The 57,671-nt window shown below is 36.5% G+C and carries 63 protein-coding genes and 5 pseudogenes (1 of these 68 running past the window's edge); 23 read left to right on the top strand and 45 right to left on the bottom strand.

From position 1 onward, the window contains the following. Positions 1-338: the 5' end (the start) of a LysR family transcriptional regulator gene (locus J2X07_RS00335; protein WP_310255451.1), read on the bottom strand. 568 nt of this gene lie to the left of the window's left edge; the window shows 338 of its 906 coding nt (coding positions 1-338); it begins with the start codon at positions 336-338; its stop codon lies beyond the left edge, outside the window. Between the two features lie 113 nt (positions 339-451). Between J2X07_RS00335 and J2X07_RS00330 the strand changes: the two genes are divergently transcribed. Further along, the gene (locus J2X07_RS00330; protein ID WP_310255450.1) at positions 452-1,687 is read left to right on the top strand and encodes an MFS transporter; all 1,236 of its coding nucleotides are present in this window, start codon (positions 452-454) and stop codon (positions 1,685-1,687) included. Between the two features lie 233 nt (positions 1,688-1,920). Here the strand turns inward: J2X07_RS00330 and J2X07_RS00325 are convergent, their stop codons facing one another. Further along, complete coding sequence (locus J2X07_RS00325; RefSeq protein WP_310255449.1) at positions 1,921-3,126, bottom strand: MFS transporter; 1,206 nt, start codon at positions 3,124-3,126, stop codon at positions 1,921-1,923. A 166-nt stretch (positions 3,127-3,292) separates the two neighbouring features. Between J2X07_RS00325 and J2X07_RS00320 the strand changes: the two genes are divergently transcribed. Next, complete coding sequence (locus tag J2X07_RS00320) at positions 3,293-3,655, top strand: winged helix-turn-helix transcriptional regulator (RefSeq protein ID WP_310255447.1); 363 nt, start codon at positions 3,293-3,295, stop codon at positions 3,653-3,655. A 148-nt stretch (positions 3,656-3,803) separates the two neighbouring features. Beyond that, a complete protein-coding gene (locus tag J2X07_RS00315) occupies positions 3,804-5,264 on the top strand; it encodes a flavin monoamine oxidase family protein (RefSeq protein WP_310255446.1) in 1,461 nt (486 codons plus the stop codon). A 291-nt stretch (positions 5,265-5,555) separates the two neighbouring features. Here the strand turns inward: J2X07_RS00315 and J2X07_RS00310 are convergent, their stop codons facing one another. After that, entirely contained in the window at positions 5,556-6,074 is a 519-nt protein-coding gene (locus J2X07_RS00310; protein WP_310255445.1) for a DinB family protein, read from the bottom strand. 266 nt (positions 6,075-6,340) lie between these two features. On the opposite strand from J2X07_RS00310, the gene J2X07_RS00305 reads away from it, so the two are divergent. From J2X07_RS00305 to J2X07_RS00270, 8 genes are all read left to right on the top strand, one after another. Next, complete coding sequence (locus tag J2X07_RS00305) at positions 6,341-7,813, top strand: SulP family inorganic anion transporter (RefSeq protein ID WP_310255444.1); 1,473 nt, start codon at positions 6,341-6,343, stop codon at positions 7,811-7,813. Between the two features lie 141 nt (positions 7,814-7,954). Beyond that, positions 7,955-8,104, top strand: coding sequence for a hypothetical protein (locus tag J2X07_RS00300; RefSeq protein ID WP_310255443.1), 150 nt, complete (start codon positions 7,955-7,957; stop codon positions 8,102-8,104). Positions 8,105-8,479: 375 nt separating this feature from the next. Next, positions 8,480-9,835 carry an arsenic transporter gene (locus J2X07_RS00295; RefSeq protein WP_310255442.1) on the top strand — a complete coding sequence of 452 codons (1,356 nt, stop codon included), beginning with the start codon at positions 8,480-8,482 and terminating at the stop codon, positions 9,833-9,835. A gap of 39 nt (positions 9,836-9,874) precedes the next feature. Then, positions 9,875-10,525 (top strand): DUF2642 domain-containing protein, encoded by a 651-nt coding sequence (locus J2X07_RS00290; protein WP_310255441.1) that lies wholly within the window; start codon positions 9,875-9,877, stop codon positions 10,523-10,525. Between the two features lie 177 nt (positions 10,526-10,702). Continuing rightward, positions 10,703-11,458: a GTP cyclohydrolase II gene (locus J2X07_RS00285; RefSeq protein WP_310255440.1), complete on the top strand. Its 756-nt coding sequence runs from the start codon at positions 10,703-10,705 to the stop codon at positions 11,456-11,458. Further along, entirely contained in the window at positions 11,451-12,542 is a 1,092-nt protein-coding gene (gene ribD / locus J2X07_RS00280) for a bifunctional diaminohydroxyphosphoribosylaminopyrimidine deaminase/5-amino-6-(5-phosphoribosylamino)uracil reductase RibD (RefSeq protein ID WP_310255439.1), read from the top strand. Before J2X07_RS00285 ends, ribD begins: the two co-directional genes overlap by 8 nt. Before the next feature lie 11 nt (positions 12,543-12,553). Continuing rightward, on the top strand, positions 12,554-13,132 hold the full coding sequence (locus J2X07_RS00275) for a 5' nucleotidase, NT5C type (protein WP_310255437.1): 579 nt from the start codon (positions 12,554-12,556) through the stop codon (positions 13,130-13,132). A gap of 383 nt (positions 13,133-13,515) precedes the next feature. Beyond that, positions 13,516-13,875, top strand: coding sequence for an SET domain-containing protein (locus tag J2X07_RS00270; RefSeq protein ID WP_310255435.1), 360 nt, complete (start codon positions 13,516-13,518; stop codon positions 13,873-13,875). Between the two features lie 35 nt (positions 13,876-13,910). Here the strand turns inward: J2X07_RS00270 and J2X07_RS00265 are convergent, their stop codons facing one another. After that, entirely contained in the window at positions 13,911-15,164 is a 1,254-nt protein-coding gene (locus tag J2X07_RS00265; RefSeq protein WP_310255433.1) for a HAMP domain-containing sensor histidine kinase, read from the bottom strand. A 140-nt stretch (positions 15,165-15,304) separates the two neighbouring features. Here J2X07_RS00265 and J2X07_RS00260 point away from each other — a divergent pair, with 140 nt between their 5' ends. Then, a complete protein-coding gene (locus J2X07_RS00260; RefSeq protein WP_310255431.1) occupies positions 15,305-15,589 on the top strand; it encodes a hypothetical protein in 285 nt (94 codons plus the stop codon). A gap of 235 nt (positions 15,590-15,824) precedes the next feature. Here the strand turns inward: J2X07_RS00260 and J2X07_RS00255 are convergent, their stop codons facing one another. The 9 genes from J2X07_RS00255 to J2X07_RS00215 form a co-directional block, all read right to left on the bottom strand. Next, positions 15,825-16,913 carry a M42 family metallopeptidase gene (locus J2X07_RS00255; RefSeq protein ID WP_310255429.1) on the bottom strand — a complete coding sequence of 363 codons (1,089 nt, stop codon included), beginning with the start codon at positions 16,911-16,913 and terminating at the stop codon, positions 15,825-15,827. 106 nt (positions 16,914-17,019) lie between these two features. Continuing rightward, on the bottom strand, positions 17,020-17,157 hold the full coding sequence (locus tag J2X07_RS00250; protein ID WP_310255427.1) for a hypothetical protein: 138 nt from the start codon (positions 17,155-17,157) through the stop codon (positions 17,020-17,022). Between the two features lie 30 nt (positions 17,158-17,187). Continuing rightward, complete coding sequence (locus J2X07_RS00245) at positions 17,188-18,054, bottom strand: permease (RefSeq protein WP_310255425.1); 867 nt, start codon at positions 18,052-18,054, stop codon at positions 17,188-17,190. Positions 18,055-18,072: 18 nt separating this feature from the next. Then, positions 18,073-18,261, bottom strand: coding sequence for a hypothetical protein (locus J2X07_RS00240; RefSeq protein WP_310255423.1), 189 nt, complete (start codon positions 18,259-18,261; stop codon positions 18,073-18,075). 100 nt (positions 18,262-18,361) lie between these two features. Beyond that, a complete protein-coding gene (locus J2X07_RS00235) occupies positions 18,362-18,691 on the bottom strand; it encodes an ArsR/SmtB family transcription factor (protein ID WP_310255421.1) in 330 nt (109 codons plus the stop codon). Between the two features lie 152 nt (positions 18,692-18,843). Next, complete coding sequence (locus J2X07_RS00230; RefSeq protein ID WP_310255419.1) at positions 18,844-19,239, bottom strand: hypothetical protein; 396 nt, start codon at positions 19,237-19,239, stop codon at positions 18,844-18,846. Beyond that, positions 19,229-20,740: an FTR1 family iron permease gene (locus tag J2X07_RS00225; protein WP_310255418.1), complete on the bottom strand. Its 1,512-nt coding sequence runs from the start codon at positions 20,738-20,740 to the stop codon at positions 19,229-19,231. Before J2X07_RS00225 ends, J2X07_RS00230 begins: the two co-directional genes overlap by 11 nt. Before the next feature lie 325 nt (positions 20,741-21,065). Continuing rightward, a complete protein-coding gene (locus J2X07_RS00220; RefSeq protein WP_310255416.1) occupies positions 21,066-21,512 on the bottom strand; it encodes a GNAT family N-acetyltransferase in 447 nt (148 codons plus the stop codon). A 46-nt stretch (positions 21,513-21,558) separates the two neighbouring features. Continuing rightward, complete coding sequence (locus J2X07_RS00215; RefSeq protein WP_310255414.1) at positions 21,559-21,948, bottom strand: YidH family protein; 390 nt, start codon at positions 21,946-21,948, stop codon at positions 21,559-21,561. A gap of 146 nt (positions 21,949-22,094) precedes the next feature. Between J2X07_RS00215 and J2X07_RS00210 the strand changes: the two genes are divergently transcribed. Further along, positions 22,095-22,421, top strand: a complete 327-nt coding sequence (locus J2X07_RS00210; protein WP_310255413.1) for an ArsR/SmtB family transcription factor — start codon at positions 22,095-22,097, stop codon at positions 22,419-22,421. 31 nt (positions 22,422-22,452) lie between these two features. Here J2X07_RS00210 and J2X07_RS00205 read toward each other — a convergent pair whose 3' ends face one another. The 7 genes from J2X07_RS00205 to J2X07_RS00175 form a co-directional block, all read right to left on the bottom strand. Beyond that, the gene (locus J2X07_RS00205) at positions 22,453-23,379 is read right to left on the bottom strand and encodes a cation diffusion facilitator family transporter (protein ID WP_310255411.1); all 927 of its coding nucleotides are present in this window, start codon (positions 23,377-23,379) and stop codon (positions 22,453-22,455) included. 510 nt (positions 23,380-23,889) lie between these two features. Continuing rightward, complete coding sequence (locus tag J2X07_RS00200) at positions 23,890-25,284, bottom strand: nucleoside recognition domain-containing protein (protein ID WP_310255409.1); 1,395 nt, start codon at positions 25,282-25,284, stop codon at positions 23,890-23,892. A 3-nt stretch (positions 25,285-25,287) separates the two neighbouring features. After that, entirely contained in the window at positions 25,288-25,977 is a 690-nt protein-coding gene (locus J2X07_RS00195) for a FeoB small GTPase domain-containing protein (protein WP_310255407.1), read from the bottom strand. After that, positions 25,970-26,221: a FeoA family protein gene (locus J2X07_RS00190; protein ID WP_310255406.1), complete on the bottom strand. Its 252-nt coding sequence runs from the start codon at positions 26,219-26,221 to the stop codon at positions 25,970-25,972. The genes J2X07_RS00195 and J2X07_RS00190 overlap by 8 nt, the downstream gene beginning before the upstream one ends. Before the next feature lie 262 nt (positions 26,222-26,483). Next, positions 26,484-28,613: a heavy metal translocating P-type ATPase gene (locus J2X07_RS00185; protein ID WP_310255404.1), complete on the bottom strand. Its 2,130-nt coding sequence runs from the start codon at positions 28,611-28,613 to the stop codon at positions 26,484-26,486. Further along, positions 28,594-28,974 carry an ArsR/SmtB family transcription factor gene (locus J2X07_RS00180; RefSeq protein ID WP_310255402.1) on the bottom strand — a complete coding sequence of 127 codons (381 nt, stop codon included), beginning with the start codon at positions 28,972-28,974 and terminating at the stop codon, positions 28,594-28,596. Before J2X07_RS00180 ends, J2X07_RS00185 begins: the two co-directional genes overlap by 20 nt. A gap of 366 nt (positions 28,975-29,340) precedes the next feature. Next, a complete protein-coding gene (locus tag J2X07_RS00175) occupies positions 29,341-30,165 on the bottom strand; it encodes an STAS domain-containing protein (protein ID WP_310255401.1) in 825 nt (274 codons plus the stop codon). A 216-nt stretch (positions 30,166-30,381) separates the two neighbouring features. Here J2X07_RS00175 and J2X07_RS00170 point away from each other — a divergent pair, with 216 nt between their 5' ends. Next, entirely contained in the window at positions 30,382-30,741 is a 360-nt protein-coding gene (locus J2X07_RS00170) for a DUF4383 domain-containing protein (RefSeq protein ID WP_310255400.1), read from the top strand. A 143-nt stretch (positions 30,742-30,884) separates the two neighbouring features. Here J2X07_RS00170 and J2X07_RS00165 read toward each other — a convergent pair whose 3' ends face one another. Beyond that, positions 30,885-31,469 carry a LysE family transporter gene (locus J2X07_RS00165; RefSeq protein WP_310255398.1) on the bottom strand — a complete coding sequence of 195 codons (585 nt, stop codon included), beginning with the start codon at positions 31,467-31,469 and terminating at the stop codon, positions 30,885-30,887. Positions 31,470-31,579: 110 nt separating this feature from the next. Between J2X07_RS00165 and J2X07_RS00160 the strand changes: the two genes are divergently transcribed. Then, a complete protein-coding gene (locus J2X07_RS00160) occupies positions 31,580-32,134 on the top strand; it encodes a helix-turn-helix domain-containing protein (protein ID WP_310255396.1) in 555 nt (184 codons plus the stop codon). A gap of 137 nt (positions 32,135-32,271) precedes the next feature. Further along, positions 32,272-32,703: a DUF3139 domain-containing protein gene (locus J2X07_RS00155; protein WP_310255394.1), complete on the top strand. Its 432-nt coding sequence runs from the start codon at positions 32,272-32,274 to the stop codon at positions 32,701-32,703. Between the two features lie 69 nt (positions 32,704-32,772). Here J2X07_RS00155 and J2X07_RS00150 read toward each other — a convergent pair whose 3' ends face one another. Next, complete coding sequence (locus J2X07_RS00150; RefSeq protein ID WP_310255391.1) at positions 32,773-32,946, bottom strand: hypothetical protein; 174 nt, start codon at positions 32,944-32,946, stop codon at positions 32,773-32,775. Between the two features lie 208 nt (positions 32,947-33,154). Here J2X07_RS00150 and J2X07_RS00145 point away from each other — a divergent pair, with 208 nt between their 5' ends. Continuing rightward, positions 33,155-33,700 (top strand): YdhK family protein, encoded by a 546-nt coding sequence (locus J2X07_RS00145; protein WP_310255389.1) that lies wholly within the window; start codon positions 33,155-33,157, stop codon positions 33,698-33,700. A gap of 31 nt (positions 33,701-33,731) precedes the next feature. Here the strand turns inward: J2X07_RS00145 and J2X07_RS00140 are convergent, their stop codons facing one another. The 16 genes and pseudogenes from J2X07_RS00140 to J2X07_RS00065 form a co-directional block, all read right to left on the bottom strand. Further along, positions 33,732-34,802 carry a sensor histidine kinase gene (locus J2X07_RS00140; protein ID WP_310255387.1) on the bottom strand — a complete coding sequence of 357 codons (1,071 nt, stop codon included), beginning with the start codon at positions 34,800-34,802 and terminating at the stop codon, positions 33,732-33,734. Beyond that, the gene (locus J2X07_RS00135) at positions 34,795-35,490 is read right to left on the bottom strand and encodes a response regulator transcription factor (protein ID WP_310255385.1); all 696 of its coding nucleotides are present in this window, start codon (positions 35,488-35,490) and stop codon (positions 34,795-34,797) included. Before J2X07_RS00135 ends, J2X07_RS00140 begins: the two co-directional genes overlap by 8 nt. Positions 35,491-35,615: 125 nt before the next feature. After that, positions 35,616-36,458 carry a KPN_02809 family neutral zinc metallopeptidase gene (ypfJ, locus tag J2X07_RS00130; protein ID WP_310255384.1) on the bottom strand — a complete coding sequence of 281 codons (843 nt, stop codon included), beginning with the start codon at positions 36,456-36,458 and terminating at the stop codon, positions 35,616-35,618. 156 nt (positions 36,459-36,614) lie between these two features. Next, positions 36,615-36,743, bottom strand: coding sequence for a DUF4023 domain-containing protein (locus J2X07_RS00125; protein WP_310255382.1), 129 nt, complete (start codon positions 36,741-36,743; stop codon positions 36,615-36,617). A gap of 163 nt (positions 36,744-36,906) precedes the next feature. Continuing rightward, positions 36,907-37,437 carry a GNAT family N-acetyltransferase gene (locus tag J2X07_RS00120; protein ID WP_310255381.1) on the bottom strand — a complete coding sequence of 177 codons (531 nt, stop codon included), beginning with the start codon at positions 37,435-37,437 and terminating at the stop codon, positions 36,907-36,909. A 520-nt stretch (positions 37,438-37,957) separates the two neighbouring features. Continuing rightward, on the bottom strand, positions 37,958-38,623 hold the full coding sequence (gene modB / locus J2X07_RS00115) for a molybdate ABC transporter permease subunit (protein ID WP_310255379.1): 666 nt from the start codon (positions 38,621-38,623) through the stop codon (positions 37,958-37,960). Position 38,624: 1 nt separating this feature from the next. Next, positions 38,625-39,434 (bottom strand): molybdate ABC transporter substrate-binding protein, encoded by an 810-nt coding sequence (modA, locus tag J2X07_RS00110; RefSeq protein WP_310255377.1) that lies wholly within the window; start codon positions 39,432-39,434, stop codon positions 38,625-38,627. 534 nt (positions 39,435-39,968) lie between these two features. Beyond that, complete coding sequence (locus tag J2X07_RS00105) at positions 39,969-40,592, bottom strand: FMN-binding negative transcriptional regulator (protein ID WP_310255375.1); 624 nt, start codon at positions 40,590-40,592, stop codon at positions 39,969-39,971. Between the two features lie 25 nt (positions 40,593-40,617). Further along, the gene (locus J2X07_RS00100) at positions 40,618-41,136 is read right to left on the bottom strand and encodes a GNAT family N-acetyltransferase (protein ID WP_310255373.1); all 519 of its coding nucleotides are present in this window, start codon (positions 41,134-41,136) and stop codon (positions 40,618-40,620) included. Positions 41,137-41,161: 25 nt separating this feature from the next. Further along, on the bottom strand, positions 41,162-41,614 hold the full coding sequence (locus J2X07_RS00095) for a MarR family winged helix-turn-helix transcriptional regulator (RefSeq protein WP_310255371.1): 453 nt from the start codon (positions 41,612-41,614) through the stop codon (positions 41,162-41,164). A 166-nt stretch (positions 41,615-41,780) separates the two neighbouring features. Continuing rightward, positions 41,781-42,413 (bottom strand): annotated as a pseudogene (locus J2X07_RS00090) (SpoVR family protein); the annotation flags it as partial. 174 nt (positions 42,414-42,587) lie between these two features. Further along, positions 42,588-43,085: an AAA family ATPase gene (locus J2X07_RS00085; protein ID WP_310255369.1), complete on the bottom strand. Its 498-nt coding sequence runs from the start codon at positions 43,083-43,085 to the stop codon at positions 42,588-42,590. 173 nt (positions 43,086-43,258) lie between these two features. After that, positions 43,259-43,813: a hypothetical protein gene (locus tag J2X07_RS00080; protein WP_310255368.1), complete on the bottom strand. Its 555-nt coding sequence runs from the start codon at positions 43,811-43,813 to the stop codon at positions 43,259-43,261. A gap of 177 nt (positions 43,814-43,990) precedes the next feature. After that, positions 43,991-44,623, bottom strand: a pseudogene (locus tag J2X07_RS00075) (SpoVR family protein); the annotation flags it as partial. Between the two features lie 187 nt (positions 44,624-44,810). Next, entirely contained in the window at positions 44,811-45,758 is a 948-nt protein-coding gene (locus J2X07_RS00070; RefSeq protein WP_310255365.1) for a nucleoside hydrolase, read from the bottom strand. A 187-nt stretch (positions 45,759-45,945) separates the two neighbouring features. Then, positions 45,946-46,578 (bottom strand): annotated as a pseudogene (locus J2X07_RS00065) (SpoVR family protein); the annotation flags it as partial. A 212-nt stretch (positions 46,579-46,790) separates the two neighbouring features. On the opposite strand from J2X07_RS00065, the pseudogene J2X07_RS00060 reads away from it, so the two are divergent. Both J2X07_RS00060 and J2X07_RS00055 read left to right on the top strand, forming a co-directional pair. Further along, positions 46,791-47,649: pseudogene (locus J2X07_RS00060) on the top strand (helix-turn-helix domain-containing protein). A 53-nt stretch (positions 47,650-47,702) separates the two neighbouring features. Beyond that, entirely contained in the window at positions 47,703-48,089 is a 387-nt protein-coding gene (locus J2X07_RS00055; RefSeq protein ID WP_310255363.1) for a VOC family protein, read from the top strand. Positions 48,090-48,237: 148 nt separating this feature from the next. Here J2X07_RS00055 and J2X07_RS00050 read toward each other — a convergent pair. Beyond that, positions 48,238-48,873, bottom strand: a pseudogene (locus tag J2X07_RS00050) (SpoVR family protein); the annotation flags it as partial. Between the two features lie 95 nt (positions 48,874-48,968). On the opposite strand from J2X07_RS00050, the gene J2X07_RS00045 reads away from it, so the two are divergent. After that, positions 48,969-50,726 carry an ATP-dependent nuclease gene (locus J2X07_RS00045; protein WP_310255362.1) on the top strand — a complete coding sequence of 586 codons (1,758 nt, stop codon included), beginning with the start codon at positions 48,969-48,971 and terminating at the stop codon, positions 50,724-50,726. 105 nt (positions 50,727-50,831) lie between these two features. Here J2X07_RS00045 and J2X07_RS00040 read toward each other — a convergent pair whose 3' ends face one another. The 3 genes from J2X07_RS00040 to J2X07_RS00030 are packed head-to-tail and all read right to left on the bottom strand — an operon-like array spanning position 50,832 to position 52,979. After that, positions 50,832-51,212, bottom strand: a complete 381-nt coding sequence (locus J2X07_RS00040) for a hypothetical protein (RefSeq protein ID WP_310255361.1) — start codon at positions 51,210-51,212, stop codon at positions 50,832-50,834. Positions 51,213-51,233: 21 nt separating this feature from the next. Next, a complete protein-coding gene (locus J2X07_RS00035) occupies positions 51,234-51,590 on the bottom strand; it encodes a hypothetical protein (RefSeq protein WP_310255359.1) in 357 nt (118 codons plus the stop codon). A gap of 21 nt (positions 51,591-51,611) precedes the next feature. Next, a complete protein-coding gene (locus J2X07_RS00030) occupies positions 51,612-52,979 on the bottom strand; it encodes a hypothetical protein (RefSeq protein WP_310255358.1) in 1,368 nt (455 codons plus the stop codon). Between the two features lie 288 nt (positions 52,980-53,267). On the opposite strand from J2X07_RS00030, the gene J2X07_RS00025 reads away from it, so the two are divergent. After that, positions 53,268-54,521, top strand: coding sequence for a DNA polymerase thumb domain-containing protein (locus J2X07_RS00025; RefSeq protein WP_396193548.1), 1,254 nt, complete (start codon positions 53,268-53,270; stop codon positions 54,519-54,521). Between the two features lie 558 nt (positions 54,522-55,079). After that, positions 55,080-55,757, top strand: coding sequence for a DUF1796 family putative cysteine peptidase (locus J2X07_RS00020; protein WP_310255355.1), 678 nt, complete (start codon positions 55,080-55,082; stop codon positions 55,755-55,757). Positions 55,758-55,800: 43 nt separating this feature from the next. Here J2X07_RS00020 and J2X07_RS19930 read toward each other — a convergent pair whose 3' ends face one another. The 3 genes from J2X07_RS19930 to J2X07_RS00010 all read right to left on the bottom strand — a co-directional run bounded on the left by J2X07_RS19930 (position 55,801) and on the right by J2X07_RS00010 (position 56,663). Continuing rightward, positions 55,801-55,953 carry a hypothetical protein gene (locus J2X07_RS19930; protein WP_396193547.1) on the bottom strand — a complete coding sequence of 51 codons (153 nt, stop codon included), beginning with the start codon at positions 55,951-55,953 and terminating at the stop codon, positions 55,801-55,803. A gap of 96 nt (positions 55,954-56,049) precedes the next feature. Further along, positions 56,050-56,403 (bottom strand): manganese catalase family protein, encoded by a 354-nt coding sequence (locus tag J2X07_RS19925; protein WP_396193546.1) that lies wholly within the window; start codon positions 56,401-56,403, stop codon positions 56,050-56,052. 29 nt (positions 56,404-56,432) lie between these two features. Further along, complete coding sequence (locus J2X07_RS00010) at positions 56,433-56,663, bottom strand: WGxxGxxG family protein (protein ID WP_310255354.1); 231 nt, start codon at positions 56,661-56,663, stop codon at positions 56,433-56,435. Positions 56,664-56,906: 243 nt separating this feature from the next. Here J2X07_RS00010 and J2X07_RS00005 point away from each other — a divergent pair, with 243 nt between their 5' ends. Then, a complete protein-coding gene (locus tag J2X07_RS00005) occupies positions 56,907-57,413 on the top strand; it encodes a DUF3231 family protein (RefSeq protein ID WP_310255352.1) in 507 nt (168 codons plus the stop codon). Positions 57,414-57,671 lie beyond the last annotated feature (258 nt).

The following is a 57,671-nucleotide window of genomic DNA, read 5'->3' as shown; positions in this document are numbered from 1 at the left end:
AATTTTGCAAGAGTTGAAGAAAAATAATGAGCAGCAAGGGTAGGAAGAGTTCCTATAACAATTTTTCCTCCTCTCCCCTCTTTTGCCATTTGTGCTAGTTCAACTCCTTTATTGAGGGTTTCGACCGCTTTTTGAGCAAAAGGCAAGAATGTCCTCCCTAACTCTGACAATTCCAGCCTGCTCCCACCTCTATTAAATAATTCTCCTCCCACTGCTCTCTCTAAATTTTGGATTCGAATGCTGATTGTAGGCTGGGAAATATCCATTATTCTTGCGGCTTTACTAAAACTTCCATGGCGCACAACTTGTTCGAAAGCGATTAATTGATTTGTATCCATTCACTCACCCTTTATTAATAAAATTAATAATGAATATAATTATTATTGCATTGTTTAATACACATCCCTATTTTACACTTTTTTTATCAAGAACAATAGAAAGGGTGTATGAAGTGTCATTTATAAAAATTTTGAGAATTCCCCATTTAAGCATTTTATGGCTCAGTCAATTATTATCAGCCATCGGCGACCATTTATATGTGATAGCGATCACGTGGATTGCGGTAAAGGAATTAGGAGCATCAGCGGCATATGTAATTGGAGCAGGTACTTTTTCAGCTTTATTCTTCGGTATTGCAGGGGGCATCTATGCTGATCGCTGGAACCGGCATAAAACGATGATCACAGCTGATTTTCTCCGAGCATTTTTGGTAGGTTTGCTGCCATTTCTACATTGGTATTCTGAGATTGAACTATGGCATCTAGTTACAATCAGTGTAGTAGTCTCGGGATTAGGAACTTTTTTTAATCCTGCACTGCAAGCAAGCCTTCCTGCTATATGCAAAGACTCCATTACACTTCAGCAAACGAATGCATTGATGGATACGACTCATCGTTTCGCTAGAATATTCGGGCCAGGTTTAACAGGTGTTTTTCTTACCGTATTTCCATTGGCTCAATTTTTCACGCTGGACGCTTTTACCTTTGTACTTTCAGCATTAGCTCTTCTCCTAATAAGACATGCATTCTCAATCAATGAAAACAAAGAGAGCCTAATAACGGCAAAATCCACACCATTGATCGATTTTATGAAAGCAAGTACATTATTAAAAAATCATAAAATTCTATTGTGGGCGTTAATCAGCCTCAGTCTCGTCAATTTATGCTGGGGTGTTGTATACATGGTGGGTGTTCCGTTATTTACAGAACAGATTTTAAAAGAAAATGTTGGCGCTTTTGGCTTAATTGGCGGTGCATATGGTATTGGAAACATACTAAGTCTTTTTATGGTTGGATCGTTGAAACGAAATATACGGTTTATGTATGCCGGTCACGTCATATTGGGAATTGGATTTCTGGTCATAGCATCAGCTGACTCCATTTGGATCGCGGTAGCCGGAGCAATTATTGCAGCTTTCGGAAGTCCACTTGGTGACATCATGTTGTTAACGATGATACAAACCGACTTTCCTACTGAGCATATCGGAAAAATTTATAGTTTTCGTGCGCTGCTCGGTGGTCTCGGGCTTTCATTAGGAGCTCTTATAGCAAGCTTTACTTACTCATACTTTCCAATTCCGATTGTCATGGCGTTTTTCTCTGGTGTCATCCTTTTAATTGGTTTCACAGGGTTAATCAAATTACGCCAATCCAATCCAATAAAAACAATACCATCTCGCTCTTTATAGTCCTTTTTAGCGGAATTTTTAACTCTAATTTTAAACAATTGTTTAAAAATAAGTCTGTTTTCGTAAACGATGTTGCTCTTGATTCGGGTTAATTTCCGCTCTCTCGACTTGCTTCCCACAGCGTGTGAGGTGAGCTCTTTCGTCGCCTTGCGACAATGGTTGGTCTAGCCTGTATTACTGATCTCACAGAAAAAAGTGAAAAAGGCAACCCCGCCCGGGGCTGCCTTCTGTTTTTACCTTTCTCTTTTTTCTAATGCTGCGCTCCATGCTGTAAGAATAACGGCACCTAATACCATTACTCCGCCAATCCATGGTGTATGAATGATTCCGATTGAATCAACAATCACTCCACCAACAAATGCGCCGATTGCAATCCCTACATTAAAGGCTGCAATATTGAGAGCAGATGCCACATTTACCGCGGATGGTACATATCTTTCGGCTAACTTCACAACATAAACTTGAAGACCTGGCACGTTCATGAATGCTAACAATCCTAATAAGAAAATGGTTACAGTCCCTGCGACTTTAAATGGAGCTGTAAAGGTTAATATGACAAGGATGACCGCTTGCACGATAAACATCCATAATAAGGCTTTTAACGGATTTTTATCAGCTGCTTTACCGCCAACGGTGTTGCCGATCGCAACCGCAATTCCATAGCCTAATAAAATAAAACTTACCGCTTTCGGAGCATACCCTGTAACATCTTCTAAAATTGGCGCTAAATACGTAAATGCTACAAATGTTCCGCCATATCCAAGCGCAGTAATAGCAAATGCTAACAGCAATCGCCCATTTTTAATTACTTTCAATTGATCACTAAAGCTTGAAGGCGGTGCTTCTTTTAAATTCTTTGGTACTAAAATCGCACTTGCTATGATAGCAATGACTCCTAATAAAGCAACCGCCCAAAATGTTGCTCTCCATCCAAATGTCTGTCCGATAAACGTACCTAGTGGGACTCCTGTAACTGTTGCAACGGTTAACCCTGTAAACATAAACGCAATGGCACTTGCCCGTTTATGCTCTGGCACTAAATCTGCCGCAATCGGAGCTCCGATTGAGAAGAATACACCGTGTGAAAAGGCCGTAATAAAACGTGCCATTAATAATAAACCGAAACTTGATGATAGAGCTGCTACACTGTTTCCTGCAATAAAAACAACCATCAATGACATGAGAACGGTTTTTCTGTTCATGTTATTCGTTAAAGCTGTAATAATTGGTGCGCCAAATGCTACGCCCAATGCATATCCGGATATCAACAATCCTGCCAATGTAATGGATATATTTAAATCATCTGCAAGTGATGACAACAAACCAACCGGAACAAATTCTGTTGTACCTATTCCAAAAGCTGATATCGCTAATGCTAATAATGCAGGAAAACCACCTTTCGTTTTAGCGGTCTCCATTTTTGCTGTTGCTGTATTCATTTATTTCCCCTCCATTATTCTCCTATATTATAATGACTCGTGCACACTAGTCATTAAAACATCTTGATGCTATTATGAAAGATACACAAACATAAAGTAAGTACGCACTTTAAAGTACTGTAGGCACTAAAAAGTAATATTTGGATTTAGGAGGCGAATATTCAAAATGAAAAAATATAATATTCCTGTAGAAGCGGCACTTGAAGTGATCGGCGGAAAATGGAAAGTCGTCATTTTATGCCATCTTATAAAAGAGAAAAGAAGAACGGGAGAATTAAAACGATTAATGCCGGGGATCACACAGAAAATGCTGACACAGCAGCTGCGTGAGCTAGAAGAAGATGGTGTGATATTACGCGAGGTTTATAACCAAGTTCCTCCACGGGTAGAATATTCTTTAACCGATTATGGCTGGTCATTGAAGCAAATTTTAGATTTGCTTTGTGCGTGGGGTGAACATCATATTGAGAAAAACTATCCCAATAAAGAAGATGTCCTCATCAAAACCGAAGAGCTGGAGCAGGTTTAATAAATACAATTTAATCATTTGTTTAAATCAGACAGCGAAATGCTGTCTTTTTTTGTTGATCAATTAGTTTTATCTGCAAAATAATAATCCTTCTTTCACAGAAATACATTATTATCAATGAAGGAATAACGAATTGGGGGTCATCGTTATGGACTATAGCCGATTAACGCAGGAGGAGATGCTTTCTATCGTCCAGAATGGTTTGAAACGGCCTCTTACTCCCAAAAGAATTATCGTTGCTGGTGCCGGGATGGCTGGTTTAGTTGCTGCTTCCCTTTTACATGCTGCAGGGCACGAAGTTCATCTTTTAGAATCCTCCCAGCGAGTAGGCGGCAGAGTTTTTACAATCAGAACTCCCTTTACCTATGGCAATCATTTAGAAGCTGGTGCCATGCGGTTTCCCGAAACTCATAAACTCGTCCTAGCATACATTAAAAAATTCAGTTTGCATACTCAGGAGTTCATCAATTCTCAGCCGCACGACTTAATTTATGTGAATGGTATTATGACAGAAAATAGAACCTATGAAAAAAATCCTGATATACTTGGATTTCCTGTCACGGTTAGTGAAAAAGGAAAAACAGCTGAACAGCTTATGAAATATGCTGTTCAACCTTTGATTGATTTTATTGAACAAGATCCAGACAAAAATTGGCCAGCAATCATAAAACGTTTTCAAAGTTATTCATTGGACAATTTTTTACGAAACAATCCTTTTGGTCGCTCCCTTTCATCAGGTGCCATAGATATGATTAAAGTTCTGCTCTCATTAGAGGGGCTGCCTGAACTTTCATTTCTAGACGTATTTCGGGATATCCTCATCATTTTCATCAATCCAAAATTAAAATACTTAGAAATTGTAGGCGGTAATGATCAGCTTCCTAAAGCATTCCTTCCACAGCTGAAAAACCATATCTTTTTCAGCCAAAGATTGACTCGTATTGTTCAAGATCAAAATAAGGTCACTTTGTACACGGAAAGCCCGCTCACCTCACATCCCTATGTGTTCGAAGCGGATAAAGTGATAATCACCATTCCCTTTTCGGTGTTAAATTTTGTCAAGATCGAGCCATTCCATTCTCTTTCGTATTACAAAAGAAAAGCGATCCGCGAACTGCATTATGTCCCTTCTACCAAAATAGGGATCGAGTTTAACCACCGGTTTTGGGAGAAAAACGGTCTGTCTGGCGGAAAGTCAGTAACAGACCTCTCTACCCGTTTTACTCATTATCCAAATCAAAAAAGAGCCAGTAGTTCTTCAGGCGTCGTTATAGCCAGTTACACATGGGAAGATGATACGGTTCCATGGAGAAGCTTTCCAAATCGAATAAGAGTAAAAGAAGCGTTGGATTTTTTATCCCTATTTCATGGGCCGCAAGTATACGAGTATTTCGTTACTGGCCACGCACATAGCTGGTCACTTGATCCGCATACCGGCGGTGCTTTTACAATGTTTAAACCGTATCAAGAAGAAGAAATTTATGAGGCCATCAAAGCTCCAGAAGGCAGACTGCACTTTGCAGGTGAACATACCACACTGAAACACGGATGGGTAGAAGGAGCCATCGAGTCAGGAATAAGAGCAGCGATGGAAGTAAATGAAACGTAAAGCGGAATGGACTCAAAAGTGAAATTCCTCTGCACTTTTGAGTCTTTAATTTAATTATGAAACCATTTAAACTTCAAATCTGAAAAATGGAGATTGAAATTTTAAATTTCGTTAATAAGCCTTTAAAAAAGGCTTTCGTTCACATTGAAATGCTTTGATTTTTATTTCATTAAACGGGAAATCGAAATTTATCCACGTTATATTCGATTTATCCACGTTATTTTCCATATAACCACGAATCGACACATCAGACTGCAAAACCGACTCGTAGCGGAGATCATTTCAACTCATTCAAGCCTGTAAATACCTCTCCTGAATAATATTCCGATGATGCAATTCATGTCCTGCGATAATCGTAAGGAGCGCTCGTGCTGAAACTTCAGTATTGTTTGCAGTGCCCTTTCGCAATAAAGCATCATCACTTAAACTTTTTAGTAAATGGATGGTGGATTGTCGTACACAGGCAAAATGATCTAGCAATTCTTTTAACGTCTGACTATCAAAGTGCGCTTCTTCTACATATTTGTTTTCATCATAACCAGGAAGCGAAATTGTTTCTCCCCTTGCAATACAAAGAAGCCTGTAGCTCATAATCCGCTCCGTATCCGTAATATGACCGATCACCTCTTTAATACTCCACTTGCCTGGCGCATAACGATATTCACTCCTATTTTCATCCAAAGAGCTTAGTTTCCTCACCGTTTCTTTCATTTGTCTTTCTAGAATATCTGCCATATTTCCTTCAGGCACTAATTTTACATACGAAGCATAATAATCTGCGTATTCGTAAGCCGCTGGCATGTTTTCCATGTTTAACACCCCTTTTTAGATTGTTTTTTTGTAATTCGATTCTTAATAGATAAACCCTTCATTTCCACTCATCCTCTGTGAAAATATGTATTTTATAAAAACAATAAAAACCGAAGCATATTCACGAAATTGAAAAATTTATACGCTTCCTTCATGTTACCCATTTTTAATATCTCATGTTATAATCGTACGCGTTGACATCGGACCCGACTTTCATGAGAGTTGAAAGTCATCACAATTTTATAATAAAAGAAAGAGGTGCTCCTTTGAATTTACAGACAATTAAACAACAATGGTTCGGGAACATTAGAAATGATGTTCTAGCAGGGATGGTGGTTGGACTTGCCCTTATTCCAGAAGCAATTGCCTTCTCCATTATTGCAGGTGTTGATCCAATGGTAGGATTATATGCCTCATTTTGTATTGCCGTTGTAATATCATTCCTTGGCGGAAGACCAGGGATGATTTCTGCTGCAACTGGTGCGATGGCGCTTTTAATGGGCTCATTAGTCGCAGATCATGGATTTAAGTATTTATTAGCCGCTACGATTTTAACTGGGGTTATTCAAATCCTAATCGGTGTATTAAAACTTGGCAAGTACATGAGATTTGTTCCAAGACCCGTTATGGTTGGTTTTGTAAATGCTCTAGCGATACTTATTTTTATGGCGCAGCTTCCCCACTTTTCAGGAGAATCCTGGGTCATGTATGCAATGGTAGCAGGCGCATTAGCTATTATTTATCTTTTTCCAAGAATAACAAAAGCGGTCCCGTCTCCTCTAATTGCGATTATCGTTATAACGGTGATTTCTATAATGACAGGTTCATCGGTTCGATCCGTTGGAGATATGGGGGAACTGTCACAATCACTTCCGATATTCTTCATTCCTGATATTCCGTTAACGTTCGAAACATTGAAGGTTATCTTTCCTTATTCATTTGCCTTAGCACTTGTTGGGTTGCTAGAATCTCTGCTCACAGCTCAAATCGTTGATGATATGACAGATACAGAAAGTGACAAGAACAAAGAAGCCAGGGGACAAGGTATGGCAAATATCGTCGCAGGATTTTTTGGAGGTATGGCAGGCTGTGCGATGATTGGACAATCTGTAATCAATGTGAAATCCGGTGGCCGTGGCCGACTTTCAACATTTGTTGCTGGTGTTTTCTTAATGATTCTTATTGTTTTATTAAACGACGTATTGTCCATGATTCCAATGGCAGCTTTAGTTGGTGTAATGTTCATGGTATCGATCGGGACTTTTGATTGGTCATCATTAACGAAGCTTCACATTATGCCAAAATCAGATGCAGCTGTGATGATTATTACTGTTGTGACCGTTGTAATCACACACGATTTATCTAAAGGGGTTTTAGCAGGTGTAATTTTAAGTGCACTTTTCTTTGCTTCAAAGATTTCAAAAGTGAACATCGAATCGGCATTTGATGAAAAATCAAATCAAAAAACGTATGTCGTAAATGGTCAATTGTTCTTTGCTTCAGTAACGGACTTTGTCGGTCATTTTGATTTTACTGAAAAAGTGGATCAAATTGTCATAGACCTTACGCACTCTCATCTATGGGATGATTCAGCAGTAGGCGCCATTGACAAAGTCGTGATGAAATACCGTCAAAACAATGTGGATGTAGAAATTATTGGTTTGAATGAAGACAGTTCTAAGTTAGTTAAAAAACTTGCTGTTCATGATAAAGCCAACGGTCAAATCGCGGCACACTAGTATAAGACAGTAATCGAGGGGTACACTTTTATCGTGTACCCTTTTCTTCTGGAGTTATTTTTTGAATATTTTGAATATATTTATCCACTCGTATATAATAGTATGTGAAAGCGATTTCAATAGGAAAGGAAGCGAAGAATCATGTACATTCATGAAACAGACCTCCGTAAAAAAACCTTTGATGAGCTATTCAGTCCAGAAGTTGATAACCTGGAAAAAAACCACTTAATCCACAATTATAGTTTAGCGATTTTAGGTATTGCCGCTATTCTAATAAGTAAACTTTTTTAATAAGAGTTAGCCAAAACTGGCTAGCTCTTTTTGTTACCCTCACTTTTCTAATCATCTGCCCACAAAGGCCGTTTCAGGGTATTCACCCATTTTCATTTTTATAGCCTGCTGCCTAGAATTTATTCGCTAGACGAAATGACCATTTTTATTTTAATAGTCTGGTATACAATCGTTTTATAAAAATCCCCATATGATGTAGGACAAGTATTGAAGTTACTTTGAATTTTTAAGAAAACCTGGCTGCCACAAACTCTTTACGGTCAGCCTAAGTTGCACTTACACTATCGGATTAAAATTGTGTCATTACTAAAATCACCATGTTGACAAGTTATTTTTTTGTTAGTGTAAAGAAACACGAAAGGGCGAAAAACGACTATGAATTTCCCGATTTTGATTTCCGTTTTCGTCTTCCTAATGACTATGTTAGTTATATTTTGGAGACCAAAAGGCATCAACGAAGCATGGCCAGCAGCTATTGGAGCTGGAATCATCTTAATTACAGGTGTTGTTAGTTTTAACGATGTAATTGATGTAATCCAAAAAATTGGCGGTGCATCGATAACCATTATGTCAACCATTGTAATGGCGGTTATCCTTGAAAGCTTTGGATTTTTCCATTGGGCTGCGACTCGGCTAGCCAAATTAGCAAAAGGATCTGGTTACCGATTATACTGGTATATCCAATTGTTTTGTTTTTTGATGACACTGTTATTTAATAACGATGGCAGTATTTTGATCACTACCCCGATTTTAATTTTACTTCTTAGAAATTTCCGATTAAAACCGCATCAAAAAATCCCCTACCTTTTAACTGGAGCCCTTATTGCTACAGCCTCAAGCACACCAATCGGCGTTAGTAACATCGTAAATTTAATCGCATTAAAAATTGTTCACATGACGCTTTATATGCACACTGCCATGATGTTCATACCTGCAATGCTAGGACTAGTATTTATGTCCATATTGATGTTTTTTTTAGTGAAACAAAAACTTCCTAAGAAGTTACCGGATTTAACAAATGATATTGAACAATCTTTTTTCAGAAAAAATTTTCATCCTCTAAAAGAAAAGGTTACTGTTACAACAAAAAAACAACGGACAGCGTTTATGTTAAAAATCATACTCTTTGTGTTTTTCATCCGCTGCTCTATCTTTGCCGCTTCCTTTCTTTCTATTCCAATAGAAATCGTGGCCGTATTAGGATCTCTCATTCTCCTTTTATGGAGATGGTATTACCTGCGTACAAGCCCTTACGATATTTTGAAAAAGACGCCTTGGCATATTCTTATCTTTGCTTTTTCGATGTATGTCATCATTTATGGTCTTCACAACTCAGGATTAACTGTGATTCTTTTGAAAATTTGCAAGCCTATCGTAGAACAAGGACTCTTCCAAGCAACCTTTCTTATGGGTGGTTTGGTTTCAATATTGTCCAACTTTTTTAATAACCATCCCGCTTTGCTGATTGGTACGATTACTTTAACTGAATTGCATTTAGATCCTGTTAATTTAAAGACAATGTATCTGGCTAGTATTATTGGAAGTGACATTGGATCATTGCTGCTCCCTATAGGCACATTAGCTTCATTAATCTGGATGCACATATTAAAGCAGCACAAAATAAAGGTTAAGTGGAAGGATTATTTAAAAGTATCATTAATTGCTATTCCATTAACCTTATTGGTCACTCTATTCCTTTTATACCATTGGATCAATTTGATTATCTTATAAAAAATAGGACGATTATCAATTTAATAGGAGAAGATTTGTTTGAATGATTTATATCAAATGATAAATAGAAAAATGATAATAAAGATGCCTGGGGAATGTATCGAAGGTATTTTATCAGATGTAGGGAACGACATATTAGTTGTAAATGATGGTCAAAATTATTATTACATTCCACAGCTGCATGTCATGAAAATTAAGCTTGATGAAAAGGAGAATCAAAATCATACTCCCTCTTTCGAATCACCAAATGACATGCAAGAAAAGAAGATATCCTTTCGCGGTATTTTGTTAAATGCCGTTGGAATCAATACCGAAATTCACATAGTTGGGAAAAAATCACTTCATGGCATAATCACAAAAGTACTTAGCGATTATTTTGTTTTTTACTCTCCTATCTACAAAAACATTTACATCCCACTTAATCATGTAAAATGGCTAAGAGTAATTGATCAAAATCGTACTCCTTTCCATTTTCCTGATACACCTGCCGTGACATCTTCATTGAGCCGCTCTTTTGAAGAGCAATTAAAGAAATCCATTGGTACACTCGTAGTTTTTGATATGGGAGAAGATAACGATAAAATCGGCTTAATTAAGAGTGTGGATGCCAATATGATTCAATTAATAAATGCTAATTGTGAAACGATTTATATAAAACAAAATCATATAAAATCCATACATTTCCCATGAATACCCATTTTTAAAAAGCATTGAATCCTAATTTGGGTTTCCATGCTTTTTTTTTCCATATTGAGCAAAACACTTCTTTCATCCAATTCATCTAGTATAAAATAAACATGTTAATATAGAAAATGGTGTAAAAAATCTAATGATAAAAATAGAGTAACCTTAAAGGAGCACGACAAGATGACACAAAGTGGATTAAAAGAAAAAATCCTTTCTGTTTTAGAAGATAAAATAAAATTAATCAAAAAAGATGAAGGTGACATTTATTTAGTAGGACCGATTCGCCTCCCAGTTAATCTATACGGAGAAACAGTTGTGTTTCAATGGTATTGCTGGCTTCAAGGCTGTGATCAAACAAATAATTTTGAAGAAGTGATTGATCGTCTCTCCTCTGCAAATTTAGCAGAATATCAGCAATCCAGCGTATTAGTGTACGGAGATTTTGAATATAATGAGGATGCCTTGATCCGAATGCACTCGATTTGCCATACTGGAGATATTTTTGGAAGCAAACGCTGTGATTGCGGATACCAGCTTAAGCAATCCATGCAAATGATTGTGGAACACGGCACAGGTGCTTTGTTCTATTTAGCTAATCACGAAGGAAGAGGTATAGGTCTTTTCAGTAAAGCAATGGCTTATCTTCTTCAAGAAAATGGACAAGATACGGTAGAAGCTAATGAAAGCTTAGGTTTCGTGGATGATTCCAGAAACTACGAAGATGCCATCGAGGTGTTAAAAGCTCTTCGCGCAAAACCGGTTACGCTCATTACAAACAATCCAAAAAAACTAGAAGCACTTAAGAAGTCTGGCCTTCCTGTATCAGGAAGAACACCTATTTGGGGAGATATTTCTGAATTCAACGAGAAGTATCTGCAAACTAAAATTAATCGTTCGGGACACATTCAAGAAGAAGGGATTTTCACGAATGAGTAATCACGAATTTTACATGAAGCTAGCTTTAGATAATGCATTAGCAATGAAAGGCCAGACTGATCCTAATCCGTTGGTAGGAGCAGTAATCGTAAATGATAATCGTATTGTCGGTGTTGGTGCCCATCTAAAAGCTGGTGAACCGCACGCTGAAATTCATGCTATTCGAATGGCGGGAGAAAAAGCAAAAGGCGGTACAATCTATGTAACGCTGGAGCCGTGTTCTCACCATGGACGTACAGGTCCTTGTGCGATCGCTATTGTTGAAGCTGGTATAAAAAAAGTTGTAGTAGCAACACTCGATCCCAATCCGCTTGTTGCAGGAAATGGTGTGAAGATCTTAAAGGATGCCGGCATTGAAGTTGAAGTAGGTATTCTTGAAAAGGAATCACAGCACATGAACGAAGTTTTTAATAAGTTTATTGTTGAAAACGTTCCCTTTGTTACGCTTAAGTCCGGTATCACTCTTGATGGAAAGGTCGCTAGCCATACCAATAATAGCAAGTGGATCACTTCAGAGGAGGCGCGGCTGGACGTCCATAAGCTTAGAAATGAGAATGCTGCTATTTTGGTTGGTGTAAATACTGTGCTGCACGATGACCCTGAACTCACAACTAGAATTCCGAATGGCCGCAACCCTATTCGAGTAGTATTAGATTCTTCTTTAAGAATTCCGGTGAACGCAAAACTCGTTACAGACCGCAAAGCAGAAACCTGGATATTCACTTCCGAGAACTGTGATCCCTTAAAAAAAGAGCAATTAGAATCATTAGGTATTAAAGTATTTATTGCTGGGCGTACTCAGGTGAATCCGCGGGATGTACTTAACATACTAGGTGAGAACTTAGTCTCTTCCCTTATAATTGAAGGCGGCGGAACGATAAATGCTTCATTTTTTGAAAAAGGATTAATTGATAAAGTGATATTATATGTTGCACCAAAATTAATTGGCGGCAAAGAATCCCCTTCATTTTTCGGGGGAACTGGTATCGATAAAATGGCAAATGCCATCGAACTTTCTAATATGACCGTAACCCCAATCGGACCTGATTTTAAGTTTACAGGTTACCCAAAATATAAAGATTAGAGGTTTTAAGCATGAAATTTGGTTTTGATATCGATGACACACTCATTAATTTAAGGCAGCATGCATTTTCGATATACAACAAAAATTTAAAAAAGGAAGTCCCGCTTGATGTTTTTCATAAAATTAAAACATTGGAAATACATGAAGCATTTGGTCTTACAGCAACAGAAGGAAATCAAATGTGGCGTGACTCAATGGAAGAAATTTATTTTACAGACTGCCCCTTATACCCTGATGCACTAGAACTCTTGCAGGAGCTTGATGAACAAGGTCATGAAATCTATTATATTACAGCTAGACCTGCAGAATATTGTGAACGCACAAAAAAATGGGTAGAAGAAGCTGGATTCCCTGTTCAAGAAGGCAGATTTTTTTGCGGGATGAAAGATGAAGAAAAAATACACACGATTAAAAAGTTAAATTTAGACTTCTATTTTGATGATAAACCGAATGTATTAGAAACCCTGACAAATGAATCCGTTCAGTTGTATGTAAGAGATCAATCGTATAACCAGCATGTCGAGATGCCCCGGCTAACAAACTGGTCAGAGCTTAAAGATATCATCAAAGAAAAAGAAGACAAAAAATAACAGCACCCCACAAGTGCTGTTTTTTCTTTGCCTATTTCCATAATGAGATGGGCATTTGCTACTAACTCCTATACCGGAACAGTCATATGATGTTCTACTATAAGGAATGTTGTAAATGGCCATCTGCGAAAAATGTTGGGGGCTTCCCCCCTTACTTAAAGGCTATTATTGTTGCTTTTGGACCAAGTTGATTGGAGTGCAAGGTGCGAGACTCCTGCGGGATTAGTGGGACAGATGAAACCACTCATGGCGCAAGGCGCAGAGGGGGCTCAGCGCACCCCCCGTGGAAAGCGAGCATCCTGAAACGGAAATCAACCTCTTACAAAGAGCAAAAAATTATACGAAAAAAAGCTTACTAAAAAAAGAATGGCGGTGATTTTTAGTTGCTAGAGGTTAGAGAATCACGTTATGGAAGAGGTGTTTTTGCAACAAAAGATATTCGTCAAGGTGAACTGTTCCATGAAGCTCCTGTCATTGAGTGTCCTGATGATCAATATATACGTCTTAAAAAGACGGCGCTTCGAAACTATTACTTTAACTGGTATGAAGGTGTTGCCATTGCCCTAGGATTTGGGTCATTGTTTAATCATTCCTATAAACCTAACGCTAGGTTTAAAAATAACTATAAAACACAATCAGTTGATTTTTATGCACATAAAAATATCAAAGCAGGTGAAGAAATCTTCGTCAATTACAACGGTGATCCGGATGACCAGGGTTCTTTATGGTTTGACGCTGATTAGAAACAAAGAAACAGCAGCGCTTAGGCGTGCTGTTTTTATTTAGCTGCATATTCAAAGGCAGGAAATTGCAAAGAAAAAATGGTTCCCTTTCCAAGCTCGCTAGTAATATAAACAGATCCTTTCATCGCCCGTATCACACTAAAAGCAACCATCATCCCAAGCCCCGTGCCATTTGCCCCTTTTGTTGAATAATAGGGCTCACCTAATTTATTCATTTGTTCTTTCGTCATCCCGACTCCAGTATCTTTGATTTCTATAATGACTTTATTTTCTTTCTTTTTCACTGAAACACTGAGAGTTCCACCATCAGGCATGGATTCAATTCCATTCTTCATTACATTTAATAGACACTGGCTAAATTTTTGCCCATCACCCAGCACATAAATGGAAGGGATAAATTCAGCTGAGATAAGAACTGAATGCTGATTGGCTGTTGGAATTAGGAATGAGATGATCTGATTTAATTCGTGCTGGATGTTCAGCTCATCCATCGAATCAATTGATGGTTTAGAAAAGGTTAAGTAATCTTGGATAACTTTTTCTGCAGAATCGAGTCCTTCTTTTATTAAGCTCAGGTACTCTTTCTGTTTATCTGCGGAAATTGATTCTTTTTCGAGTAATTGGACAAACCCTTTAGAAACCGTAAGAGGATTTCTAATTTCATGTGATATCGCAGCACCCATTTGTTCAACGGCCGCTAGCTTTTCAGATTTAAATAGCTGCTGCCTCATATGTAGATCAGATCTTACAAATTCAATGGTACAAGAAATAATGAGCATACTGAGCGGCGGTATGATTAAGAAAGCAAATAAGGCATCAATATGATTCAGCTTTAAATTTACGATTTCCATAACGGTTACCGTCGCCAAGCTAGATAGTAAAGTTATTCCGATTGCGATAATTACCCTGCACTTCGAAGACCGCTTCCAGAACCAAGGATACACCCGCCATAAAAGCAGCCCTAAAGGACCATATATTAAAATATTTATAAAAAAACCAAAGTCTAAGCCATAAAATCCTCTTATCACAATCGAAGCAATTGCTAATATCGGGCCAATACCTACGTATAATCCACCGATAATAACAGGTATTTCTCTTAAATCGAAGCGTGTATTGTCAGTTAATTCGTATGCAAAAGCAATACATGTCCACATGGCAGCAATACCGCAGACTACTGTAGCTGTCTTGGAAATCCGCGATTCCTTTTTCTTTAATGACCATACAATACATACAAAAATAAATAGCATTAATAAAGACAGGTTGAACAATAAATGCTTTGTAATTTCCAATCCGTTCACCATCCAAATGACCTATTATAAAAATTTTACATTTAGTGCCAATGGATAACAACTACTTTTTATTTAAACATTTCTTTATTGCTATTTATTAGATTGATTTGGTATCTTTTATTAAGCCGGAGGTACTTAACATGATGACATTATTATTTCTATGTGTTTTAACGGTTGGACTTTTTATTGAATTGTTTCAAAAATATGTACTAGGAAAGAAAGATCCGGATATTGAAGATCTTTGGAAAGAACTTGATCGAGAAGAATGGTATAACGAGCTATTACAAGATACAGAATTTAAAGAATGGATTTTGCTCGATAAACAAAAAGGGTTATTAAAAGACCCCTATTATGTTCGGAAAATCATCGACCATAAAGGTCATCGTGACGGTTTCATTCGTTATTTAAATGAAAAAGTGAAATAAACCACTGGATTGTTAGTTCATAAGTATTTTTGTGTAGAAGACGCCGTTTCAAGTCACATTCTGTCGACTCGCGAGTATATTAAAAAATCCATGAGATTATGAAAAAATCCGTGAGATTATGAAAATTTTCGTGAGATTATGCTTCTAACTCGTGAGATTATGTAAAAATAGACTTTTAAAATTAGCCCAATATACGAAAAAGAGAGCCCATGAGCTCTCTTTTTCACGTTTCCATCTAATGAATGCTGCCATTCATCTCTTTTATGCGATTGACTGTTTCCTGGTCTAGCATTTTAATACATTCTGTAAGCAATTTAATCGCATGGTCTAGATCATCTCTATTTACCATGGAAACATGGCTGTGAATATATCTGGACGGAACACTTAAAACCAAGGTCGGAATTCCGCCATATGCGAGATGGAACTTACCTGCATCCGTTCCACCGCCTGTCATAATATCAATTTGAAAAGGAATACGATGCTGTTTTGCAATTCCAACTACAAAATCCCTTAACTTCGGATGAGGTATCATTGTTGCATCAAAGAACCCTAATAAAGGTCCTTTACCTAACTCGGAATGCCCTTCTTGCTGTGACATTCCCGGTGTATCACCTGCAACTCCAACGTCTAATGCAAATGCGATATCCGGTTTAATCGTATTCGCTAAAGTCTGTGCGCCGCGAAGTCCGACTTCTTCTTGTACAGTTGCACCCGCATATAAGGTGTTCGGAAGAGATCCTTCCTCTTTCAGCTTTTCAAGCGTCCTAATCGCAACAAAACAACCTGCTCTGTTATCAAATGCCTTCCCTAATAGCATTTTAGGGTTTGGCATGACCTCAAATGGACAAACCGGTGAAATGGGATCTCCTACTTGAACCCCAAAACTTTTTGCTTCTTCTCGGCTCGTTGCTCCAATGTCAATAAACATTTTATCTGTTTCTAACACATTCTTTCTTTCGTCAAATGTAAGAACATGCGGTGCCTTTGAACCGATGACACCTGTTAAATCACCATTACGAGTGATTACTTTCACTCGCTGTGCAAGCATAACATGTCCCCACCATCCTCCAAGGGGCAAGAAGCGCAGGAAACCTTCTTTTGTAATGTGAGTGACCATTAATCCTACTTCGTCTAAGTGGCCAGCTATTAAAATTTTAGGACCTTGGGAACCTATTTTTCCCACGACCCCTCCTAACTGGTCTGTTTCAATGTCAGACGTACTCTGGGATAACCGATCACGAACCAGTTTATGTATCCTTGCTTCAAATCCAGACGGTCCATACGTTTCCGTTAACTCTTTTAAAAGTGCTAAATCTTTATCCATTTTATCCCTCCTACTTTGTTAGTATGAGAGTTGAAATAGGTTTTAATGCATTCATTAAAAATAGCAGCTCCCAAATATGGAACTGCTTCCCGAATTTACTGAATACTTAAGGACAGCAAGGTCTTTTTTCATTCTTTTTTTCAATTTCACAGCATGCATCATCTTTATTTTCTATTTCTATAATTTCTACTCCGCAACATCCATCTTCTTTTTCATTTCCTAAGAGGATTTTCACAATACTCATGTTCTTCACCTCCTTTCACTAAGAAAATATTTAAACGAGATAAAAAATGAACCCGGAAATGGTAGACATCATGATTACTGAAAGCACAAAAGTTACTACCAGTTCCTTTTTGAAAATAGACTTTAACAAGATAACTTCTGGCAAACTAGCTCCTGCTGAGCTAATAATGAGTGCCATCACCGGACCTAGAGCCATCCCTTTCGCTATAAGGACTTGAGAAATGGGTATCATGCTCGATAACCGGATATACAGCGGAATGCCTACAATGGCTGCGATCGGTACGATCCACCATTTGTCGCTTCCAAATGCCGAAGCGATCCAATGGGTAGGTACTAGACCATGAATGACAGATCCGATTAATGCACCATTGATCAGATAAGGATATACACTTTTCATCAAAGCTAATGTCTCATTAAAGGCCGCTTTTACATTGAATGTTTTCGTTTCTTCCTCATATCCCTTCACCATCACGTTTTTTACAGACTTTTCAAATCCGAAAGCTTCAAGTGCAAATCCGATAATGACTGAGAAAACAGTGGTAATAACGGTATAAATGATCGACACCTTCCACCCTAAAACGACTCCCATAATGGTTATGATAGTCGGATCGAGAATAGGTGAAGAAAATAAGAAAATCATCACAATTGAAAATGGCATCTTTTTCTTCAGCATGTTAACAACAACTGGGATTGTAGAACAGGAACAAAATGGAGTGACGAAAGCGAAAATGAGAGCGAATGCTGCAGCCATTCCTTTGTTTTTTCCACTTAAATATTTCTCTACTTTTTCATATGGGATATATGCTTGAACAAGATTAATTGCAAATGATATCACTACAAACAAAACGGTAAGCTCAATGGCGATACTTAAAAAACTTTTAAACGTTTCGGTCCACATGCTTTTTACCTCCCCCAATTATGAACAGCAAACAGGTTTACGCAATTCCGAATACTTCATCCACTTAAAAGTAAGAAACTTTTTAAAAGCAGAATAGAGACTCGAGTTCTTTTTCTTAACACCATTTCGTTTCCATGATTCCATTGAAACTTTAGACAGCTCCAATTGCTTGGCTTCTCCCATCTTTTCTAAATAATAAAGATTCATTGATAAATTCCTCCTTTGAATTTACATCAAAATAATTTGATGTATTAATCAAAAAAAATTGATGAATTGTACGAAGTGAAATACTTATTAGTACTCCACTTTAACAGCATGACGGTAAAAATACACAGCATAACTGATCAGATAAAATGGCTTTTACTTCTTCCACATTTAATGAATAGTAATTCCATGTCCCTCGTTTTTCTTTTGTAATGAGTTCTGCACCCAGGAGTATTTTCAGATGATAAGAAAGTTTCGACTGCGGCATGTCGATTAATGGTGTCAGATCACATACACAGACTGAGCCTTTTGCTGCAAGGATATGAATGATATGAAGCCTTTGCTGGTCTGCCAGCGCCTTAAATTTTTGCTCATATTTTTCAAAGTTTATATTCGCATTTGCATCATTTAATAATGGTAATTCTTTATTCATTACACCGCTCCTTACATCAATAATATTTGATATATATTCAGTATATACCATATTTTTCTTTTTGCAATTAATAAATCAAAAAAAATTGATATTCCGTTCAATTACATCACAAAAAAGCCAAAGAATGATTACACACTCTTTGGCTTCTATATTTATTTAAGCTTTTCGACTTCTGATAATACTGTATTTAATTCTTCCGATGCTTTTGAAAGGGTCGCTACATCCAATGGTTCAGATTTTGCTCCCGCTTCAATTGTGTGTAAAGGTGTTTCTACTTTTTCGTAAAGTTTAGCATCTTTATCCTTTACCTCATCCTCAAATTTTTCCCATGATTCTTCTAATTTCTCACCTGATTTTGCAACTTTATCAGCATCTTTTGCTTCAAGCTGTGAATTCAGATCTTTTAACGTTTGCTTCATTTCTTTTGACCCATCAGCAATCGTCATTTCTTTTGTTGAAGTTGATTCCTCTTTACCTTTTGTTCCACAAGCAGACAATATAAGAGAAGTTGCTATTACCATAGGTACGATGTATTTTTTAGTTTGCATTTTGAAGATCCCCCTGTTTTCTAAGTTGAATTTTTAAATTAATATCTTTCTTTTTGTTAAGTACTGCCGCGATTATTGCAACGACTAATAGAAAAGCTTGCGGAATGATACTTTGTACGGTTGGATAAAACGCCAAAAAGTCAATTGTCGGCAAAGAACTGATTTGTGTGACTGGCAACAAACCGGCAAGCTGCAATCCATGAATACCCATTCCCGCAAATTTAAAGCATAAATAAAACATTAAAATACTTGATACTAAGAAAAACGGCCGCATTGGAATCCTCAAACCTACTTTTAGGATGAAGTAAGACAGAATGATAAGGATTAAGACTCCTATTCCAATCCCTGTTAAGAGCGACGGCATTTTTATCGAATTTGCCATCCCTATAAAAAACAACACAGTTTCTGTACCCTCGCGGAAAACAGCGAGAAATGATAATGCTGCTAAAGAAAATAAACTTCCCGTATTTAGCGCGTTTGTACTCTTTGTGTGAATGTATCGCTGCCATTCAGCGATGCTGGATTTACTGTGCAGCCAATAACTCATATATAAAAGCATTGCAGCAGCAAAAATTCCAGTCCATCCAGCAATTAAGAAATTATTGCTTCCGAACGTTCCTGCCGAAAATAAAAGGTTCACGATTATTCCAAGAATGATACTCACACCAACGCCTGATCCAACGCCCATCCAAATCCATTGCTTTTTGTCCTCATGTCCTGATTTCTTCAAAAATCCTAGCAATGCGACTATTACTAATAAAGCTTCAAGTCCTTCGCGCAGCAAAATAGTTACAGCATCCATCATGTTATAGCTCGATTTCATAGCGAGAGGTGCTAAATAATTCCGCATTTCCTTAATGGTTTTTTTCGCTTCATCTATTTTGTTTGAATTGAGCAAAGCATATGAAGTTACCATATCGCGCTCTGAGTTAGAGTATACTTTTGAAGATTGTGTAAGAACAGATCCTTCAACTTCTAACCAAGATTTTCTAAACTGTTCAATATCAGCTTTTGCTCCATTTATATCATTTTCATCAATTTTTTTTAATGAATGATCCAGCAAAGTAACGAGGCTTGCTACATTTATTTTTTGCTCTGAACCTTTCTTTTCTTCTCCTGATCCTGGAGGGAATTTACCATCGATAAACTTTTGGTTCGTCTGCATTAATAAAGTTAGTCCATTTGTTACATTTGCTGCTTTTACTGGCTGTTGAGCAAATGCAAATTGAACTTGACCCATTGCGTCTTCAATCTCTTTGTATGCGATTGCAGATTGATCTTTAACACCATCCTCAATCGACAGCCACGTACTTGAAAATTCTTTGAACGTTTTTGCTGCTCCATCCATATCACCTGTTTTCGATAATTGGAGTGATTGTGCAGCTAATTTATTTGCTTCTGTCATATCCTCAGTTGCCTTACCGTTTGCAAAGCTATGTAAAGGAGAAATGATTAACCCAAATAGAATAATTACAAGAAAGATTTGAACCTTCTTTAACAAAACGATCGCCTCTTTTCACAAAAGAAATAAAAAACCTTAGAAGATAATGAAAATCATTTTCAATTACCACTTTCAAAGTATAAGCATATTGATAATGATTGTCAATTACATTTTTATACCATAAATTCCTGATTACAAAGTAGAGCTATCTGCTCATTAAATGACCGTTAAAAACAGAAAAAGAAAAAGTACTCGTGGAATTAATCCACAAGCACTTTTCTTTCCAATTTCTATAGAACTCTTTACTCACCGCACGCCCCGAAAAAACGAGTATCTGAAGGGAAATCAACTACTTACAAAAACAGAAACTTGCGCAAACAGCCTTCTATAAAGATATTTTCATAAATTTATTAACGTCTTTAAATCCCATTCCTTCATACAAATTTATTGCTTTCTGGTTATGTGTATAAACGTTTAGCCTTACATCACTATACCCGTTTTTTTTGAATTCCTTTAATGCTTCATCCAATAGCAATTTGGAGTACCCTTTTCCTCTGTAAGATCCTTTGACATACAAGTCATTGATCCAGCCGATTTCATCTCCAGTTAAATGATCAAACGCCTTATCAATTTGAACCCATCCAAGCAAAGTATCTTCTGCCATAAGACAAACAAAATAGGCATTATATTTTGCGGAATGCTCATAGTCTTCAATCATTTTTTGCCTATTATCTTCTGAATCGTGATTTGTTGCTTCTCTGCGGTTAAGACCGGCGAATTCATAAATTTCTTCAATTTCCTTTTCTGATGCTGTTTTAAATCGCAAATTCATATCTTCATCTCCAAAACTGCTTATTTTCTTTTGTACCTGCCACCCATTAATCGACGGTATTGATTAGATAAATCATAAACAAGATTCCCATGACGATTAAGCTTACTACAAGGGAACCTGATAGAATTAAAATAAGATTTTTTGCGGCACGAAATGTTTGCTGATTGATTTGATATCTTTTTCTCATATATTCATACGATGAGAGAATAATGGTGGATGTACCTAATAAAAATGCTAGTGCACCTACTGTGATCGCGATAAGGTCGGCAGTATGAGATAACTTATCTTGTAAAGTAAAATGAAGGTTTACGATAACAAATCCGATCCCTACAATTGCTATGGCAGTGCGAATCCATGCTAAATAAGTTCGTTCGTTAGCTAAATGCTGCTGAATATATTTTGAGTCGATTGTTTGATTTTCTTTTTGTACAAACATAAGATTGACCTCCGTAATGCATTACTAATGAAATGATACCATGAACAAATACGGCGAATACAACCCCATCCTAATTTCTTACCTATTTGTCCTGCCGTTTTGAATCTTTTATAATGAATATAAACTAATGATATTGAGGTGTTACCATGAAAGAAGTTCAACAGAACAAAAAGAATACCTTTAATGACCTGGACGATGAAACGCTTTTTATGGTAGCCCAATGCTTCAAAGCGCTATCTGATCCAACCCGGATTCGCATATTAAATTTATTGCTGCAAGGGGAGCATTCTGTCAATGAAATCGCCGATACCTTATCTCTTCTACAATCAACAGTTTCTCACCAATTGCGTTTTTTGAAAAATGTAAGGTTAGTAAAATTCCGCAGAGAAGGCACTACGATGTATTATTCTACGGATGATGAACACGTAATCGACTTGCTTAAACAAAGTATAAATCATGCAAAACATACGTAAAAAAAAACGAATCTAAAATCGATTCGTTTTTTTAATTGCAATGATCTTCTTTTTGGCAGCCTACCGCTGCTTCATCAACTTGTATCGTCGTATGTTCAATGTGGAATTGATCATGCAAAGTTTTATTAGCCTCTTTAAGTACCGTTTGATAATCTGTATTGGATTCTTTCACGATATGACAGCTCAGGGCTGGAAAGTCGGAAGTGATAGACCAGACATGGAGGTCATGCACATCCTTCACTTCTGGAAGCGCCAATAATGCTTCTTTGACCTTTAGTACATCAATAGTAAGAGGTGAACCTTCCATCAAAATATGGAATGACTCTTTCGTCACTCGAAAGCCGCTTATAATAATTAGTATGGCTACAATAATGCTCGCAATAGGATCAGCGATACTCCATCCCAAAAACATGATGAGCAATGCTGCAATGATTGCTCCAACTGAACCGAGCATATCACCTAGCACATGCAAAAAAGCACTTCTTACATTTAAATTTTCGTCCTTATCGCCTTTCATCAAGATGTATGCCGCAGCGATGTTCACTAACAAACCCGTGAATGAAATAATCAGCATCCCCTTACTCACAACTTCGGGAGGATCCATTAAACGCTGATAAGCTTCCCAGAAGATATAAAGTGAAATAACGAGGAGTGTGAGTCCGTTTAAAAACGCCGCTAAAATTTCAAAACGTTTATAGCCGAATGTTTTGGAATGAGTCGCTTTACGCTGCCCGTATGTTAAAGCCAAAAAGCTTAATCCAAGTGCAGCCGCATCACTCAGCATATGTCCAGCGTCTGATAAAAGAGCTAAACTGTTCGTTAATACTCCTCCAACTACTTCAACAACCATAAATGCTGTGATAAGAAAGAACGACCATTTAAGTGCTGTTTTGTTATTCCCTCCATGGTGATGATGTCCGTGGCCATGACTATGGCTGTGATCATGAGAATGCCCCATAATATCCACCCCTTATATCCATTGTATGAATATATGCTCATATATATTATGTCAGATGCAAACTATTCATGCAAACCCTTATACAAATGGCTTTTCCCATTAGTAGAATTAGCACAAACCTTCACTTTAAATCCATAAAAGACTAAGACTGATAGAAAACCGATCTGTATGTTTGAATTGGCTAATTTGGTTTTTTACAGTGCTGATTCCACAGGTAGATCAAATAGTAACGATGGGAAATGTCAGAGTAATCCCTTGTTAAGATTGTTGCTATTTAATCTTTTGGTTTTGTCTTCATTGACAGTTGGTTGAAGTTGAGGGTGTGAGACTCCTGCCCCGCTTAAAGCGAGCAGCCTGGAAAAAGAAATCAACTCCTTTCAAAAACAACAATGAATGCCAGAAATGCCTTTATAAAAATTTGGTCTTTCTACAACACCCACCACCTCTTCAATAATCAAACAAGCATAAAAAAAGACTGAACCCATTTCAGGTTCAGTCTCTTAACACATATTAGCGGACGAAATATACGATTTGAGCAATTGCGAATGTAACACCGATCGCAATCACCGTTGGAATCGCAAAGGATAAAAATGTCCATTTTTTACTCTTCGTCTCTTTATAGATGTTTACGAGTGTTGTTCCACATGGGAAGTGCAGCAGTGAAAACAGCATCATATTTAACGCCGTCAGCCACGTCCATCCATGTTCCAGAAAGATCTTCTTTAGATCTACTAAGTTATCTACTTCTGTTAAAGATCCTGTAGATAGATAACCCATCAATAAGATCGGCAAAACAATTTCATTGGCAGGCAGCCCAATTAGGAATGCCATTAAAATAAAACCGTCTAATCCTAACATTTTTCCAAATGGATCCAAGAAGTTCACGATATACATCATGATACTTGTATCGCCAATATAGATGTTAGCGATCACCCACGTTAAAATTGCTGCAGGTGCTGCGACCTTTATGGCACGATTTAGTACAGCTAATGACTTCGTTAAGGAAGATCGAACTACAGTATCAAAGAATTTTGGTCGTCTGTATGGAGGAAGCTCCAGTGTATAATGTGTAGGAACTCCTTTAAGCGCCGTTTTTGAAAGCACCCATGAGACGATGAATGTTACGATAATCCCAATCATTACAATCCCGACTATGACCGCTGTTGTGACGAGTGATTTCGCACCGCCTGTATAACCAGCTGCCATGAAAAGTGAAGCTAGAACAATTAATGTACCCCAGCGTCCATTACAAGGAACAAAGTTGTTCGTTAATATCGCAAGCATTCTTTCTCTTGGCGACTCAATAATACGAGACGAAAGCATCGCTGCTGCATTACAGCCAAATCCCATTGCCATCGTTAATGATTGTTTACCATGAGCTCCCACACTTTTAAAAATCCGATCCATATTAAAAGCAACACGCGGAAGATATCCGTAATTTTCAAGCAGTGCAAACGTTGGAAAAAAGATTGCCATCGGGGGCAGCATAACGCTTATTACCCATGTTGTACCTCGATAAAGTCCAAGCACTAAAATGCCGTGCAGCCATTCTGGTGAGTGAACATAATTGAAAAATGCTGTTATGTGATTTTCCAGCAATCCGAAAAATTCAGCAAGCATGGATGATGGAATGTTTGCTCCAGCAATCGTAAGGTAAAATACGATACCGAGCATGATAATCATGATCGGAAATCCAAAAATCGGCGATGTGAATATGGCATCCAATTTTTCTGTTCGCTTATCACGGTCTGTTTTTGTGTGAGTGACTGCCGCTTCACAAAGCTGCTGACTTCTTTTATAAAGGTTTTGAACGATATTATCCCGTAAGCCTGAGTCAGAGATCTCTTGAGCATAGGCATAAAGGCTACTTAAATTTCGCTGTTCTTTGGATAATTCATTTTGCATCACTCACACCCCCTTTATTGAAAAGCGCTTTTCCATCTGTTGAAATAAAGATTCATCACCGTCTAATAGCCTTAGTGCTACCCATCTCGATGAAATGGAATCATCTATATATTCCCGAACAAGCGGTTCAATCTGTCTGATCTTCTTTTCTATTTCTTCATCGTACGTAATTTTCTCAGGCTCACATACTATTTTGCCTGTCACAATTCGATCAATTGTATCTAAAAGCAGAGCAAACCCCGTTTTGTTTCTCGCCGATATTTTAATAACTGGTACCCCTAGACGTCTCGTTAATGCTTTTTCATTGATTACGATACCTTGTTTATCCGCTTCATCAATCAAGTTAATACAAACAATCACGTTTGTTGTCATTTCTAAAACTTGAAGTGCTAAATTCAAATTTCTCTCAAGAGATGTTGCATCCAGCACGACAAGAGTGACATCAGGCTTTTCAAAAACGATATAGTTTCTTGCCACTTCTTCATCCGTGGAGTTGGAAAAAAGAGAATATGTTCCTGGAAGGTCAATCATACGTAAGGTTTTACCTTTGTGTTCAACAATTCCCTCAGCAAGCGATACCGTTTTCCCCGCCCAGTTTCCTGTATGTTGTTTTAATCCAGTCAATGCATTAAACAATGTACTTTTCCCTGTGTTCGGGTTGCCCGCTAAAGCAATGGTAAAAAAATTACTCATGGTTGATCAGCTCCCCTTCAATCCTTATGCTTTCTTCTTTTCGCAATGCAATCGTAGTTTGACTTACACGAAAAGCCATCGGATCTCCCAAAGGACTTCTTCTAATCACTTCCACAACAGCACCTGGTACAAAACCTAGATCGAGTAATCTTCTTCTCATCACTCCATCAATATCCATAGAAGTAATCCGGATGAAGCTGCCGACCTTACCATCTAACAAGCGTATCTTTTTAGCTCCGTCCATTTGTTTTTCCTCCCGTCCCATTTGTTTCCCTAAGGCAACTTTTAATATCATAGTATGAGTCTATTCAGGTTTTGTCAAATAGTTTCTAATAAATTTCAATTTTTTTATCGCCCAAACCTATTTTATGGGGTGAGGTTTTGATTGGTGAGAGACTTAAAAAGGTATTCAAATTTTATGGAACATCGAGATTGAAGACTGAAAAGAAAAATGACCCAAAAGCAATGTTTTGCAACACCTTTTGGATCATCTTGTTATCTTTCCTTTATTCTTTTTTATCCTTAACACCTAAAAGTCTAAGGCTATTTAACGTCACAATCAATGTGGCGCCCATGTCTGCGAATATGGCAATCCATAATGTAAGCCATCCTGGAACGACTAAGAGCAATGCCAGCAGCTTGATGCCAAGAGAGAACGTAATGTTCTGCTTAATAATCGCTAATGCTTTTCGCGAAAGTTTAACTGTAAATGGCAACTTTCTTAAATCATCCGCCATAAGTGCGATATCAGCTGTTTCTAATGCGGTATCGGTGCCTGCTCCACCCATAGCTACTCCAACGGTTGCGGCGGCCAGTGCTGGAGCATCGTTCACCCCGTCACCAACCATAGCCACTTTGCCATATGTTTTTCGCAACGCTTTTATTTTGTCCAGCTTTTCATGAGGCAAGAGTTCAGCATGAATCTCTTTTACACCAACCGCTTTTCCTATTGCTTCAGCTGTTCCTTTATTATCACCAGTGAGCATGATCGTCTTTTTAATTCCTTGAGCATCCAATTGTTTGATGACATCAAAGCTCGACTCCCTGACTTCATCAGCCACTGCGATAAGAGCTAAGACACGTTCGTTATTTCCGAACATCATTACTGTCTTACCCTGGTTTTGCAATACTTTAATTTTTTCTCCGTAGCTTTCTATACCTTGTACAGCTCTCTCTATAAACCATGAAGGACTCCCAACATAATACGCTTCATTATTAATGCTGCCTTTTATCCCTTTTCCTGTTACAGAGGTGAAGTGATCCACTTGCAAATGGCTGAATGAGCCTCCTAAGTCTTCCCCTTTTTTTACGATAGCGGATGCTAAAGGATGTTGCGAAGCTTTTTCTAAAGCCGCTGCCAACGATAGAACTTCCGTTTCGTTTCCTTCAACTTCTATATCCGTTACTACTGGGATTCCTTTTGTTAATGTGCCTGTTTTGTCAAAAGCAATTGCCTTAATAGATCCAAGTTCTTCTAAATGGATACCGCCTTTTATTAAAACACCATTACGAGCTGCATTACCGATCGCAGTTACAATCGATACTGGGGTAGAAATCACAAGTGCACACGGACAGCCAACTACTAATGCAGCTAATCCCTGATAGATCCACTTCTGCCAATCTCCGTCAAAAAGCGGCGGCACAACAGCTACTAAAAGGGCAACGAAGATAATGACAGGCGTGTAGTATTTTGCGAACCGGTCTACGAAGGCTTGTGATGGCGCTCGTTCTGCCTGAGCCTCTTCAACTAGATGAATGATTTTCGCGATTGTCGTATCATCTACACGTTTTGTGACCTCGATCTCTAGCAATCCTTCTTCATTTAGTGTGCCTGCAAAAACTTCATCATCCTTTTCTTTCGTAGCCGGAATCGATTCTCCTGTAATGGCAGCCTGGTTAACGGCAGAAATACCTTTTATAACACGTCCATCCATCGCAATCCTCTGGCCGGGTTTGACAATCATAATATCGCCGATTTGAATGTCATCAACATTGATCATCAACTCATGATGACCGCGTCTAATCAAAGCTTCTTTTGGTGCAATATCCATTAAAGAACGAATTGATTGTCTGGCTTTATCCATGGAATAAGATTCTAGAGCCTCAGAAATGGCAAATAAAATAACAACCATGGCACCTTCTCCCCATTCTCCAATAAGAGAGGCTCCTATAATAGCAATTGTCATTAGCGTTCTCATATCAAAATCAAACCGAATGAGATTTTTAAATCCAGTTAAGAAAAGACGATAGCCGCCAATCATGATGGCTAATACGTAAGGGATAATAGAAAATAGCGCATTTTCCCCGTACATCTCACCTGCCAGCCAGCCCATAATAAGAAAAACGGCTGAAGTCAGAATCATCGCATGTTTTTTATAAAAAGGTTCTGCCTTTACTTCGAACTCTTCTTTTTCAGGAACGACCTTAATATTTTCGAATGAGCCCGCTTTTTCTATTTCTTTAATCGTTGTTTCTCCGAATACAGTAAGCTTTAAAGCTCCAAAATTAACACTAGCATCAGAAACACCATCCAGGTGTTTAACGTTCGTTTCGAACTTTTTGGCGCAGCCTGCTCAAGTGAATCCTGACACACGGTAAACGGTTTTAAATTCTTCCTTACTTAATGCTTTCTCCACGGTGCTCCACCTCCTCTTGGTGTGTAACAGCCAGCTCGATTAGTTGAACCACATGGTCATCATCTAATGAATAGAAAACGAGCTTACCTTCTTTGCGGTATTTAGTAATCCCGATATTTCTTAAATGTCTTAAGTGATGTGATGCAGTGGCTGTTGTGCTGCCAACAATATTTGCTACATCACAAACACATAATTCCTTTTCAAGCGTAAGTGCATAGGCTATTTTCAGCCTTGTATCATCAGATAAAGCCTTAAAAAGATCAGCTACCTTTAGTGTGTTCTTATTTTCAATATTTCCTTTTAATCGAGTCACTTTTTCTTCATCAAAACATGTTACTTCACACATATCGTGTTTCTTCATTACAACACCTCATTCGTGAACATTCAAACAATCATTTGAATATTAGTATATGAAGCAGAAATAGAATATGTCAATAAAAGATGAAAATTATGGGTGTTTCCTAAAAGATTTTTGCTTCAAGGGCATTTTTTAATTTGACTCCAATAACAGGTTGATTGGAATGTAAGGTGCGAGACTCCTGCGGGACTAGCATGACAGGTGAGACACTGCTGATGCAACGTGCCAAGGTGGCTAACCGCATGCCCCGCGGAAAGCGAGCATCCTGAAATGGAGATCAACTACTTTCAAAAACAACAAAGTTTGCAAAAATAGCTATATAAAAGACCTCCAGCCTAATTACTGCTGGAGGTCTAAATTCATATGAGATTAACTATAAGATCTAATGCTCTCTATCGCTTGTTTTACATTGGCGAACGTCTTAAGTGAGGAGAAATTAATTCCTTCTGAAACGGCTCTTATCGCTAATTCAGAACGGATACCTGTTACTAACACCTTTATTCCTAACAATCCAAGAACTTCGTACACATTAAAAACATGCGCTGCAACCTCAGTATCTATCGTCACAATCCCCGAAAAATCCATGATTAAGCATTCGATATTCAATGAAGGAATATTCGGCAGTACGTAATTCATAAGATGTTCTGCTCGCTCCGCGTCAATCGATCCGATTAATGGAAGTACTGCTAGGCCATCTTGAATAGGTACGATTGGTGTTGATAATTCTTTTAATTCTTTTCGTGTTTTTGACAAGATCTCTTCAGAACGACGTTCAAAAGCAAGGACCGTTTCATTAATGCTGACATCCAGCATTTGATGAACTCGCTTGAGAATTAATACTACTCCCTCCGTATCAAGACCAAATTTTAGACTAATATCTAAAATGAAGTCAGCAAAAACCATGCGAGTCTCTGGATACCGAATGAGGATGTCCGAAATCCGGCTATGTTTAGAAGCTGTCTTCTCTCCGTTTTTCCGGCTCCAAGCGATGAGTTCTTCCGGTACAGAACCCTCCGTACAATTTATGGATTCACTTAGAAACTCAAAAAATTCAACATATACTATTTTTGCTTGATCGATATCTTCTTGGCTAACTTCAAAACCAAATTTTATTATAATTTCATCAACGATTTCATTTGCCAGAGACACAGAATTTTCTTTTAGGTAACTTGCAACCGTTAATGTCGATTTCACTTCTCTTCACACTCCGAATCTTAATGATTTGATTTATATCCATTGTACCATTAAAACACCAGTAACTGCCTAAACTGTGAAAGAAATAATAAATATCATAGTAAAGATTACATTTACATTTGATGTTTACATTTTTTTTAGGAAAAAAGTGATCCATTTCTTGATTTGTTCCGTTAACTAAATGATTACAAAATTAAGGAAAGGGCTGATCTGGAAATGGCTCAAAAATTCGTTAAGGTTTTAGGTATTATATTTCTTGTTTTAGGGGTCGTTGGATTTGTATTACCGATGGAAGGAATTTTTCATCTCACACCGATGCATAACATTGTTCACTTAGCATCGGGTATTATTGGTTTAATCATGAGTAACACTGAAGCAAAAGCAGCTTTATTTGCAAAAGTGTTCGGCTTCATTTACTTGCTTGTAGCCATATTAGGATTATTCACACATGAATTCATGGGAATCATGTTTTTGATTGCTGACAACATCCTGCATTTTATCATCGCATTTGCTTCTTTATATGTAGGTTTTACAGCTTTAACTTCAAAGCCAGCAAACAAATCTGTTTCACAATAAATTAATGCAATAAGAAAAAGGCAGCCTTATGACAGGTTGCCTTTTTGCTTTTTTTTAATAATAAAAACACAATAAGAATTAATATTTTTTATTAAACACTTGTTTAATTTACTTACTTAGATTCGTTCCAGTTCAATTCTCTTTTACTCAACAAGAATCGAAATAGCGCTATACACTAATAACAAGGCCATTATGATATTAAACTGGTTTCTATATTTGGATAAGAACTTTTGAAAGACAGAACCAAATAGACTCCAGCAAAATGTGCTCGTAAAACCAATGAAAGCGAGAAATAATGAAAAAAATAAGAAACTGGCATTTGAATGATGATAAGGGAGAATAAAAGTTCCTACAACAGTAATACCGTATAAAATTCCTTTTGGATTTACAAATTGTAAAAGCATTCCTGCTGGCAAACTATTATACTTCCCTCCATCTTCACTTTTAGCATTATTTTTACTAGTTATTATTTTCACAGCAAGATACAGCATATATACAGCACCGAGAATCGTCATAAAGAATTCAATCTTAGGAATGAAGTTTTTTAGTAAAAGATTAAAATAACTGCTCAACAAAATGATAATAAAGAACCCTGCACCAACACCCATACAAAAACGAATCGTCTTCTTAAGCCCATGTTGGTTAGCAAATAGCATCGCCATGATGTTATTCGGTCCAGGTGTAAAACTAGTGATAAAAACATATAACAAAAACGAAATGACCGGCATAGGAAACCCTCCATGTTGTATGTTATAATGTCCATAATGAACAATATAACGTTTTACTGTTTATTGTACAAAACGGTCGTTATATTGTAAATAGTTAAGGGGTGTTTTTAATGGAGGAAATCCATCTTATCATCGCTAAAAATTTAAAAGCCTTTAGAGAAAGTAAAAAATTAAGTTTGGAAAAGGTCGCAGATTTAACTGGCGTTAGTAAAACGATGATCGGTCAAATTGAAAGAGGCGAATCCAGTCCAACGATTACAACGATTTGGAAAATAGCGAACGGTTTAAAAGTATCCTTTACCTCCCTAATAAATAATCCACAAGAAGATACAAAAGTTATTTTAAGAAGTGATATTCAGCCATTAACTGAAGACAATGGAAAGTACCGTGTCTATCCTAATTTTCCGTTTGCTGATGACAGACGTTTTGAAGTATATTCTGTTGAAATTGAAAAAGGCGGTTACTTAAGTGCGGATTCTCACAGAGAAGGAACAGAAGAGTTTTTGACCGTTTTTGAAGGTGAATTAACAGTAAGAGTAAATAATAATGAATACACCGTAAGATGCGGTGATTCCATTAGATTTAAAGCTGACAGACCTCATACGTATCATAATTCAGGAAAGACACTAACACGTTTAAGTATGACTTTGTATTACCCATCATAAATCTGCGTTCATCATGAACGTAGATTTTTAACTATAATTTCCCTAAGTATAAAAATAGATATTGAAGCTTTTAAAGGTACGGTGTAAAATTACACCTAAAGTTCTGTATTACTCTATATAGTGAAAGGGATTCCAATATGGAAACTGAATCGAAAACGATATTAAAACCTTTACTCATTCTAATATTTATTTTGACTGTTATAATAGCTTCTCCCTTTTGTTTTATTTATTTTCTTAATAATGGAAACCCCTACACAAAGTATGTTGCAAACAAGCTTGTACCTGTACACCTAAAAGAAAAAGGATACACAAAAGAAGAAATAGAAGCAGCGATTTATGTGGAACCAAAATACGTAATAAACAGAAATTTTTATCATGGACATTATATGGTAGTTTTTAAAGATGAACCAGACCTTAGCTATTATTACGGTGTAACGAAAAAAGGAAACCATGTAAAACAGTTTTGCGAGAAAGAGAAGCAATTACCTGATTTTTCAACTGAAACAGTTGAAAGCAGAACAATACATAGTGAAAACAAATGTGTGAAATCCCAGGACAATAGATTTTAAAAAGTTGTTTAAAAACAACAAAGCACCCCTTTATTTCGGAGTGCTTTTAAACATTTGTTTAATTTGGTTTTATCCCGTGATGCTTCGTTCTATGGCATTGTCCCAACTAGGAAAATAGTGAAGAGCATTGCGCATTAAATGAGGGTGTGATTTTTTCACCATTTTCTTGTTTAAGTTTTTACCACTGGCACTCAAATGCTGAATCTCCAACAAAACTTCTTCGGAACTCATGGTTACTTCCATATCAAAACCTCCCTTTTATATGAACTACTACCATTCATTCACATAAAGAACTGTTCATATACCCATCAATCTCATTTTCTTCACAACTTCTTCATAACTGCCTTCTACAATAGAATAAAACCGTCACTAATAATTGATGCTATGTATAAACAGGCTAAATCTTAGCAGGGAATATAGTGACGTTTGTTTATTAGAAGGAGGTAAAATTATGAAAAATAAAACGTATTTGTTTGGAACAATAATGCTAGCAATCTCACTAACATTAGGTGCATGTGCGAATGATAATGAAAAAAAACAAGAAAGTATGAATCATGAAAGCATGGACCATTCTGGATCAGGAAAAGTTCCAAAGAATTTGAAAGCAGCGAAAAACCCTAAATATGAAGTCGGAAGCAAAGCCGTTATTAATGCTGATCATATGAAGGGTATGAAAGGTGCTAAAGCAACTATTTCTGGAGCCTACAATACAACTGCTTATGTTGTCTCATATACACCTGCAACAGGCGGAAAAAAAGTAAATAATCACAAGTGGGTCATTCAAGAGGAAATTAGAGAAGCTGGAAAAAAAGCTTTAAAAGCAGGAACAGAAGTTACTTTGAATGCTAATCATATGAAGGGTATGAAGGGCGCCACGGCTGAAATCATATCTGCTGAAAATACAACAGTTTACATGGTAAATTATAAGCCTACAACAGGAGGCAAAAAAGTAACGAATCATAAATGGGTTACTGAAAGTGAATTATCACCAGAATAAATAAAAAAAGTCTCCAACTAGGAGGCTTTTTCTATTTCATAAGACGAATATATACTATTGTTCCCATCCCAAGCTCGCTTTCTATCCAAATCTGTCCCTCATGGGCTTCAATAATTTTTTTTGCTATGGCTAAACCTATTCCGCTGCCTCCATAATCTCTGTTTCTCGATTTCTCACTTCGATAAAACCGTTCAAACACTTGTTTAACATCTTCTTTAGGAAATCCAGTTCCGGTATCTCTAACACTTATTAAGACAGAATCTTTTTCTTCAGCCGCTGAAACCATTACTTTCCCACCAGTTGGTGTGTATTTCAAGGCATTACTGAAAAGATTGATAAAAACCTGAGTGATTCGTTTTGCATCAAGATTCATTCCAATAAAAGAACGATAATCTTTTTCAAGTTTTACACCTTTTTGTATGTATGCACCAGATATCGTATCCATACTTTTACTCATGATTTCACTCAAATTTACTTTTTTTCGATCCAGTATAAATTGAGGGGATTCCATTGCGGTTAGATGTTCTAGGTCTTGTACCAATAGTATAAGTCGATCAATCTCTTCTTTAAGCGAATGAATCCTCTCTTCGGTTGGCTGAAATATGCCATCCTCAAAGGCTTCTAAGTGACTTTTAATTGTCGCAAGTGGTGTTCTAAGCTCATGGGCAATATCGGATGTCATCGTTTTTCTAGAGGTTTCTTGAAATTGAAGTTTTGAAGCTAACTGATTCAGAGAATAACCGAGTTCGTTTAATTCATCATTCCCAATTGTTTTTACTCTTACGTCTAGTCCTCCGCTCGCCATCTTTTCAGCAGCTTTTCGCATCTCAACTAGCGGTTTGGATAAGTTTCTGGCAACAAAGAAGCTAATAAAACAAACTAAAATAATTGCACCTATAGATGTCCAAAGTATAGAACCGAGCAATGCTCTTTCAAAGTGAATCGTTAACGGACGGATACTTTTGAATTCAGGCACATCTTTTTGAAACATCATAAAGTGATGATGAACCTCTATCATGATAATGAGCCCTGCGATTACAAGAATAGATGACGCTGCCAAAATTAATACAATAGAAAGTCTTGCATGCAGCCCTTTAAACATAAGACCCTCCTGTAAACTTATAACCGATACCAAAGACGGTGACAATATACTTTGGATGTTTTGGGTCTTTTTCAAGTTTATGCCGAAGATTTTTGACATGTTGATCAATCGTTCTTGTACCGCCTTCATAATCAAAGCCTAATATTCTTTCAATTAGATCGTCCCTTGAAAAAATCCGATTAGGATGTCTTGCAAAGGTAAGCAAAATCTTATATTCATTAGGGGTCAAATTAATCAATTTTCCCCCTGCAAAAACCTCTTGTTTGTTTGCAACAATATTTAATTCACCATTGTTGTATTTTATTTGTTCAGCTAACAACTCACCATCTCCTGAACGGCGTAAAATCGTTTTTACACGCAAAACAAGTTCACGAGGACTGAATGGTTTAACCAAATAATCATCAGCACCTAGAGATAATCCTTTAATCCGATCTTCTTCCGTTGCCTTTGCTGTTAGCATAAGAATCGGTATAGAAGATTCTTGCCTTATTCTTTGACAAATTTCCTCTCCACTCACATCAGGCAACATCAGATCTAATACGACAAGATCAATCGTTTCTTTTTGAATATATTGCATTGCTTCTCTTCCATTTGATGCTTCTATTGCATCAAAACCTTCTTTTCTTAAATAAGAGGAGACTACTTCCAGAAGCTTCGGTTCATCATCAACAATTAAAATAGATTTCACGTTCTAACTCCTCCAATTCATTCTTGAATTGCTTCATTACATGTATTATAACGAAACAAGTAAACAAAAAAACAAAAAAAGAGCCGTATCTTAACAGCTCTTGGATGATCGGTCATATATTTTCCTTAAAGCTCTTTTGCCTTAAAGGTATCTCCGCCTTCAATTGTCCCAGTATGAAAACCTTTATCGAACCACCTTTTTCTCTGCGCAGACGTTCCATGTGTGAAGCTTTCCGGCACTACATACCCTTGTGACTTCTTTTGAAGCGTGTCATCTCCTACTCCACTGGCAGCATTCAATGCTTCCTCAATATCACCTTTTTCGAGGACGTCCATTTCTTTCTCATGATTCGCCCACACTCCAGCGTAATAATCAGCCTGTAACTCAGTACGAACTGAAATTTTATTATACTCCGACTTGCTAAGAGTCGAACGCTTTGATTGAACTTTATCCGTCGTGCCTAAAAGTGTCTGGACATGGTGCCCTACTTCATGGGCGATAACATAAGCCATTGCAAAATCACCTGGTGCACCGAATTTATCTTTAAGTTCTTGATAAAAACTCAAATCGATATAGAGCTTTTGATCACCAGGACAATAGAACGGCCCTACTGAGGAACCGGCCGTTCCACAGGCAGACTGAACACTTCCAGAATATAAAACCAAAGTGGGTTTCTTATAGGTCAATCCTTTTTCTCGAAAAATATCAGACCACACCTTCTCTGTATCTGCTAACACAACAGAAACAAATTGAGCATCGTCTTTTTCTTTCGCTGTCTCTTCATATGGAACTGCATTTTCTGTACCCCCGCCCATATTGTTAATCAAATCACCAGGGTTGCCTCCAAGCAGGGTGACGATCAATACGATAATAAGTCCCCCAACTCCTCCTCCTACAGCAAGACCTTTACCACCCATTCCTCTTCGGTCTTCAACGTTCGAGCTCCCTTGCCTGCCTCTCCACTTCATTCAATATCCTCCTCCAGCTTTACGCGGCTAGTTTTGTTTTAATAACTTTTATACCCGAAGTGAATAGAGTTTAGACGGCGTTATTGACTTAACCTTATAAACAAAAGAAGAAAGACCCTGGATGGCCTTTCTTCCGTAAATTATTCTATCCAATCGTTACTTATTCGTACCGTGCTGTTTATTTGGCAGTTTTGCCCCAGGATTGCCCTTGCCTTGCTTTTTATTTTTTTCGTCTTTTTCCTGGTTTTCATGTAATTTTTCTACAAAATCATTTGTGCTTTCCACTTATTATACAGCCTCCTCACATTAGAATATCTTTTTTACTTTATCCATTTAGAAGTAAAAATACTCATAGCTGATCATCAACGAGCATCTAAAAAATGAAAAAAAGTACGCCAGAAGCGCACTTTTACATTTGCATTTAAACAGTTGTTTAATGTAATCCAGTTTAAACTAGCTTGTACATCAAGATATCGTCCACATATTCATTTTCATTCATCTTAAATTCTTTAATTTTACGACCCTCTTCAATGAACCCAAGACTTTTGTACAGTGATATTGCTTTATGATTTGTTGAGTATACACCTAAACTTACTTTTTCAATGGATGGATTCTTTTCAGCCCAGTCTAACAATGCTGTTACAAGATTTCTCCCTATTCCTATACCTCTGTAGTTTTTATTGATCATCAATCCGAATGAGCCAGTGTGAGACAGCCTTTTTCTATCTTGAGAAAGAAAAACGATCCACCCTGCAATTTCACCGTTAATTTCAGCAACCATCAGTGTATCTTTTTCATTTTCAATTATTTTTTGTATCCATTCTTTTTGTTGCTCTAGCGTTCTAGTAAACTCTTCGGATACTTTAATAAAATACTCCCCTTCTGCAATAACAGAATGGTGTATATCTAAAACAGCTTCTGCGTCTTCTAATTTCACAGGACGAATTATGTATTTGACTTCATCTTTGCAAACTGACATTTATAAATCCCCTTTAATAAATTAGATTGATTGTCATGATCTTAACTTTTAACCTTTTCATTTCGCATTTTTCGTTATTCTTATAAGTGGTTGATCTCCGTTACAGGTTGCTCGCTTTCCCGCGGGGTGTGCGGTGAGCCCACTCGTCGCTTTGCGACATTGAATGGTCTCACCTGTCACACTGATCCCGCTGGAGTCTCGCACCTTACACTCCTATCAACTTGTCAAGGTAGTTTATGACAAAATTACTTTTTCGAAATGATAAATCGCTGACTAGTTTTTTTATTTCTTTAAGTTCAATCCTCATTACCCTAACTTTGTTTGAATGATCAATACCGCTTCTAACGGCATAATGAATAATTAAAAATAGTCCGACTATACCAGCTAACCCATAAAGAAAAATAAAGACCATAATTTATTGCTCCTAATGAAAATTCATTAAATAAATATTACCATAATTAGGTAGTGTGAAATCAATAAAAAGACATCCCAGATACGAGATGTCTTTATTACAAATATTCTATTTATAAGATGGTTTTAAGAAGTTTACAAATATCAACATGAGCAATGAAATACCAATCATACTTGCTACCCAAAGCCATGCCTTTTCCATATTCCCGGAATCAATCGCTAGATAGATTGCTGTTGAAATTGTTTGTGTTCGTCCTGGAATATTACCTGCAAACATTAGCGTAGCTCCAAACTCGCCTAATGCTCTTGCAAAGCTCAATATGGAACCCGAAATAATAGCTCGCCAAGATAAAGGAATGGTTATTTTAACAAATAAGGCAAATGCGTTTGCTCCATCTACACGTGCAGCATTTTCAATATCCTCATCAACCGCTTCAAATCCTGCTTTAGCCGACTGGTACATGAGAGGGAACGCTACTACAGCAGAAGCTATAACAGCAGCCCACCATGTAAACATAATTGACTGATTAAATATCCATTCCACGAGTTCGCCACCTATGCCGTTTCTTCCAAAAACAATGATCAGCAAAAATCCTACGACAGTTGGCGGCAAAACTAATGGGAGAAGTAGTGCAGTTTCAATAATTGATTTTCCTTTAAACCTTTTATTAGACATCACTTTAGCAAATGATAGGCCAAAAATGAAAACCAGTACTGCTGCAACCGCTGCAATGCCAAGAGACAGTTTTATTGGTGACCAAAAGTCTGTTGCCATCCTAATTACCGACCCTGTTAAATCCAAATTTTTCAAAGGTACTCAAAGTTTCCTCTTTTTGAAGATATTTATAGAACTGTTGTGCTTCTTTCGGATGGGAACTTTCTTTTATGACACCCACTGGATAAATAATTGGTGCGTGGGTATTTTCGTTTGCTGTTTCTGCTACCTTTACTTTTGAAGATAGTAAAGCATCTGTTTTATAGACAATCCCTGCGTCAACATTACCTGTTTCTACATATGTAAGAACTTGACGAACATCTTTGGCATAAACGATATTCTTTTCAACATCTTTCCAGATTTTTAAATTCTTCAAGGTTTCCTTTGAATAATCCCCAGCTGGTACAGACTCAGGTGTACCAATAGCCAATTTTTTGACCTTTGTTAAATCATCGAACCCTTTGATTCCTGCTTTTGAATCTTTTGGAACCACTAACACAAGTTCGTTGCCAACAAGGTCTGTCCCTAAATTCTTATCAATGGATCCTTCTTGAACAAGCTGATCAAATTTATCTTCTGCTGCTGAGAAAAAAAGGTCAACAGGTGCTCCTTTGGAGATCTGCTGCTGAAGTGCACCGGAAGCCCCAAAATTATAAGTGATCTTTACATCCGGATGTTCTTTCTCGAACTTTTTCGTGGTTTCAATTAAGACATCTTGTAAACTTGCAGCTGCCGAAACGGTCAGTTCTACTTTCTTTTCTGAAGACGCCTTATCTTTCTGGTTTTCTTTATCGGATCCATTTTTCGAACAACCCGCTGCAGCGGCCAACAGCAAGATCATTGAGAAAACCAGTAAATATGATTTTTTCAATTTTTCTATTCCCCTCCTTGCCAAACAACATTACTTATATCTCATTATAGATAAGAAAAATAAAATTTCTAATTAAATCCTATATCACTTGTCTTTTCTTACCACCTTTCACACCAATCAACTTTTCAATGATGAGAATGGAGAATACGAATCAAATCTTTTAAAAGACAGCCTTTTGAAATGTAGTTTTCTAACTTATTGTAAGATAAACTGGACCATTTTTTCAGCAATAGTGTACTTTCTCAACCTTTATGCTTTCAAAACCGTTTTTAACATAGTAATTGTTTAGTAGATTAACGGAATAATCCTATCCATTTCAAGGATTACATTTCTTAAAATAAGAATATCCCAAATTCATATGGGTGGAGTATTTTTACATATGGAACTTCTTCTGAAACTTCCCGTCTATAATGTATAACCAAAAGCACCCCAAATGGAGTGCTTTTAAACACTTGTTTAAATTTAGTGATTTTTCCAATGCCCATCTCCCCATCAAAAATAAATAAAACTGCATTTTGAACTGGACACTAATCCTTATTTGTCCTTTTTATACTTCTTCTCCATCAATTGTGCCATTTGTTGAGCATTCAAATCCTTTTCCTCATAGAGGTTTTTAATAATGTTATGATAATCCTCTTCTTTGCGATTTTGACTTAATTTATTGGCAGCTTGAATTTCTTGAACTTTAATCTTAAATCCAACAATACCTTTTACTTGTTCTTCTAATAACTGAGAAGATAGATTATCCCATAAAACCCGATTCTCACGATGTTTTTCATATTTTTGCAGCAGCATTGTCAGGTCCTGTTTTAATTCTTCTTCACTCAAAATGCTCGCCGAACCATACACATGTACAGATTGATAATTCCATGTTGGAACATTTTCCTCTTCATACCATGAAGAAGAGATATAGGCGTGCGGCCCCTGGAACATTACCAGCACATCTTCACAGGATTCAAGTGTTTTCCATTGAGGGTTACCAAATGCCATATGCCCCGTGAAATAATAAGTATCTGCTTTTTTAGTTAACTGCAATGGCAAATGAGTAGCAATTGGTCTCCCTTTTTCAGTTGTAACGATCGTGGCAAAAGAGTTTTTTTGAACAAAACCCCAAATCTCATCAACGTTTTTCACCTTAAAATATTTTGGAATATACAAGAATTATCTTCCACCTTTCCAACGGTTATATGAGTGCTTTGATCATGATAAGGTCCAATTGTTCCTCATCACCCATAATAAAGGAGTGGGTTCCATTTTGTACAAAGCCCATTCTTTTATAAAAAGCTATGGCATTTTCGTTTTTTTCCCAAACACCAAGCCAGATTTTCTTTTTATTAGCTTCCATCGCAATTGTCAAAGCTTTATTTAACAGATATTTACCAAGTCCATGTTTCTGAAATTTGTTCCTTATATAAATTCTCTCAATTTCAAGTGCTTCGTCACCCATGTCTTCTGACTGACTATCATCGGTATTGAGTTTTAAATACCCAGCGACTTCATTATGAAAATAAACAAAAAAGAATTGCGAATATTGATTTGACAATTCTTTTTCTAATTGATTTAAGTTAAATGCCTTTTCCAAATAGGCATTCATATTTTCGGGTGAATTCTGATGCTTAAACGTCTCATAAAATGTTTCACAACTAATTTCTTGAAGTTTGTGTGTATCTTCAATTGAACACTTTTTTATATTTATAGCCATTTTAATTATGCCGCTCCTTCTATAATCAATAATTTCTCTTGTTTCCCTTTTTTACAAATTCCCAGTCTTTTTCTATATTTTTTCTAACTCTTTGAAGGAGATCGAAAATGGTTTCTATCTCTTTTTCGTTAAACCCCTCTAATGCCATGGTATTGGAGTAATCATTTTCTCTTTTGATAAAAGGAAAAACACGATTCCCCTTCCCAGTCGGGAAAAGTTTTTTTATTTTTTTGTTATGATTATCTTCTTTTTTTTCAATAAAGCCATTCATTTCAAGTTTTTTAATGGCACGAGCTGCTGTTGTTCGATCTACTTTTATCATATCTGCTAATTTTTCTTGAATAATTCCTGGGTTTTCACATATTCGCACTAGATACAAATACTGCCCTTTTGTAAGATCATACTCTTTAAATTCTATATTACTTATAGAATCTAATGCTCTTGCTATCATTCCAATCTCACGGAGAATTTCCTTCATAATAAACTCCTTAAAATACGTTTTATTGTAAATACAACAAAAAAGGTCTACATAAAATTTAATCTTTTTTTGTTGCATTTGCAACAAAAATACTCATGGATTTTCCAACTTAAATAAAATTAAAAGCACTCCAATACAGGAATGCTTTTAAACACTTGTTTAATTTTTAAAGGTACTTTCGATGAACAGTCTTCCCATCATACGTGAAGAGCACGGGCTTTTGTTCGATCATTGTTTCCATGTGTACGGGGCGTCCCCACAGGTGATGGACGTGCGGCAGGACTTTCTCCAGATACTTCACATCAAGTTCCATGTCTTCATAGCTATGATTGAGGTACAGTTCCCCATTTTTCATGTAGTCCCCGTCATTTACGGTGATATAAGGAAAACCGCCGTTCACCCGCATACTAACGAGCTGATCTCGGACTTCCTCCCACTGTTTATCGACGATCTTATATTCTTTGCCCTGCTTTTGGAACAGATACATGTCTTCTCGTTGTGCTAGATCTTTTGTTAGATAGTTTCGGATAAACGACATATCGGATTCAAGTTCTCGGACCTCAAACATTTTCTCACGGCCAGATCCTGGTTTGACACCTTGTCTGATAAGCTCTTTATCAGGGGTGTTGTAACGTTCTTCGATGTCTTTAAAGATCTGTAATCCTAAGTAATATGGATTGATTGATGTTTTCGAAGGCTGAACTACCCCAGCGTTCAGTTTCGCGAACTCGATTGTCTCATGAGAGGTTAAGTCCATTTCTTGTAGAATTTTGGCGTGCCAATAGCTAGCCCAGCCTTCCTTCTCCTAAGGATCTCAGATTGATACATTTTAATAACTATTGCTTATTCAACAATCACATTAACAAATATCCATTGAAACTTTCCTTAATCACATCTCATTTTTTTATCATATATAGTACCTCCGAGAACAAAACAAAAGGGACTCTATACAAACTAAACATTGACCTATTTGTTAGTCTTTTCCGCTAAACTCTAAAATATTTAAACCCTCAGATGCCTCTGGTGCTTCAAAAAATTTAGAAACATGAATAAAAACCGCTTCAGTATCAAAAGCTGCTCTTTCAGGTATTTCCTTACGCCTTTGTGCAATTTGACGTAAGCATTGCCCGTTATTTATATTAAGGAAAATTAGTTGATGGCTTGCATTGACCTCTGACGCCATATCCAAAAACCACTTTCGCAGCTTTTGAGTGTTAGCAGGAAAATCCATCACTACATCTGTACCGACACTTAATATGTTTTGGACATGCTTTTTCACCAACGGCTTGAGCTGTGCTGAGAATTTTAGGTAGTCCTCAAATGATGCAATCTGATTGGGATAAAGAGATGAAAGCCATTCATCCTCAGACAACAGTACCGCATGTTTATCTATCGACAATTGTTTTGATTTAGTTGATTTTCCAGCTCCCATTTTTCCACAGAAAAAGTATAGCGTCCCCAATTGTTTCATATTCTTTAACCCCCTGCGGTTATTTTAGTTAAAAGCTTTTACTTCGTTAGTTCCATAGAAATTCTCTTCTTATTAATATTTAGACGTTACAATTTATATTGAATATTATACCAATTTGAATTATATTCCTTCTAAAACAAACACAATGTTTACTTTAATAAGTTTTAATTAATCTACTTCTTTTTCCACTTCATTCTGTCAAAAGCATAACCAATATTAATCCCTGTAACTTTATCATCAAAGTGTATAAAAGATATTTCTAAATTTTTTTGATGGTCAACATACCCTATTATATTAATGGCTTGCTCTTTATCTTCATAAGTAAAATAATTTTCTCCGTATGTTTTTATAACTTTCTCAATAGGCGACCCTATTTTTATTCCCAATGAACTTGAAGATGTATCATTGGTTTCTACAACTCCTACTTGTAAAACTTCCTTTGTTTCTCTATCCACACTTAAAATAATATCTTTATTCCAATATTGGTCATAATTCCTTTGTGTTGCATATTGTTCGTTATCTGGGTGCTCCTCAAAATTTCCGTGTTTCATTCTAAGTGTTTTCTCATTGATTGACATACCTACTTTAATATCATCAATACTTTCATCAGACAAATCCGTAGACTCTACTTCCTTCATAACATCTTCCATATTTGCAGAACTACAAGCGGTCATAAAAATGAGAATTAAAGTAAAACAAAATAATTTCCAAAACCGACTAAAGACCATTTACTCATACCTCATTTTCAGAGTATCTTTTTCAAGTCAACTTTATCGTAATACTTTTAAATTCACTCATTATCTACAAAACCCCTTCTTTATCCATTTTTTAAAGTCAATAAAAGGACAACAAAAAGCACGCCAGCAGCGTGCTTTTTCTTATGATATTAAACACTTGTTAAAATTTTAAAGATACTTCCGATGTACTGTCTTCCCATCAAACGTGAACAAAACTGGCTTTTGCTCGATCTTCGTCTCCATGTGAACAGGTCTACCCCAGAGGTGATGGATGTGTGGTAATACCTTCTCCAGATACTTTACATCGAGTTCCATATCTTCATAGCTATGAACCAAGTAAAGCTCCCCATTTTTCATATAGTCCCCGTCATTTACCGTGATGTAAGGGAATCCGCCATTTACACGCATACTAACGAGCTGATCTCGGACTTCCTCCCACTGTTTATCGACGATCTTATATTCTTTGCCCTGCTTTTGGAACAGATACATGTCTTCTCGTTGTGCTAGATCTTTTGTTAGATAGTTTCGAATGAACGACATATCAGATTCGAGTTCACGGACCTCGAACATTTTTTCACGTCCTGATCCTGGTTTAACGCCTTGCCTAATCAGCTCTTCATCTGGGTTATTGTAGCGTTCTTCAATGTCTTTAAATATCTGTAACCCTAAGTAATATGGATTGATTGATGTTTTCGAAGGCTGAACTACCCCAGCGTTCAGTTTCGCGAACTCGATTGTCTCATGAGAGGTTAAGTCCATTTCTTGCAGGATTTTGGCGTGCCAATAGCTAGCCCAGCCTTCCTTCTCCTAAGGATCTCAGATTGAATCATTTAAATTGCCTTCTGGGAAGGGCTTTTTAAACTAACGCATCCGATAGTTCAATAAAAAAGGAGCTATTATTAGCTCCACTTTCTTCAACTAACCCACCAGTTGGTTGAAATATAAAATTTGTTTTATGAATAAGTTATGCTTTGATCGGAAATAACCCTTACCTCTTAGTTAAGAGGGTATCCATAATACTTTTTTTAAACGCTTCATAATTAAAAGAAAAAGCTACACTATGTGTACTATACTCTGGGTTTGTTGTAAAGCGGAAGTCGGCAATACTTTGACCAAAACCTTCACCTCTATCGGGTATAACTTTTATCGGCACTCTCGAAACGTTCACAAATTCTGGATACAACAAGAACCATATCGTCATAAAATCATGCATTGGACTTCCTGTTATACCTGGATTTGATTTAGAGTAAAAATTATAATAATAGTCCAACATGGGTTTAATCATGAGTCCTGCAGGATCCTGAGTATTCTGATGGAATCTATCAATAGTTTGAACCATTTCGGGAGTAACAAGTGCATTTTGTGTAATGTTTAATGGAATAATAGTCAGATTTCTAGCATGTAGCAAGACTAGATTTGCTGCATATGGATCTGAGTAAAAATTAGCTTCTGCTACTGCCGTTACATTCCCTGGATAGAAGAACGCTCCTCCCATGCAAATATACTCCTTTACTTTTTTCATCTTTTCTAAATTAAGAATAAATGTAGTTGCTAATGAAGATAATCTTCCAAGGTTGATGATAGTGAGGTCGTCAATATTTTCATCTATTATCTGATAAATATCATTAATAGCGAATATTGGGTAAGGAATATCTGGAGGAATGATTGGTCCTAATCCCGCTTCTCCATGTACTTCAGGAAAAAACTGAACCGAAATACCAGTTAAAGGGACAGATGCACCGAGAAATACAGGAATTCTTTCTTGTCCCGTAATGTACTTAATATAATTAATATTCCTAATGGCATTAGTTCTCGATACATTCCCATAGTCAGCAACTATCCCCAATATTTGCACGTCTTTACGAAAAAAAGCATAAATAAGAGCAAAAGCATCATCTATTCCCAAATCTGTAAAAAGAAGAACCTTTTTGGGCATACACATTCCTCCTTATCTGAAAATGTATATGACACAAGTTATAATTAAATGAACAGCATTGAGAAAACAATGTGATATCAGAATATATAACTCAGCTATATTTAATACGAACTTGTTAGACCAATAAAATAACAAAAAGCACGCCGACTGCGTGCTTTCCTTTTTATTTTTAAACACTTGTTTAATTTTATAGGTACTTTCGATGAACCGTCTTCCCATCAAACGTAAACAAAACAGGCTTTTGCTCGATCTTCGTCTCCATGTGAACAGGACGACCCCAAAGATGATGGATGTGAGGAAGAACCTTTTCTAAATACTTCACATCGAGTTCCATATCTTCATAGCTATGATTGAGGAATAGCTCCCCATTTTTCATGTAGTCCCCGTCATTTACCGTAATGTATGGAAAACCGCCGTTCACCCGCATGCTGACAAGCTGATCACGGACCTCTTCCCACTGTTTGTCGACAATCTTGTATTCCTTGCCTTGCTTTTGGAACAGGTACATGTCTTCCCTTTGTGCTAGATCTTTAGTTAAATAGTTTCTAATGAACGACATGTCGGACTCCAGCTCACGGACCTCGAACATTTTCTCTCGTCCTGATCCTGGTTTTACGCCTTGCCTGATCAGCTCTTCATCTGGGTTGTTGTAGCGTTCTTCGATGTCTTTGAAAATTTGAAGTCCTAAGTAATACGGGTTGATTGACGTCTTTGATGGCTGAACAACACCTGCGTTTAATTTGGCGAACTCGATCGTCTCATGAGAGGTTAAATCCATTTCTTGCAGGATCTTGGCGTGCCAATAGCTAGCCCAGCCTTCCTTCCCCTAAGAATTTCAGGTAGGACCATTTAATTTACCTCATGTAAATGTCTTCTTCAATTAACACCTTTCGATAAACTGCTTAAACAGCTCTATTGACCTTACATGGCAGCAGTATTTTAAGATAACGCATCTTTGTTGAAGAGCATAGTGTAGATCATTATGTATAATGTAATTATCAGATAAATAAGTAATTCTTTGGAGACGATGCCATGAGGAATAAGAAATTAGAAAATTATGTGCTTCATGAAAAAAGTAATCAATTTTATTGGGAGGGCAGTGGCCAACTCTCCATAAAGACTTTTACAAACGGCAATGCTTTTTATAAAACAAATAATGGATTTTTCACAATAGAAGATAACAGATATCTGCTTCTTAATAAAGGTCACTACACAATAGAAATTGATGACGATAACGAAGTAGAATCTTTTTGTGTTTTTTTTAAGGATGGATTAGCAGAGGAAATTTTAAGTTCGTTACAAAAATCAACTAATAATCTTCTTTCCGATCCCTTCAAAGATATCGAGTCTATTGGATTTTTTGAAAAAACATACCAAATGGATCAACGACTACTTCAACAAATAAATACTTTCAAGGGGAATCTAATGCTATTTAAAAGCGAACCTCTTTGGTATGAAGAACAATTTTATAAGATAATGGAAATCATTTTGTTTTAACAAATTAATGTCTTGAACGAAGTGGAAACTTTACATACAGTTCGAAAGGCTACTCGTCAGGAATTATACAGGAGGATTAGCGTAGCACATGATTATATAAGGGCTTACTACAATAATCAAATAACATTAGAAGATATCTAAGGTTGCTTGCTTATCACCTAATCATCTACTAAGAAATTACTCAGCAGTATTTGGGAAAACACCTTTTCAACACATTTCTGAATTTAGAATTTTAAAGGCTAAACAACTCCTAAAACACTTAGAATTAAGTATAACCTATATAACATTTGAATTAGGATTTACTAATCCAGTCTCCTTCAGCAAAATGTTTAAACAACATATTGGCATTTCTCCTGTCCAATATAGGAAAAAAGTGATTTTAGATAAGAATTAAATAATAGGTTCCTTTACAATGAAGAGGAAGTAAAACAAAAGGAGAGATTATCAATGGAAACAACAAAGACGAACTTAATTCAGACGATTAGTCAGATTGGTGTACCAGTAAATGATATTGGGAGAGCAGTAGAATTTTATAAAGATTTATTAGGTCTATCTCTTTTATTTAAGACCGAAAACATGGCATTCTTTGATTGTAACGGTATCCGTCTTCTTCTAACACTTCCTGAAAAAGAGGAGTTTGATCATCCAAGCTCAGTCATTTACTTTCAAGTCAAAGACATAAATGATTCTTATAAAAGTTTGCAGAGTAATGGTGTTTCCTTTATCGATAAACCACATATTGTGGCTAAACTAAACCAAACTGAGACATGGATGACATTTTTTAAAGACACAGAAGGCAATACCCATGCTTTAATGAGTGAAACACTGAATTAGTCAGAATGATTTATTTTGGTCTCCTTTTTAATATGCCACTAGCCAAACATAAATTCTTCTTCAATTAACCTGCCCGTTGAATAACAAAGACAACAAAAAGCACGCATCAGCGTGCTTTTTCCTATTACTTTTAAACACATGTTTTATTTTAGAGGTACTTTCGATGCACGGTCTTCCCGTCAAATGTGAAGAGCACAGGCTTTTGCTCGATCATCGTTTCCATGTGTACGGGACGTCCCCACAAATGATGAACGTGCGGCAGCACTTTCTCCAGGTACTTCACGTCGAGTTCCATATCTTCATAACTATGATTGAGGTAGAGTTCCCCATTTTTCATATAGTCCCCATCATTTACCGTGATGTATGGGAATCCTCCGTTCACCCTCATACTAACCAGCTGATCACGGACTTCTTCCCATTGCTTATCGACAATCTTGTATTCCTTCCCCTGCTTTTGGAATAGGTACATATCTTCTCGCTGAGCGAGATCTTTAGTTAGATAGTTTCGGATAAACGACATGTCGGATTCCAGTTCACGAACTTCGAACATTTTTTCACGACCAGAACCTGGCTTAACCCCTTGTCTGATCAGCTCTTCGTCAGGGTTGTTGTAGCGTTCTTCGATGTCTTTGAAGATTTGTAGCCCTAAATAATAAGGGTTGATCGATGTCTTCGATGGTTGGACAACTCCTGCATTTAATTTGGCGAACTCAATTGTTTCATGAGAGGTCAGATCCATTTCTTGCAGGATTTTGGCGTGCCAATAGCTAGCCCAGCCTTCGTTCCACTAAGGCGGTTTATTTTTTTTTTTTTTGGTAAAAAATTCAAAATCATTAAAGGAACCCGATATACATTATAACTAAAAAAGGAGGTATTTAAATGAGGTTAGGAAGAATAATCATAAAAAACTTTCGACGAATCGAAGAAGCGGATATAGTATTTGATTCAACATCATTTCTAATTGGTGCAAACAATATTGGAAAAACAAGCGTAATCCGTGCCATCGACGCGTTGTTAACTTTAGGAAATGATAAAGTAACAGCCGATGACTTCCGATTGATTAATCAAGATGAAAGAGCAGATAATATTGAGATAATAGGTTATTTCAAAGATATTCCTACTGAGATCCAAACTAGTACAGGTTTTAGAGGGCGTGTAATAAATGGAGAATTCATTTATAAGAAAACATATAGAATCACTAATCTTAAACCAACAATTACAACATTTGAACATGATTATGAAATCACAGAAGATTTCGCACACATAAATACTGCTCCTGAATTAATCGAAAAACTTAATCTAGATGAACAAGGACTAAAATCATTAGTTGGAAAATTCCAAGGAAACAGACTTCCAGATAGATGGCACCTAAATATTGATGGAGCTTTTGTAATTAATTATGATTCCCCACCAAGGGAGATACCAAATCCTGGAGGTTTACCAAGTATAGTTATTTCGAAATTACCCCGTTTAATACATATACCAGCTTATACAAATGTAAATGATATTGGAAAAGGGGATGGAAACACTCTTCTGGCTGAATGTTTAGGAATTTTATTTGATGACTTAATTAGTCAAAGTTCATTGGCTGCTGGAATTGAAGAAAGTTTAGCACAACTTCAACAAGAGATGGCTCCTAATCAGGAAGGCTCAATGATTTTTAATTTGTGTCATGAGGTAAATCAAGTCATTGGTGAAGTGTTCCCAAATTGTGGTATAAAGATTGATCCATCACTGAGGAATTTAACAAGTGTACTTAAACCTCAGTACAATGTATCCATGTATTCTAATGTTGATACAAATGCAGACAGACAAGGTACGGGGTTGGTGAGGACTGGTATTTTCTCAATTTTAAGGTATCACTCCCATTTAGTTTTAGAAAGTGGAACTACTGCTCGTCCGCTTTTAGTTGCATTTGAAGAACCAGAAATTTATTTACATCCAGCGGCTGCAAACCTTTTAAGAGATACTATTTATTCTCTTGGCGAGTCCGACCAAATTATATGCACCACGCACTCTCCATGGATGATTGACTTATCAAAAAACTGGCAATCGCTAACTAAAATGGAGCTTAATGAAGATTCTTATACTTTCGCTACAAATTATGGGTTATCAGAAGCAACCGCCAATATGTTACAACAGGAAAGAGAATTATTAAAGATGATAAAAACGTTCGATGATGAATTATCAAGGATATTCTTTACCGAGAAGTGTATTGTTGTAGAAGGAGATTCTGAAGTCATCGCAATAAAACAAACCCTTTCTTTACTACCTCCTGACCTTAGAAGAGAAATACTTTCTAAAACACAAATAATAAAAGCAAGAGGAAAAGCCTCAATCATTGCTCTAATTAAATATCTTAACGCGTTAAATATACCCTATCATGTAATTCACGATCGCGATCAAGGGACAGTTGGTGCTGAGCGTTTTAATCCATTTATTGCCGAAGCGGTTGGAGACGACACCAGGATTTCATTGTTAGAAGAGTGTTTAGAAAACTGTTTAGGTTATGAATCACCAAGTTCTGATAAGCCACTGAAGGTATATCAAAAGACTTTAGAGTGGACAGACTGGAGTAGTATACCTGAATTATGGAGAAATGTTATTAAAGATTCATTTGAAATTGTAGAGGAATAACAAAATGACAATGGCCATTTGAATCTTTGGGCCATTGTCATTTTTTCATAATAAGGAAGAAATCAATTTGAACAAGTATTTTTTGCTTCAATGCTTAGAAAATATTTACCTTTTAACAGAACTACCAGTATTCCAAATCCACTCTCCTCGGCCACTATTATATCCGTAATATTTTGCTTTAAATTGTTTCATAGCAGCTTCGTATTGTCCTAAAATTAAAACTGCATCACTATTTTGAGGAAGTGTCTCATCATCTAACAAATCCAAGTAATCATTTGAAGAATCAAATGTTAATACATCATTTTTTATTTCTGTTAATAAACGATTCAGTAATTTTACCTTAAGTGGATTTAATACTCCATCTTGTTTCTTTTTTGAAAATTCTCTGACCTCTTGCAAAGCTGATTCTAACATTGGATACAACAAATCATAATTATCTGCTTGTTCCTTTGTTGGTAATTTTGAGATTAAGTTTTGTTTTTTCATATTTGCACCTCCTAATATTATCTATAAAGGACGCTTTGTTCTCTTATTGGTTAATTCACCATTGACTCTCCAATACCAACTTCCACTCATTTGGCCAATATTATCTCTTCTAAGAATTTCCAAGCAATTTAAATACTGTGACAGAATAAATACGACATCACTATTTGAAGGGATGTCATCCTCATCAAATTTATTAAACTCTTGAAACGGTTTATAATCACTAACTAAAAGATTATTTGCATCTTCGATAACCATGTTTATAAACTTCAACTTAAATTTATTAATCGCATCATCAGGTTTCTTTTTAGATAATGTACTGACTTCTTCAAAAAAACCACTTAACTGTGTTTCTGTTTTTTCAAACTTTTCAATATCCACTTTTAATATCTCCTTTACGACCTATGAAGGACAAGCTCTTGTAAATTCTATATATTTCTTTTTGATTACTTCAATTGGGTGTCTTTGTTTACTTTCAAATATAGAGACCATTAATGAAATATCCTCGTCAGTAAGAGCAATAATGCACTTTCTCTGTCCAGCCCAAAGATCAATTGTATTTTTAAAAACTGATTTAGGAATTGGGTTCCTTGTTACTATAATACCGAATCCCCCAAATTGATTATTTAAATATCTATTTAATTGATTAACATGATCACGTTCAACTTTAGCTACATTCTTTAATTCAAAAACTATTTGGGTAGACCCATAATTTTTATGAATGTCTCCTAGAAATTCGATGGAGCGGTTATTGTAAAATATCAAGTCTCTTATCAATACCCCCGTATCTGTACGACTTTGTTCAGCAGCAAAGTCTAATTGTGGATACAAGAGTGAAGATAGTAACTGACACATATGATCTTCGTATTTTTTATCTGCATTATTGGTTTTACCTGAAGGTAACTTAATTATTGTAGAGAATTTCCTTTTTGCTGAAAGTACAGGAATCGGTTTAAACAGTGGATCATTTTTACAGCTTTCATGAGTTAATTCTTTATTTTTTATGTAATTAAGTACAGTATCATAATTCTTTCTGTTGTAACTTAAAATCTTTACTCGTGATTTTTCAGTATCCTTTTCAATATCCTTATTAAAGTAATCTTTAAAATAATCTTCATAATTTATCCAAGGAATAAATCTGAGCCATCTCTTTGGAATTAATAATATAGGCTCTTTGGTTTCTGGATTTTGTGGCAAGTATACTTCTTCTTCTCCAAATTTGTTACTCCTATAATCATAAATGTCGTTAAGTTTTGTTTTGAAAAGTGGGATAGTATATTTTTCAGATTGCTCAATAGTAAAGTCAATTAAAAATGATTTTAAGAAATTACATGCAATATCACTTACCCTATCACTTGCAATACCATCAACAAATAATTGGATCGTTTCAAAATGGGTAAATCCACTATCTTTTATTTGGGGTATATCTTTATAAAGACTTAAAATATTATTTGCAGTTTTTTCGCCTATTCTTAGACCCCTTTTCGTCTTTGAAACCCCTAAACCAACTTCCATACATTCTGAAGCTCTAATCAAAATCTCTTTAGCTTCGTTATCTCTGTCCTTTTTCAAAAGAAACCCTAAATTATTGAAGGAATTGATTAAAGATGTATGTAAAGCATTGTCTTGTAAAGATGGAGATTTCCAAAGCAAAAATGGGTCAAGATATAAAGGAATATCTTCATCTAAAAAAGGAATCGCAAAATCCACATTTTCTTGTGTCATTGTGATGTTATAAAAGTCATTTAGACGTGGACGTATAATAGCCATTAATAAATTACTCCAGTTCATTTATCTTTTTTATCAGAAATAGAGTTTCTACAAAGAACTACACAAATCCTTCTATTCTTACAAAAATATTCAATTGAAATAGTAAGAGATTGAAGGTAAACAACTAGATATAAACAATAAGCTATACACCTCCAATGGATATTCCTTCCATTAACCATTAAAAAGAATCTATTTAGTCCTAAAAAATTTAACCTTAAATTTACCAGTATTTCACGAACGTATATTCGCATATAATAAAGAAAACGTACGTTCGGGAGGGTAATGAAAATGGATTTAAAAAGAGAAAGTATCTTGTGCATTGATTTAAAGAGCTTTTATGCTTCGTGTTCCTGTATAAAAAGAGGTTTAGATCCGTTAACCACCTACTTAGCTGTTGTAGGAGCTACCGATCGCCAGGGTAGCGTCGTTTTAGCCTCAACCCCCCTTATGAAAAAAAAATATCGTATCAAAACAGGAAGTCGTTTGTTTGAAATTCCAAAGAAAAAAGAGATACACATTGTAAATGCAGAAATGAGATATTACCTTGAAATGTCTATGGAAGTAACAAAAATACTCCATCGTTATGCAGCTAATGAAGATATTCACATTTATTCGGTTGATGAGTCGTTCATACGGGTAAATCCTGTTGAACGTATTTTTGGCGACAAATGGGCGATCGCAAGAAGAATAAAGAAAGAAATATTTGAAGAACTCGGTCTTACCGTAGCGATCGGAATTGGTGAGAACATGCTGCTCAGCAAACTATGTTTGGATCTCGATGCTAAAAAAACAACAGAAGGCATCGCGGAATGGACCTATGAATCAGTTCCTCATAAATTATGGCCCGTTACCCCATTGTCTGAAATGTGGGGAATCGGTTCAAGGACTCAAAAAACGTTAAACCGAATGGGAATTGTTAAAGTGGGTGACCTTGCCCACTATCCTTTAGAGTTATTAGAAAAGAAGTTTGGTATCATGGGAAACCAGCTATATTATCACGCACATGGCATCGATCATAGCGATCTTGGTGCTCCGATTATGCTGGGCCAAATCAGTTTTGGAAAAAGCCAGATTCTATTAAGGGATTACCCCGACAAAGAAGAAGTAAAGCATGTGATCTTAGAAATCTGCGAAGAAGTGGCCAGGCGAACGAGGTCTTCACATAAAGCGGGCAGAACGATTAGTTTAGGGATAGGCTACTCCAAAGAATCCTTCGGTGGTGGGTTCAACCGTGCGAAAACCATGGATCAACCGACCAATATTACGATGGATATCTATAAGGTTTGCCTTGAACTGTTCGATAAATTTTATAATGGTGACGTGGTGAGAAGTATCGATGTTCGGCTCTCAAATATTGTGGATGATACCGAATTACAGTTATCATTGTTTGATTTGGAGTATCCAAAACGGAGTCGTCTAGGGTATGCGATGGATGAGATAAGAAGAAAGCATGGTTCTGCTTCTTTATTAAGAGCCGTATCGTACACCAATGCAGGTACAGCTCTCCATAGAAGTAAATTAATCGGTGGTCATAAAGGATAAAGAGCTTGGCAATCGCCAAGCTCTTTTTGATTTCTACTTGAACTTTCATACCCCTTAGTTGCATAGCTAACCAAAGTGTCTCTATTATCTCTACTATGAACATTATTAAATTGACTGAATATATTGATAGTACAAGCTATAAAAAAAGGAGGTGATATCAATGCCTAAACATAAAAAACCCTCCCCTAAAGTTCCAGCAACAATATGTCTGCCTACAGTTCCAGTAACAATATGCTCTTGCCCCATTGAACCATGTACCGTAATACCGTGTTGTACTGAAACATCCTCTCTATTTTCATTTGATTTTTCAGATCCAGACTCTTTTTGCTGATAGGCGTGTTGATGTGCGGTAGCCGATTATAGCCCATCGTAAAAAGTCTCTGGAGAAAAGCTGTTGGACCAGAGAGTTTTTCTGGTATTGCTGCTAGCGATTAATCGAAAATTCTATCTGTATAAGACGTTTAGGCACAACCCTTATAGTTGTGTCCTTTATTTATAGAAATCTAGATATCTTCAACAGAGAGGATGGTTAATTTTGCTGGATAGAAGGAGGAATATATGAAATTAATAGACATTCAAAAACCATATAACATTATTATCAGTCTCGGAAGTGAATGTGGTCCAGCCTTACATCTCAGAAGGCATGATTTAAGAAAAACCTCATTACCTTTTGATTGGGTATGCTCTCATTCCTTACCTGGTATTAATAGACTTATAAAAACCAGATTTAACGGCTATATGGAACGAAGCAATATGACGAAAGTTGAAAATTATAAACCTGGATTTGTGTTGGATGAAGACGGAAATAATGCAGGGTCTCACTCGCAATTTATAAAAGATAACGAATTTAATGTTATATCCGTTCATGATTTTCCAATTGAACAGGACTGGCAAACAGTTTATCCAATCTATAAACAAAAACTAAATAAAAGGATAGAAAGATTATATTACTGGTTAAACATTAGTCCATCTATTTTGTTTATTAGATGGTCAAATTTATCTGATGTAGTTCGGGTAAGAATGGAAGCAACTCAATTAGAAACAATTTTATCTGACGTTGTAAAAGGTGAATTTAAGATACTAATTATCATTCCTACTAATGGTGTTAATCGAATTACAGATATTGAATGGGGATTGAAAAATGTTTGTGCTGTTCAAGTGCCTTATAACACTAACCCCATAACAGATAATACAGCTTGGGATTATCTGTTACGAGGGATTTCAATAAAAGAATAATTGAACAGTACGGAAAAATCTACTGACTATATAAAAGGATCTGTTAAATAATGAATTTGGAAGACCAACCTACATTCATATCACCTAATCCTGGACTGTGCTCGTTAGGCATTTCTGGAAGATTGGGTACTGGGAATCCTTTTGGTGGTTCAACTACACTTAATTCGTCCGCCATTTCTGCTTGGGGATTGACCACTGAAGATTTCCCCTATCTTTGTTGGATCTAGACGGAAGTTAAATTGAACGTTATGAAAGCCCATGTCAACATACTTCATACATTCTGGGTATTTGTTTATATCATAGTTAGGCACAGGGAAAAGTTTGCCCCATTCAACGCCAAGTGTTTCGAGAGCTTTTGTAAAAATGCATTTTGGTGTAAGTTATCACGGACAATTAAGAAACCCAAGATTTCACGAAAGGTTTTGTTACTGCTCATCTCATAAATTCGACTTTTGTGAAGTACACCTGTTGATTCGAGGATAACGTTATTAAGCAAATCAGTTATTAAATTCCCATGATTGTAAACCCATGATCTATCCCATGGGTTACCGCCTGCATCAGCTGGTAGTGAACTTTGTGCCCCCATAATAAAATGATGAGGATTTGTGTGTTTTACAGCCTCATATTGTTCAATAAAAATACCCATTGGTTAAAATGGGTATTTTTAAGTTTGGATTAGTCTTTTCGATCATCTCTTCTTCTTAAACCTAATAATCCAGCCAGACCTATTAAACCGATCCATCCCCAATCCATATCGTTATCGTCATCATTTGTTGCTGCAACATTTCTTGTCATGTTTGTATTATTATAATTGTCATTATTATTTGCTGAAACATTATTCCCACCGAACAAAAGTCCTATTGATAGGATGATTACTGTAATAAAAGCTAATTGTTTTCGTTTCATTGTAATTCTCCTTTTATTTTTTTCATATTTCACTTTTTATTCTCTCTTTATTACATTTTTTTATACTTAATTATCATGGTGATATAGTCCAACAGAGTGACTTCCTTTCTATATAGGCTTATTTGAACAAATTTTTTCGTAAAGAATAAATTCAATTTGAATACCTAATAATATTCCCTGTGTTCTATATCCTTTTTAAAGGAGTAAATCATGAATTTTCAAAAGATGATAAGGAGTGTAGTTATGGGAATTTTAAGTGGAAAACCACAAGATGAACCAATGCATTACGGTGAGATATTTGGAACATGGACTAACCTTTTAACGAATAATGGATTAATTGCAGGGTATCAAGTTTATATAAATCACACGGGTGATCAGGATTTAAAAAAGCTTATTGAAGAAGCCATTCAGGGCTTGAAAAATGAAAATAAACAAATCGAAGAACTTCTTAAAACGAATGGGATCGGCTTACCCCCTGCACCACCAGACCGTCCTGTTGCTAAATTAGAGGATATTCCTGTTGGAGCAAAATATAGCGATCCAGAAATTAGTGCTTCGGTTTCTAAAGATGTGGCTGCTGGACTAATAGTATGCAGTCAATTAATCGGTCAGTCTATACGAGAAGATGTTGCGATGATGTATGGTCAGTTCCATTTAGCAAAAGCACAATTCGGTGCTAAAATGCTAAAACTTAATAAAGAAAAGGGATGGCTGATTCCGCCTCCATTACAAGTTAAAGCTAGCGAATGATACATTTAAAAGGGACCACCAAAAGGTTAACGGGTTCTCTTTTGGAGGAGAAAATTGTAATTCGCAAGCCTTTTAGCAGGTGAAATAGCACTATAATTGGATATGTAAATAGCATTAAAAACGACCAGATTATTGTCTGGTCGTTTTCTTATAGTCTGATTCAATTAAAGCACCCGATCGTAATATAAGGTTAGCCAGAATTTCTGGTTGACCTTTTTTTATTTGGTCTTATTATAGCGGTAGTCGGGGTAGAACGTA

Source organism: Fictibacillus barbaricus (assembly GCF_031457135.1).
Classification (GTDB): Bacteria; Bacillota; Bacilli; order Bacillales; family Fictibacillaceae; genus Fictibacillus; species Fictibacillus barbaricus_A.
This window is presented reverse-complemented; position numbering and strand designations above follow the sequence as displayed.

What these genes read in the sequence shown, in the direction of transcription:
- J2X07_RS00220 (WP_310255416.1), bottom strand. Translation starts at nt 21,512, where the DNA reads ATGAATTTGCGATTTAAAACAGCATCAGAAAAGGAAATTGAAGAAATT.
- J2X07_RS00245 (WP_310255425.1), bottom strand. Translation starts at nt 18,054, where the DNA reads ATGTGGACCGAAACGTTTAAAAGTTTTTTAAGTATCGCCATTGAGCTT.
- J2X07_RS00240 (WP_310255423.1), bottom strand. Translation starts at nt 18,261, where the DNA reads ATGAATCTTTATTATTTAGAAAAGATGGGAGAAGCCAAGCAATTGGAG.
- J2X07_RS00085 (WP_310255369.1), bottom strand. Translation starts at nt 43,085, where the DNA reads ATGAAACAATTGGGGACGCTATACTTTTTCTGTGGAAAAATGGGAGCT.
- J2X07_RS00250 (WP_310255427.1), bottom strand. Translation starts at nt 17,157, where the DNA reads ATGAGTATTGTGAAAATCCTCTTAGGAAATGAAAAAGAAGATGGATGT.
- J2X07_RS00030 (WP_310255358.1), bottom strand. Translation starts at nt 52,979, where the DNA reads ATGGCTATTATACGTCCACGTCTAAATGACTTTTATAACATCACAATG.
- J2X07_RS00275 (WP_310255437.1), top strand. Translation starts at nt 12,554, where the DNA reads ATGAAATTTGGTTTTGATATCGATGACACACTCATTAATTTAAGGCAG.
- J2X07_RS00200 (WP_310255409.1), bottom strand. Translation starts at nt 25,284, where the DNA reads ATGCAAAATGAATTATCCAAAGAACAGCGAAATTTAAGTAGCCTTTAT.
- J2X07_RS00215 (WP_310255414.1), bottom strand. Translation starts at nt 21,948, where the DNA reads ATGTTTGTACAAAAAGAAAATCAAACAATCGACTCAAAATATATTCAG.
- J2X07_RS00260 (WP_310255431.1), top strand. Translation starts at nt 15,305, where the DNA reads ATGATGACATTATTATTTCTATGTGTTTTAACGGTTGGACTTTTTATT.
- J2X07_RS00170 (WP_310255400.1), top strand. Translation starts at nt 30,382, where the DNA reads ATGGCTCAAAAATTCGTTAAGGTTTTAGGTATTATATTTCTTGTTTTA.
- J2X07_RS00045 (WP_310255362.1), top strand. Translation starts at nt 48,969, where the DNA reads ATGAGGTTAGGAAGAATAATCATAAAAAACTTTCGACGAATCGAAGAA.
- J2X07_RS19925 (WP_396193546.1), bottom strand. Translation starts at nt 56,403, where the DNA reads ATGGGTATTTTTATTGAACAATATGAGGCTGTAAAACACACAAATCCT.
- ribD (WP_310255439.1), top strand. Translation starts at nt 11,451, where the DNA reads ATGAGTAATCACGAATTTTACATGAAGCTAGCTTTAGATAATGCATTA.
- J2X07_RS00180 (WP_310255402.1), bottom strand. Translation starts at nt 28,974, where the DNA reads ATGAAGAAACACGATATGTGTGAAGTAACATGTTTTGATGAAGAAAAA.
- J2X07_RS00165 (WP_310255398.1), bottom strand. Translation starts at nt 31,469, where the DNA reads ATGCCGGTCATTTCGTTTTTGTTATATGTTTTTATCACTAGTTTTACA.
- J2X07_RS00190 (WP_310255406.1), bottom strand. Translation starts at nt 26,221, where the DNA reads ATGGACGGAGCTAAAAAGATACGCTTGTTAGATGGTAAGGTCGGCAGC.
- J2X07_RS00160 (WP_310255396.1), top strand. Translation starts at nt 31,580, where the DNA reads ATGGAGGAAATCCATCTTATCATCGCTAAAAATTTAAAAGCCTTTAGA.
- J2X07_RS00070 (WP_310255365.1), bottom strand. Translation starts at nt 45,758, where the DNA reads ATGCCCAAAAAGGTTCTTCTTTTTACAGATTTGGGAATAGATGATGCT.
- J2X07_RS00205 (WP_310255411.1), bottom strand. Translation starts at nt 23,379, where the DNA reads ATGGGGCATTCTCATGATCACAGCCATAGTCATGGCCACGGACATCAT.
- J2X07_RS00120 (WP_310255381.1), bottom strand. Translation starts at nt 37,437, where the DNA reads ATGTCAGTTTGCAAAGATGAAGTCAAATACATAATTCGTCCTGTGAAA.
- J2X07_RS00020 (WP_310255355.1), top strand. Translation starts at nt 55,080, where the DNA reads ATGAAATTAATAGACATTCAAAAACCATATAACATTATTATCAGTCTC.
- J2X07_RS00155 (WP_310255394.1), top strand. Translation starts at nt 32,272, where the DNA reads ATGGAAACTGAATCGAAAACGATATTAAAACCTTTACTCATTCTAATA.
- J2X07_RS00040 (WP_310255361.1), bottom strand. Translation starts at nt 51,212, where the DNA reads ATGAAAAAACAAAACTTAATCTCAAAATTACCAACAAAGGAACAAGCA.
- J2X07_RS00025 (WP_396193548.1), top strand. Translation starts at nt 53,268, where the DNA reads ATGGATTTAAAAAGAGAAAGTATCTTGTGCATTGATTTAAAGAGCTTT.
- J2X07_RS00295 (WP_310255442.1), top strand. Translation starts at nt 8,480, where the DNA reads ATGAATTTCCCGATTTTGATTTCCGTTTTCGTCTTCCTAATGACTATG.
- J2X07_RS00320 (WP_310255447.1), top strand. Translation starts at nt 3,293, where the DNA reads ATGAAAAAATATAATATTCCTGTAGAAGCGGCACTTGAAGTGATCGGC.
- modB (WP_310255379.1), bottom strand. Translation starts at nt 38,623, where the DNA reads ATGGCAACAGACTTTTGGTCACCAATAAAACTGTCTCTTGGCATTGCA.
- J2X07_RS00235 (WP_310255421.1), bottom strand. Translation starts at nt 18,691, where the DNA reads ATGAATAAAGAATTACCATTATTAAATGATGCAAATGCGAATATAAAC.
- J2X07_RS00255 (WP_310255429.1), bottom strand. Translation starts at nt 16,913, where the DNA reads ATGGATAAAGATTTAGCACTTTTAAAAGAGTTAACGGAAACGTATGGA.
- J2X07_RS00315 (WP_310255446.1), top strand. Translation starts at nt 3,804, where the DNA reads ATGGACTATAGCCGATTAACGCAGGAGGAGATGCTTTCTATCGTCCAG.
- J2X07_RS00285 (WP_310255440.1), top strand. Translation starts at nt 10,703, where the DNA reads ATGACACAAAGTGGATTAAAAGAAAAAATCCTTTCTGTTTTAGAAGAT.
- J2X07_RS00210 (WP_310255413.1), top strand. Translation starts at nt 22,095, where the DNA reads ATGAAAGAAGTTCAACAGAACAAAAAGAATACCTTTAATGACCTGGAC.
- J2X07_RS00230 (WP_310255419.1), bottom strand. Translation starts at nt 19,239, where the DNA reads ATGCAAACTAAAAAATACATCGTACCTATGGTAATAGCAACTTCTCTT.
- J2X07_RS00300 (WP_310255443.1), top strand. Translation starts at nt 7,955, where the DNA reads ATGTACATTCATGAAACAGACCTCCGTAAAAAAACCTTTGATGAGCTA.
- J2X07_RS00005 (WP_310255352.1), top strand. Translation starts at nt 56,907, where the DNA reads ATGGGAATTTTAAGTGGAAAACCACAAGATGAACCAATGCATTACGGT.
- J2X07_RS00195 (WP_310255407.1), bottom strand. Translation starts at nt 25,977, where the DNA reads ATGAGTAATTTTTTTACCATTGCTTTAGCGGGCAACCCGAACACAGGG.
- ypfJ (WP_310255384.1), bottom strand. Translation starts at nt 36,458, where the DNA reads ATGAAGTGGAGAGGCAGGCAAGGGAGCTCGAACGTTGAAGACCGAAGA.
- J2X07_RS00080 (WP_310255368.1), bottom strand. Translation starts at nt 43,813, where the DNA reads ATGGTCTTTAGTCGGTTTTGGAAATTATTTTGTTTTACTTTAATTCTC.
- J2X07_RS00055 (WP_310255363.1), top strand. Translation starts at nt 47,703, where the DNA reads ATGGAAACAACAAAGACGAACTTAATTCAGACGATTAGTCAGATTGGT.
- J2X07_RS00145 (WP_310255389.1), top strand. Translation starts at nt 33,155, where the DNA reads ATGAAAAATAAAACGTATTTGTTTGGAACAATAATGCTAGCAATCTCA.
- J2X07_RS00150 (WP_310255391.1), bottom strand. Translation starts at nt 32,946, where the DNA reads ATGGAAGTAACCATGAGTTCCGAAGAAGTTTTGTTGGAGATTCAGCAT.
- J2X07_RS00095 (WP_310255371.1), bottom strand. Translation starts at nt 41,614, where the DNA reads ATGAAGGAAATTCTCCGTGAGATTGGAATGATAGCAAGAGCATTAGAT.
- J2X07_RS00140 (WP_310255387.1), bottom strand. Translation starts at nt 34,802, where the DNA reads ATGTTTAAAGGGCTGCATGCAAGACTTTCTATTGTATTAATTTTGGCA.
- J2X07_RS00100 (WP_310255373.1), bottom strand. Translation starts at nt 41,136, where the DNA reads ATGGCTATAAATATAAAAAAGTGTTCAATTGAAGATACACACAAACTT.
- J2X07_RS00310 (WP_310255445.1), bottom strand. Translation starts at nt 6,074, where the DNA reads ATGGAAAACATGCCAGCGGCTTACGAATACGCAGATTATTATGCTTCG.
- J2X07_RS00010 (WP_310255354.1), bottom strand. Translation starts at nt 56,663, where the DNA reads ATGAAACGAAAACAATTAGCTTTTATTACAGTAATCATCCTATCAATA.
- J2X07_RS00325 (WP_310255449.1), bottom strand. Translation starts at nt 3,126, where the DNA reads ATGAATACAGCAACAGCAAAAATGGAGACCGCTAAAACGAAAGGTGGT.